The organism is Bacteroides faecalis, assembly GCF_003865075.1.
Classification (GTDB): domain Bacteria; phylum Bacteroidota; class Bacteroidia; order Bacteroidales; family Bacteroidaceae; genus Bacteroides; species Bacteroides faecalis.
Genome location: NZ_BHWB01000007.1, coordinates 1 through 57,671 on the forward strand (window position 1 = coordinate 1; position 57,671 = coordinate 57,671).

The window sequence follows — 57,671 nt, forward strand, 5'->3', positions numbered from 1 at the left end:
TGGAAAAATTAAGATATTTCATAGTTATATTGTTAGGAATACTAATCTATAGCTGTACATCTCATTCACCTTTAAAGAAATATAGAGAGACAAAAGTAAATGCAAATATGTTGGATACTATATCTTATAATCGCCTAGGTGCTTATAAAGAGACAGCAGAAGTGACCTACCTATTTGGATTCATCCCGCTTAATATTTATGGATGTGGAAGTGAACACGCTCCTATTTCTCCAAATGAATTAGAGGTATTATCGAAGGAGCAGGAAGAAAGTGCACCATTATATGATAAAAGTATGATGAGATTACTTATAAGTCCGAAGGTTTCTACTGAAATTAATTTCAAGTATTTAGGCATTTATAAATATAAAAGAACAACTATTGAAGGGATAAGTGTAAGCTCACTTTCAAAAAAGGAAATATCAGAATTGTTGAGAATATGAAGTGATGTCAAATTACAATTATCCCTAGAAATAAGAAATACAATGTATTTTTAAGGACGAATAAAAGATAATTTCTTTTCTTCTCCTGCAAACAAAATTGCTGTGTTCACCAGTGCTAAATGTGAATAAGCCTGTGGAAAGTTTCCCAATTGTTCTTTTGTATCGAAATCAATATCCTCACTAAATAAACTAAGATGATTGGAATAGGTTAGAACTTCATCAAACAAGCATCTGGCTTCTTCTTTCTGGTCGGTCATAAATAATGCACGTATAAGCCAGAATGTACAGATGGTGAAAGCAGAAGTTGGCATCCCAAAATCATCTTTACTGTTATAACGATACATTAGTCCTTTATGAAATAAAGCATTTTTAACGGACTCTACAGTTTTATGATAACGTATATCATTTGCTGCAATAAATCCGTAGGGTTCCATCAGTAAAAGAGAAGAATCCATGGCCAGATTATCGTAAGTTTGTGAAAAACTCTGGATCTCTTCTTTCCAACCATATTTTATAACGTTTTCTTTTATCTTATCAGCTTCGTTTTTCCAGCATTCACTATAACTATATTTATTCATCATTTGAGCAATTTTTGCTCCACGATCTAAGGCGACCCAACACATAACTTTAGAAGAGACGAAATGCTGTCCTTCTCCTCTGATTTCCCAAATACCTTTATCTGGTTTTTTCCAGTCGTTTATCACTGTACTTAGAATTGTTTTCACCATTTCCCACATATCTTCTATTTCATCCAGGGTGCCTGGCATTAGGCAGTAATATTGATAAATAAGATCCATCAGATAACCGAATGAGTCATTTTGTTTCTGATGATAGGCATCATTTCCTATCCTTATAGGTTTTGAATTTTTATAGCCTGATAAATGTTCGAGAATAGTTTCAGTTAATTTGCGCTCTCCGCGAATACCATACATAATTTGGTATTCATGCTTGGCAACAAATGTAGACTGTATGAACTTCATGAAACGTTTGGCGGCACCTGAATGTCCAAATTGAAACATTGTTTCGATGGACATGGAAGCGTCCCGAAGCCAACAAAAACGATAATCCCAATTACGAACTTCCCCTATAGCTTCGGGAAGACTAGTAGTTAATGCTGCCAATACTGCACCATTGTGATAGGACATCAGCTTAAGAACAAGTAAGCTACGTTCTATTACATCATTATAAAGAGTATACTTTTTACTTCGGTTAGTCCAATTTAGCCAGTAAACTAGTGTACGGCAATATTCTATCTTTTCCCGTTCTATATCAATAGGAATTACTTTCTCATTGTAAGATAGTAGCATAAATTCATCTTTTTCGAGAATGATTTCTTTTTCTTCCGAAATGTCTGACAGTGAAAGCGAGGAGTACAGATATTGTCTGTCCTTATTGTTAGAAGAACAGTAGGTTTCTATATATTGAGGTGTGATATTGTGAATTACTTTCCCTTGTGCATAGTTTGGAGCCGGATGATAATTCACTTTGAAATGTGGCTTACCTTTGAGCCAATGAATATAACGATATAGTTCTGCGGGAATATAATGTCCGGCATTATCTTTTGAACGATAACAGGGCATATAGTCTAATACGGTGAACTCTCCTTCCTCTGAACTGAATTGTGTGGAAAGGATATTGGTATGCGGTATATAACTTTGAGTAATATGATAATTTTCGGATACTTCAAAACCGAAATACCCACCTTTCTCATGATCGAGTAACCGTGCAAATGTTGAAGGTGAGTCAAAATCTGGAAAACACATCCATTCAATGTCCCCTTTCAGGGAAATAAGGGCAGCTGTACGACAGTTGCCTATCACTCCATAATTTAAACGATTCATAGTGATTATTTTTTGTTGGGTAATAATAGATCTTTGAGAAAGCTGAAAGAGGATATGAGGAGGTTCTTGCTACTTTCATCCGCTAGAGTCATCTTCTGTTTGCCAAGAATAGCACGCAAGAAATGAAGTACATCCGATTGAGCAGACAGATTATAATTAGCTGTTTCCGATACAGCCCCTATCTTTATAGTGAAGGCATTTGGGGGAACAGCTTGAAACATATCATCGTCTGTAGTATCATCTCCCATTACCAGAATAAAGTCATAGTGTTTATTGACTAATAGACGTCTTACTTCAGAGCCTTTGTTATAATCAGGTGATTTGATTTCAACTACTTTGTTTCCTTGTAGGATTTGTAGTTTCTGTCTGGTGCAGATAGAAACCAATGCACTGACCAATTGTTGTGCTCGGAGGCTTCCCAGCCATGCATCGCTTTCACGATAGTGCCAAGCTATTGCTGTTTCTTTTATTTCTAAATGAGAACGTGGTGTCCTGTCTACAAACATCTGTAATATGGATAAAATTCCTGTTCCCCATTCAAACTTTTCCGTATTCTTATGCCATGCTCCATTTTCTTTATAAAATGCTCCATGTTCAGCAGCCATGGATAGGGGAAGACAACCTAGCCATTTTTCGAGTGTAATGTGGTCCCGACCGCTATTGATAACAACATGATTTGCCGGATCACTGGTTAGTTGCTGTAAAAGGTTGATTAACTCTGGTGTTGGTTGAGCATCCTCTGGATGTAGTTTTAGAGCGGCTAAAGTTCCGTCATAATCCAAAAGAAGAAGACGTTGTTTGGCTTGGTTATATTTTAATTTGATTTGTGCAATGGTACTGGCTGTGATATGCTTTTTTCTTAGCCACTCATTTTTCGCACAAATTGTATTCATCTCGTTTACGAAATCTGTAGCCCATTTGTTTACTGTTTGTACGGATAAAATAGCTTGCATACGTTTTAACCGTTCTTTTTGTTCTTTTTCCGGCATTTCAAGAGCCTGACAGATCGCATTTTCTATTTGTTCCGTATCATTCGGATTTATTTGAATGGCATCAGTCAGTTCTACGATAGCCCCTGCCATTTCACTAAGGATAAGTACGCCTGTATTTTCGTATTTAGTAGCTACATATTCTTTAGCAACTAAATTCATACCATCGCGAAGCGGAGTGACCAAAGCGATGTCAGCTACATAATACATGGCAGTGAGCTCCTCAAGTGAAAATCCGTGATAAAAATAGCAAACCGGAGTCCAATCTATAGTAGAATAGCGTCCGTTAATGGAGCCAATCTCTTCATCAATCTTGGTTTTCAGTTCAGCATAGCTACCTACATGATCACGTGAGGGAACTATGACCATGGCAAGTGTTACTTTATTGTGATATTCGGGATGATGTTCAAGGAAAGTAGCAAAACCATGTAACCGATGGAGAATACCTTTACTATAATCTAGCCTGTCTACTGATAAAATCAATTTATGATTGCCGAACAACTTCCGAGTCCGGTCGATGGCTTGTTTTATTTCGGGTTTATAGGATGCTTTATGATAAAGTTCATAATTTATACCCATGGGTAATGCATCAACTCTTACTGTCCGGTTATCAATCTGAACTTCATCGAGTTTGAAGTCGATATGTAGTACACGTTCTACAGCACTGATAAAGTGACGCATATAATCGTGAGTATGGAATGCAATGAAATCAGCACCTAATAATCCTTTCAGTATTTCAGCCCGTTCTGGCAAAATGCGGAAAAGTTCATAAGAAGGGAAAGGGATGTGATGAAAATATCCGATACAGAGATCTGGATATTTCTTTCTCAACATACCGGGAAGTAACATCAATTGATAATCTTGTATCCATACTTTATCCCCCGGACGTACCAGGCGACATATTTCATCACAAAAAAGCTGATTTACTTCCTGATAAGATTGCCAAAAGCAGTATTTATATAAGGTATAAGCAAAAAAGTAATGGCATAAAGGCCAGATTGTACTATTGCTATATCCCTCATAATAGTTTTTAATGTTTGCATCGGATAAAAAGACCGGATGGAAATTCATTTCTTCCAACTTTGTATTTATCTCTACTTTGTCCTTTTCTTTGTTCGTACATATTCCCGGCCAACCTATCCAATGCTTTTCATAAGAAGTCTGGAGAGAATCTAATCCTGTAGCTAATCCACCTTCACTACGTGAAAAGACGAATGTCCCGTCAGGGTTGGCTACTTTTACGGGTAATCTGTTTGCTATAATATAGAGTTTCATACCTATTAATAAGCAAAGTACATACCAACTAATGATAAAACTTTGCTATGCGCTTATAATCAGTATGTTATCTTGAAATGTAAATTTGTAATAAGCTTATCAAAATGGAAAATGTCTTTCATTTTGGGAATTTCAGTTTTTATTCTTTCCGTGCAAATACTTTTTTCCAAAATAGAATACTCTTTTTCAAAATGAAAGGGTGCTACTAGGTATAATAAATGACTAATCTTGTCGTACATGCTTGATTGATAATTAATTATGTTTCATTTTACTTTTCTGGCACGTATTTGGCATAATACATGGCAGATAATTTTAATAGTTAATCATAAAAAAGAAAGAAGATGGAAATTACACTATCATTCATTTTTTGCCTGTTAAGCGGTATCGCTTGTTTTTGGCTATTTTGGAAATGTGTTGATTGGTTTGAAAAGATTTAAAGTAAAGGAGAATTAATTTATGTACACAGCACTATTTGTATTAGGTATTGCAATCTTCGGTTATTTGATGTATGTACTCATCAGACCCGAAAAGTTTTAAATTACACAGTTAAGGTAAAAGTATGAACACAGAAATTTTAGGCGTGATTTTGCAAATTGTCCTGATGGTGGTATTGGCTTATCCATTGGGAAAATACATTGCAAAAGTTTATAGAGGAGAAAAGACCTGGTCGGACTTTATGGCTCCTATTGAGAGAATAATTTATAAAGTATGTGGAATCGATCCAAACGAAGAAATGGACTGGAAACAGTTCTTGAAATCATTATTGATACTGAATGCTTTTTGGTTTGTATGGGGGATGGTGTTATTGGTTTCACAAGGATGGTTACCTTTAAATCCGGATGGTAACGGACCACAGACTCCTGATCAGGCTTTCAATACCTGCATTAGTTTTATGGTCAATTGTAATCTACAACATTATAGCGGTGAGAGTGGCTTGACTTATTTTACTCAGTTGTTTGTCATCATGCTCTTCCAATTTATTACAGCTGCAACCGGTATGGCCGCAATGGCAGGTATTATGAAAAGTATTGCTGCTAAAACAACAAAAACAATCGGTAACTTCTGGCAGTTTCTGGTATTAAGTTGTACGCGTATCTTGTTACCACTTTCTTTGATTGTAGGATTCATCCTGATTCTTCAGGGAACTCCAATGGGATTTGATGGAAAGATGAACGTGACAACACTTGAGGGTCAGGAACAAATGGTATCTCAAGGTCCTACTGCTGCTATTGTTCCTATTAAACAATTGGGTACGAATGGGGGTGGCTACTTTGGTGTAAACTCATCACATCCGTTGGAGAATCCAACTTACCTGACAAATATTGCAGAATGCTGGTCTATTCTGATTATCCCGATGGCTATGGTACTTGCACTGGGATTCTATACACGTAGGAGGAAATTGGGATATGTTATCTTTGGAGTGATGCTCTTTGCTTATCTGGCAGGTGTCTGTATCAATGTTAGTCAGGAAATGGGCGGTAATCCTCGTATTGATGAAATGGGAATTGCTCAGGATAATGGTGCAATGGAAGGTAAAGAAGTACGTTTGGGTGCTGCTGCAACGGCACTTTGGAGTATTACCACTACAGTTACTTCCAACGGTTCCGTAAATGGTATGCACGACTCAACAATGCCGCTATCTGGTATGATGGAAATGCTGAATATGCAGATTAACACTTGGTTTGGTGGTGTCGGTGTGGGATGGATGAACTATTATACCTTTATTATTATCGCTGTATTTATTAGTGGTTTGATGGTGGGACGTACACCGGAATTTCTGGGAAAGAAGGTTGAAGCTCGTGAAATGAAGATTGCTACCATTGTTGCTTTACTTCATCCGTTTGTAATATTGGTATTTACTGCCATTTCAAGCTATTTATATGTACATCATCCGGATTTTGTAGCGAGTGAAGGCGGTTGGTTGAATAATCCGGGATTCCATGGATTAAGTGAACAGCTTTATGAATATACTTCCTGTGCTGCCAACAACGGTTCCGGTTTTGAAGGATTGGGTGACAATACTTATTTTTGGAATTGGACGTGTGGTATTGTACTTATTCTCAGCCGTTTCCTACCTATCATAGGACAAGTCGCTATTGCAGGCTTGCTGGCTCAAAAGAAGTTTATTCCGGAAAGTGCCGGAACATTGAAAACTGATACACTGACCTTTGGAGTGATGACATTTGCTGTTATTTTCATTATTGCTGCTCTGTCATTCTTCCCGGTACATGCTTTAAGTACGATTGCTGAACATTTTAGTTTGTAATACTGAATTAGAGAAGATATGAAATATAATAAATCAGCTTCTTTGTTTCCAAAGGAGCAAGTTATAGAAAGTTTGAAACAGTCATTCGTGAAACTGAATCCACGAATGATGATAAAGAGCCCGATTATGTTTACGGTGGAAGTGGCAACGGCAGTCATGTTATTTGTTACACTTTACTCTATTGTCAATCCTTCACAAGGTTCATTTGGTTACAATATAGCCGTATTTTTTATTCTGTTTATTACATTGTTATTTGCCAACTTCGCCGAAGCAATTGCAGAAGCACGTGGTAAAGCACAAGCAGACAGTTTGCGTAAGACGCGCGAAGAGACACCTGCCAAGAAGTTGGAAGGTAATAAGATTGTTGCTGTAAGTTCTTCACAGCTGAAAAAAGGCGATGTGTTTGTTTGTGAAGCCGGAGATATAATTCCGTCTGATGGTGAAATTATCGAAGGATTAGCTTCTATCGACGAAAGTGCGATTACAGGTGAATCTGCTCCTGTGATTCGTGAAGCAGGAGGAGATAAAAGTTCGGTAACAGGTGGTACAAAAGTATTATCCGATCATATAAAAGTAATGGTGACGACTCAACCGGGAGAGAGTTTTTTGGATAAGATGATTGCTTTGGTAGAAGGTGCATCCCGTCAAAAAACACCGAATGAGATAGCATTGACTATTCTGTTGGCCGGTTTCACACTTGTTTTGTCATTGTGTGTGTAACGTTGAAACCGTTTGCTGATTATAGTAATACTGTTATCACTATTGCTTCTTTAATCTCGTTGTTCGTTTGTCTAATTCCGACGACTATCGGTGGGCTACTGTCTGCTATTGGTATTGCCGGAATGGATCGTGCACTTCGTGCTAATGTTATTACTAAATCTGGTAAAGCTGTAGAAACGGCTGGTGATATCGATACACTGCTGTTGGATAAAACAGGAACTATAACAATTGGTAACCGTAAAGCCACTCACTTTCATTGTGCACCGGGTATCCAACTACATGATTTTGTAGAGACTTGCCTACTCTCTTCTTTGTCTGATGAGACTCTGGAAGGTAAATCTATTGTAGAATTAGGACGGGAGTCCGGTATCAGGATGCGTAATTTGAACACTACAGGGGCTCACATGATCAAGTTTACGGCTGAAACTAAATGTTCTGGAGTGAATCTGGCAGATGGTACTCAAATACGTAAAGGTGCTTTCGATGCTATCCGTAAGATAGTGGAGGGGTCAGGAAATAAATTCCCGAAAGAAGTAGAAGATATTATTGCTGCAATTTCGAGCAATGGTGGTACTCCGCTGGTCGTATGCGTCAATCAGAAAGTAACAGGTGTTATCGAGTTGCAAGATATTATCAAACCGGGTATTCAGGAACGTTTTGAACGTCTACGTAAGATGGGGGTGAAGACGGTGATGGTGACCGGTGATAATCCACTGACTGCTAAATACATTGCAGAGAAAGCAGGTGTAGACGATTTTATTGCAGAAGCCAAGCCGGAAGATAAGATGGAATATATCAAGAAAGAACAGCAAGCCGGTAAGTTGGTAGCTATGATGGGAGATGGTACAAATGATGCTCCGGCACTGGCTCAGGCAAATGTGGGTGTGGCAATGAATAGTGGTACTCAGGCAGCGAAAGAAGCTGGTAATATGGTCGATCTGGATAATGATCCGACCAAACTGATTGAAATTGTAGAAATTGGAAAACAACTGTTGATGACACGTGGCACGCTGACTACTTTCTCTATCGCCAATGATGTAGCCAAGTATTTTGCCATAGTTCCGGCATTGTTTATGATTGCAATTCCAGAATTGGCAGCACTGAATATCATGCATTTGCATAGTCCTGAAAGTGCTATCTTGTCAGCCGTAATCTTTAACGCGATTATCATTCCAATCTTGATTCCATTGGCTTTACGTGGTGTGCAGTATAAACCGATTGGTGCAAGTGCTTTGCTTCGTCGTAACTTATTGATTTACGGTGTAGGTGGTGTGATTGTTCCTTTCGTCGGAATCAAATTAATTGACTTATTAGTGAGTTTATTCTTTTAATTAAAAAAACAATAGCAATGAAAACTTTATTGAAATCATTCAAAATAACACTTGCTTTTTGTGTCTTTTTCTCAGTGTTCTATATCCTTGTCCTGTGGTTGTTTGCACAAGTGGCAAGTCCCAATAGGGGAAATGCAGAAGTAGCCACATTGGATGGTAAGATTGTAGGAGCAGCAAATGTTGGTCAGGTATTTACACAGGATATTTATTTCTGGGGGCGTCCTTCATGTGCAGGTGACGGATATGATGCAACTAGTTCATCGGGTAGTAACAAAGGACCTACTAATCAAGAATATCTGGATGAGGTATCAGCTCGTATTGATACGTTCTTAGTACATCATCCATACCTGAGCCGTAGGGAAGTGCCGGCTGAAATGGTAACAGCTAGTGCTTCAGGACTCGATCCGAATATAACCCCGCAATGTGCTTATGTACAGGTACGAAGAGTGGCACAGGCTCGTGGATTGAGCGAAGAACAAGTGAAAGAAGTAGTTGATGGAAGTATTGAAAAACCATTTATGGGACTGTTTGGAACAGAAAAAGTGAATGTACTGAAATTGAATATTGCACTTGAAGAAAAAGGTGATAAATAAGTAAACATTTAAGGTAGCGTTCTTATCCGAATCGTATTAGTAAGAGTGCTGTACGATTTTAAAAAACAGGGTGGATAAGGCGCTTCCTTTTTAAGAATAACATGAAATAAAATTAGAATTATGAAGACTTTTGTGATTAAAAAGATAACTTTAGCCTCATTGGCTGTTATGGTTATATGCTTGATGGGAACTACGAAGGTGAAGGCACAGGAATTTACCGTACAAGGAGACATTGTCAGTTCGTATGTTTGGCGTGGAATGTATCAGGGAGGTGGTGCTGCTTTTCAACCTACTTTAGGTTTGGGTGTTGGGAATTTCTCTGTTTCAGCTTGGGGATCTACCAATTTTAGTGGAGGAAATAAGGAATTGGACTTAACACTCGCTTATAAATTGGGTGAAACAGGACCTACCTTGACTGTTGCTGATTTGTGGTGGGAAGGCGAAGGAGCATATAAATACTTTAACTTTGAAAGTCATGAAACCGGTCATCATTTTGAAGCAGGATTATCATATACATTACCTGTAGAAAGATTTCCGCTTTCTATCGCATGGTACACGATGTTTGCAGGAAAAGATAAAAAACTGAATGATATAGGTGAGTTGAAACAGAATTATTCTTCTTATCTGGAATTGAATTATCCTTTCAGTGTGAAGAATGTAGATTTAAATGTCACGTGTGGTGCTGTACCATACAAGGCAGCGAATATGTATAATAACAATGGTTTTGCGGTGACTAATGTAGCATTGAAAGGAATAACGGAAATTAAATTTAATGATAAGTTTTCTTTGCCGATATTTGCGCAAGCTATATGGAATCCATGTATTGAAGATGCTTTTTTGGTGTTTGGCATAACTTTAAGGCCATAAAAGTGAACTCATGAATTTAAGTTGAATGGAGCCCGTGATGATCGTGATGATTGTTACGGGTTAATATACTTTATAACGAGATTGAATAAAGATATGGATGAAAGAGAACAAAGTGTACAACATTTTCTGGATTTGATAAAAAAATCTCATCGCGGAAAATTTAAGATTTACATTGGCATGATAGCCGGTGTAGGTAAATCATACCGTATGCTTCAGGAGGCGCACGAACTATTGGAGAATGGAGTCGATATACAAATTGGTTACATCGAGACGCATGGTCGTGCAGGAACGGAAGCTCTTATGGAAGGATTACCAGTCATTCCGAGACGTAAGATTTTCTATAAAGGGAAAGAGTTGGAAGAGATGGATCTGGATACGATCATCCGTATTCATCCGGAGATTGTGGTGGTAGATGAACTGGCACATACTAATGTGGAAGGTAGTTTGAATGAAAAACGTTGGCAGGATGTGATGACATTGCTGAATGAAGGAATTAATGTGATTTCAGCGATCAATATTCAGCATATTGAAAGTGTGAATGAAGAGGTACAGGAGATTACGGGTATCGAGGTAAAAGAGAGAGTTCCGGACAGTGTGCTTCAAGAGGCGGATGAGGTGGTAAATATTGACTTGACGGCAGAAGAGTTGATTTCCCGTTTAAAAGCTGGTAAGATATATCGTCCTGACAAAATTCAGACTGCTTTGGATAATTTCTTCCGTACTGAGAATATACTGCAATTGCGTGAGCTGGCTTTGAAGGAAGTAGCTTTGCGTGTTGAGAAAAAAGTAGAGAACGAAGTAGCAATGGGTGTTGCTGTCGGTATTAGGCATGAAAAGTTTATGGCATGCATCAGTAGCCATGAGAAAACACCACGTCGGATTATCAGAAAAGCGGCCAAGTTGGCTACTCGTTATAATACCACTTTCATTGCTCTATATGTACAAACGCCCAATGAGAGCATGGATCGGATCGGATTGGCCAATCAACGTTATTTGTTGAATCATTTTAAGTTGGTGGCCGAACTTGGCGGTGAGGTTGTTCAAGTACAGTCAAAAGATATTCTGGATAGTATTGTCAAAGTCTGTCAGGAAAAACAGATTTCGACAGTTTGTATGGGAACACCTAATTTAAGATTGCCTAGTGCTATTTTTTCGATAATGGGATATAGAAAATATTTAAATAATTTGTCGCGAACTAATGTAGATTTGATTATACTTGCATAATATTAATAGTTTGAACCTTATGAATATAAAGACGAAGTTGATTCTCGGCATCGGGATGCTGGCGGGAATGATTATTTTGCTGGTAACACTTTCAGTTGTGAATCTCCAGATATTGACAGCTACCGAACCGGATAGCCCTGCTGCCATGCCCGGACTAGAGCGTGCTTTGCTGTGGATCTCTATTACAGGAGGTATTTGTATTCTGACAGGATTGTGTCTGCTCTATTGGTTACCCCGTTCTATTAGTAAGCCGATCAAGGACTTGAAGCAAGGAATTCTTGAAATAGCCAATCATAATTATGAAGAACGGCTGGAAATGAACAACAATCAAGAGTTTCGGGAAGTAGCTGAGAGTTTTAACCGGATGGCTGAACGGCTGACTGAATATCGTGCAAGTACACTGGCTGATATTCTTTCCGCTAAAAAGTTCATCGAGGCAATTGTAAATAGTATTGATGATCCGATTATAGGCTTGAATATCGATCGGCAGATTCTCTTTATCAATGATGAAGCATTGAGTGTGTTGAATTTGAAAAGAGAGTATGTGATTCGTCAATCAGCAGAAGAACTTTCTTTGAAGAATGATCTGCTCCGTCGGTTGATTCGGGAGTTGGTGATCCCGGGTGATCAAAAGGAACCGTTGAAAATATATGCCGATGATAAGGAAAGTTATTTTAAAGCTTCTTATATTCCCATTATAAATACAGAAGCGGAGCAAGATGAACCTTGTAAATTGGGAGATGTCATCTTATTGAAGAATATCACAGAGTTTAAAGAGCTGGATTCTGCTAAGACTACATTTATCTCTACGATTTCTCATGAGTTGAAAACTCCGATAGCGGCTATTATGATGAGTCTTCAGTTATTAGAAGATAAGCGTGTAGGGGTATTGAACGATGAACAGGAACAACTTTCTAAAAGTATAAAAGAAAATAGTGAGCGCCTGTTGAATATTACAGGAGAATTGTTGAATATGACTCAGGTAGAAGCTGGAAAACTGCAAATGATACCGAAGATTACCAAACCGATCGAGTTGATAGAATATGCGATTAAGGCAAATCAGGTACAAGCGGACAAGTTTAATATTCAGATAGAAGTAGAATATCCGGAAGAGAAAATAGAAAAACTTTTTGTTGATAGTGAAAAGATTGCATGGGTATTGACTAATTTATTGAGCAATGCTATCCGTTATTCCAAAGAAAATGGTCGTGTGATTATCGGTGCTAAACAAGAGGTAGATATAATTGAACTTTATGTCCAAGATTTCGGAAAAGGTATTGATCCGCGTTATCATAAGAGTATTTTCGACCGTTATTTTCGTGTTCCGGGTACCAAAGTGCAAGGTAGTGGTTTAGGATTGTCTATATCCAGAGACTTTGTGGAAGCTCATGGTGGTACATTGACAGTAGAAAGTGAGTTGGGTAAAGGTAGTCGCTTTGTGATGCGATTGAAGGCTTGATAGAGAGACAAATCTTTTTATACACTTTTTATTACTAATTTTATGTAAGTTCTTAAATCTTTCTAAATCAGCGTTCTAATAATATAATCTAATTTGTTTTGCTTTCTTTAACGTATTGCTATGCAGCATTATTTATCATGTAGCATTTATAAAGTGTAAAGCGACTAACTATTTGGAATATTAAATTTTAAAACCTGACATTATGAAAGAATTATTTGTATTTAAAAATCTATTTGTATCAGCAGTGGTACTTAGCTGTTCTTTAGGATTTACATCTTGTGGTGACGATGACGAAATCCCATTTGTTCCACCAATTACTCCACAGGTAATGTATGGTAATTTTGATGGTAAAATGATTACTTTTTCGATCAACCCTCTTGAAACTGAAAATGGGGATCAGGATGAAACTCCGGTAGGGACAGATATTTCTGCTAAAGTGGACAATGATACTGTATATTTCGATAAATTCCCTATTAAAGATATCGTATTCTCTATTATTAAAGATGAAGAGAAAACAAATCAGATTATTGAAGCAATAGGGGATGTTAAATATAAAGTTGGTTACAAAGCTCAGTTGAATGCTGCAAAAGACAGCGTTTGTTTTACTCTAGATCCTAAATCTTTGAATTTGGAATTTGTGATTCCTGAACCTGCTCCTAAAGAAGGTGAAGAAGTTACTCCAATTAAAGTGGAGGTTAAAATATCTGCAGTAGAAGAATATGTTAATAGCTATGAACTCAGTAGTACAAATATGAAGTTCAAGTTTAGAGCAGATGAAGTTGTATTAGGTGGGGGTGAGGAACCAATACTTGTTGAATTTACTCCTACTGTTTTTTATTTCGATATGAAAAAAGCAAAAGGTGAATAAATAACATTGTTTGTATGCGTTAGTCCTTTGCTATTTATAAATGAAGGGGGTATCCAAGTTTTTGGGTGCCCTTCATTTTTTGTAAAGGTCCGAACTTTCCTAAGCTCGGACCTTTTATTTGTTCTAAAAATATAATCTTAGAGCGTGTTGATCAATAGTGGAAATATTAATCTTTATGCGCATTGGTATATATAGAAATTTCTTTATGTGATTTTCATATCTTTTTCTCTGCAATTTTTTTCAAATTGCACTTTATCTATATTTTATAGTATAAGGAAACAGAATCTATCCGGAAAAAGGCGTATTTTTGCTACATACTTTGTATGGGATTGTGATAGTATTCTTAATCAGTAATTCCTTTACTATAATAAATTAAATTATATATGAAGAGAAAACTACTTAAATGGATGTATTTGGGAGTCTTGTTACTGTTTGCATCTTGTGCTTCTATGGTAAAAAAAGAAAGTACGGAGATATTGCAATCTGTTCCTTTTCATCAAGTGCATTTGGAAGATGACTTTTGGTTACCTCGTTTGAAGACTCAGAAAGAGGTGCTTGTTCCGTTTGCGTTGGAGAAAACCAAGCCGGCTATGGATAACTTGAGGAAAACCGGTAATTTCTTGAAAGGAATCAAAGATGAATTACCTTTTCCTCATCGTTTTATTGCTTCTGATTTGTATAAGGTGATGGAAGGAGCTGCTTATCTGCTTATTCTGGAAAAAGACTCAATGTTGGAACATACGATGGATAGTATCATTGATCTGATTGGTGACGCGCAACAGGAGGATGGATATTTGTATGAATCCCATACAACAGGTGTGGCAGCCCAGCATAAGGATGAAATGGGAGAAAAACCTTATTCATGGGTTGTTCATAGTCATGAATTGTACAATATGGGACATATGTATGAAGGAGCAGTAGCTTATTATCAGGCAACCGGCAAAGATAAGTGGTTGAATATTGCAAAGAAAAGTGCCCGTCATATTAATCATGTGTTTTTTGAAGGAGATCCGAACTATAATAATGGCAAACCTATTAATCAGGCACCGGGGCATGAAGAAATAGAATTAGCATTGGTTAAGCTATTTCAAGCTACAAATGATTCGCTTTATCTCCAAATGGCTAAGAAGTTTATAGATATACGTGGAGTGACCTATAGACCTGAAGGAGAAGGAGTAATGTTACCGGATTATGCTCAACAACACTTGCCGGTACGTGAACAAACAAAAGCTGTAGGACATTCAGTCAGAGCTACCTATCTTTACGCCGGTATGGCTGATGTACTTGCTCAAACGGGCGATGAAACTTTAAAACCTGCTTTAGATAGCATTTGGGCTAATATTGTGGATACTCGAATGCATATTACTGGTGGTTTGGGAGCCATTCATGGAATTGAGGGTTTCGGACCGGAATATGTGCTACCGAATAAGGAAGCGTATAATGAGACTTGTGCGGCGGTAGGGAATGTGATGTTTAACTATCGTATGTTCATGGCCGAAAAAGATGCTAAATACATTGATGTCGCAGAAGTTGCATTATATAATAATGTTTTGGCAGGGGTGAATCTTGAAGGTAATAAGTTCTTTTATGTCAATCCGTTAGAAGCAAATGGGACTAAAGGTTTCAATCAAGGTAGGAAAGGCCGTTCACCGTGGTTTGATTGTGCATGTTGTCCTTCTAATATTGCCCGGCTTATTCCTCAGATAGCAGGTATGATGTATGCGCATAATAATGATGATATTTATTGTACGCTATATGCCGGCACATCTACTACAGTTCCTTTGAGTACGGGTAAGGTCAATATTAAGCAAGAAACAAACTATCCGTTTGATGAATCAGTGCGTTTTGAGATATCTCCGGAACGTGATGGACAAACTTTTGCAATACATTTTCGTATACCTACATGGGTGACTAGCCAATTTGTTCCCGGTAAGTTATATAGCTATCTTAATAATGAAAATGCTGATTGGGAGTTGATACTTAATGACAAAAAGGTTTCTGCTCAAATAGAAAAAGGATTTGTTACTATCAATCGTGACTGGAAAAAAGGGGACCGGATAGAGCTTAAATTACCTATGCCTGTTCGTTATAATATGGCTATTCATGAGGTGGAAGCAGATCGTGATCGCGTATGCATCACTAGGGGACCTTTGGTCTATTGTGCCGAGGCTATCGATAATGCTGCGTTAGTGAGTAGTTATGTGGTTAATGTTTCAGAGAAAGAAACTGTGCGTAAAGAAACTGAAGGGGTACTCAAGAATATTGATCTTATCACAATACCGGCCACTTCTGTCTCTGATTCTAATATTCAACAGCTTACTTTAGTTCCTTATTATGCTTGGGATAATCGTGGAGATGATGCAATGATTGTATGGTTCCCTCAAACTGAGGATTTGGCTCGAGCATCTGTTCCTGTTATATCTGAATATATTTCTAAAGTGAACACATCTCATACGTTCGAATTGGATAATATGTATGCCATGGTAGCTAATAAATATCCGGATAGTTCATCGGATACTTCTATTGAACGATGGACAAGTTGGCCGGAAAAAGGGAAAAAACAATGGGTCGAATTAGAACTGAAAACTCCTCTCAATTTACAAAGCCTGTCGGTATATTGGTATGATGATAATGGTGGCGTACAAATCCCAAAGTCGTGGAAGCTGGAGTATAAGAGTGATGGTAAATGGAATGATTTCCCATTGTATGTTACTGATGAATATGAGGTACAAAAGAATCAGTATAATATGGTACATCCCGGGAAACCGATAATCACTGATGCATTTCGTTTGCAGATACAACCAAAGCCAGACGCAGCTGTAGGTCTTTTAAGTATTGATATTGAAGAAGTGAAATAGTTATCTTATCAAAGTGAATGAAAAGGTCTGAGACTAATACATTTTGATAAATAAGTTATAAGATGGCACTATACATAAGGGTTTGTGTAGTGCCATTACTTTTGCCAGTCAGATGTATAAACATAATTAAAACGTCCTCCGGGAGCGACATCTCCACTGACATAAAAGTCCATGATATTCCCTTCGTCCTGCATATTATCACACCATTTGAATTCTATATTGACAGAGGAATCTAAACCTAGTAGTTTCTTTTCTATTGCTATTTCGAGTATATTATCTTTAGCAGAAAATGTCCCTTTACCGATAGGGCTCCATATCCATTTATTCTTATCACATTTTTCAATAATCACGTTCTTTCCGGTAGGAGTCTGGTGGTTGATTATATAGTCGTATCCATTCCATCCCGTACTTTTATTTCTATCCGCATCAATAAACAACATCATCCAATTCGGATCTTTGCAGGAGGTCAGTGCTTCAGCAGTTTCTACATAAAAATAGATATATTTATCATCATGAGTTACTTTTGCACCGATTATATCGTTACGTCCACTTGTATCCTTATAATAGGTATTATATCTGCCGGCACAGTCTCTATGCACAGTGTTTCCTTTGTAAGATGTGTAATAGGGCTTCACGTCCTCCCAACTTTCCAGTTTCCCGAGTTTGATCGTTTTAGGAACTGAAGGCTTCTCTGGTTTATCCATTCCTTTAAATTTTCGGATATTATCAACAAGTTGCAAGTAGTAGACATCTCCTTTGTCTCCCCAACCTTTATTAGGTTCTATATCACGACTGCAATTCCAATTATATTGATCGACGAAAGAAAATGGTTTACCTGTCCAACCATGTTCTGGCAGCCACATACCTGCAATATATTCATTCCAACCAGTTACGAATATTAGTTCAGGATCTAATTCATGAGCTCTGTCCCATTGTTCTTGGAAATTCCAACCATATAAATAGCCATCTACGCGAGGATCAACCCCTTTACTTACCGTAAAACTCCTACCATAAGCATTTGGTAAATTGAAGGCACTGCAATGACCTTTACTTATAGGATTTGCATTTTGAGCTACTCCGACTGTTACTTGTTCGAAGTTGTTGTTGCCTATTGCCACATAACCATGCTGCGGATACATTTCCAACCATCCCCATTGATCTTTTCTAGTTGGTCCATTGACATAATCCGGTTGCCCCGGGCGGAAGGTGAAAAAGTTAGCGATTTCTTGATCAGTTTTGTCGGTTGTTAAATTATCCGGGTAAGCCATAATGCAAGGTTTCCCTTTCCATATAAACCATAAGTCACTATATCTGTTAGGCTTATAAATATCTCGATAAAGTTGACGGAGAGAGACTAAAGAATGGGGAGCGGGTCCAAAAGGCAACATAAAAGCAATCTTCGGAACATTTACTCCATCTATGCGAGCTTGTTCCCAGGTTTTCATCAAAGCTTCATAAGACTCTTCCCAAGTAAAACTCCCGTTTGTACAATCAAAGAAGACTACATCTACTCCTGCGTCAGCCAATAGTTCTGCATGTTTACGTAGCACCCAAGTATCAGTCGTTCTATAATAACCAAACAGTGGTTGTTCCCAATAAAAAAAGCCTGGTTTATTCTTTCCCCATGCTGGATGATCATATGAAGCCATTGCTTCCGGATATTGACGAACGATTTCAGTTATATTTTTAATAGGATATGTCGTGTCATCTATGCCTTGATGCCAAGTCCAGTAGAACATAGCTACGTATTTATTTTTCTTTTTATCCCCGGTTTCTTTATATTCTTTGACCTTTCTTCCGAGTGCATCGGTAGCAACCCAGTTATCGCTATTGACTGTTGGATTTTGAGCATATGTTGTAGTGGCAAATATTGCTCCTAAAATTATGATTAAACTAGATTTCATGATAGTAATAGATTTAAAGGGATAATATATAAATTTTATCTATTATGATTTGAATTATATACCACAGAAAATTTTGTTTTCTGTGGAGCGTAAAGTTATAACAAAATGAGTAGTTTTCCAAATTTGCTAATTTTTTGTTGTGTAACGGTGTCAATAATTTATATAAAACATCCATTTCACACAGAAATTCTTTCATCCTGCTTTAAAAGGAAGATCTATCGGATATCTTAATTTGTAAAGAAGCAGGGTATAAGATTGGATTGCGGAGTTCATGATTAAGAGATATTACTAAGTTTTTGTTTACCAGCTTTTATTTTGCTTGACTTCTGTTTAAATATCTGTTTATCAGCAATAAATGTGCTACTATTACATGAATAGTTCTAGAAAACCTATAAAGAAATTTTTCATTCAATTAAATTTGAAATGAAACTTTGCAGAATCAATACATTGCTACAACTTTGAAAATCTTTATATTTGCGGATAATTTGGAAATAAAGTCAAACTATTGGCAATAAAATAATTTAAAAGAACCAGAATCAGATGAAACAGGACATGATTGTTATCCTTGACTTGGGTAGTCATGAGAATACGGTATTAGCTCGCGCTATCCGTGCATTAGGAGTTTACAGTGAGATTTATCCTCACGATATCACAGTGGAAGAACTGAAAGCATTACCCAACGTAAAGGGTATCATTATCAATGGTGGACCGAACAATGTGATTGATGGTGTTGCTATTGACGTAAATCCGTCTATTTATACAATGGGCATTCCTGTCATGGCTGCCGGTCATGATAAAGCGATTTGTGCAGTGAAACTTGTGGAATTTACAGATGATATCGAAGCTATTAAGGCGGCTGTAAAATCTTTCGTCTTCGATACTTGCAAAGCTGAGGCTAACTGGAATATGACGAACTTTGTGAACGACCAGATCGAGTTGGTCAAGCGTCAGGTTGGTGATAAGAAAGTATTGTTAGCTCTGTCGGGTGGAGTTGATAGTTCTGTAGTAGCTGCTTTGCTTCTAAAAGCGATTGGTGATAACTTGGTATGCGTGCATGTAAATCATGGATTGATGCGTAAAGGTGAATCTGAAAATGTAGTCGAAGTTTTCAGTAATCAATTGAAAGCAAATCTTGTCTATGTGGATGTTGCAGATCGTTTCTTGAATAAATTGGCAGGGGTGGAAGATCCTGAACAAAAACGTAAAATTATCGGTGGAGAATTTATTCGTGTATTTGAAGAAGAAGCACGCAAGCTGGATGGTATCGACTTCTTAGGTCAGGGTACTATTTATCCGGATATTGTGGAAAGCGGAACAAAGACTGCTAAAATGGTGAAGTCTCATCATAACGTAGGTGGTCTGCCCGAAGATCTTAAATTCCAGTTAGTAGAGCCATTACGTCAATTGTTTAAGGATGAAGTTCGTGCTTGTGGTTTGGAATTAGGCTTGCCTTATGAGATGGTTTACCGTCAACCTTTCCCGGGTCCTGGTTTAGGTGTTCGTTGTTTAGGGGCTATCACGCGTGATCGTTTAGAAGCAGTACGTGAGTCTGATGCTATTTTGCGTGAGGAATTCCAGATTGCCGGCTTAGATAAAAAGGTATGGCAATACTTTACCGTAGTACCTGATTTCAAATCTGTTGGTGTGCGTGATAACGCCCGTTCTTTTGATTGGCCGGTTATTATTCGTGCTGTCAATACCGTAGATGCGATGACAGCTACTATTGAACCGATAGATTGGTCGATTTTGATGAAAATCACAGATCGCATTTTGAAAGAAGTGAAGAATGTAAATCGTGTTTGCTATGATATGTCGCCGAAACCTAATGCGACTATAGAATGGGAATAAAAGAATAAAGAATCACCTTCTGAAAGTGATATGTACCCCCGAAAGTTAAATATAAGGACTTTCGGGGGTATTTTTATAAGAAAAAGGCACCCAAGAGTGGAAGCCTCTCAAATGCCTTATTCTTTTATTAAGTAGCGGGACCCGGGATTGAACCGGGGACCTCATGATTATGAATCATGCGCTCTAACCAGCTGAGCTATCCCGCCATCGTTTCTCGATTGCGGGTGCAAAGATAGCTGTTTTTTTATAATCTCCAAAACAATTGAGTACTTTTTTGTGTTTTTTCTATATGACAAAACCTTACTTTCTCTTTTAATTAAGGAGTTTGAGGGGTAAAGATGAAAGAAGTTTTAAATAAAGTGCTTGATTTATACTATGTATTTAGAAAAAAGTATTTATCTTGGCGCACTCAAAACAATTTGAAATTGCTATGAAAAAAGAGAAAATTCATTTGGAGTATTTGCTAAATGCAACATCTAAAAATATTATTTGGACAGCTATTAGTACACCGACCGGGTTGGAGGACTGGTTTGCTGATAGAGTGGTATCCGACGACAAAATTGTAGAGTTTCATTGGGGGAAAACGGAACAAAGAGATGCCGAGATTGTAGCAATTCGTGCTTTTTCCTTTATCCGTTTCCGTTGGCTGGACGACGATAACGAACGTGATTATTTCGAAATAAAGATGACTTATAATGAACTGACAAGTGACTATGTATTAGAAATTATTGATTTCGCTGAACCGGATGAAGTAAATGACATGAAAGAATTGTGGGAGTCGCAAGTGACTAAATTGCGAAGAACATGTGGATTTTAGTTAACTTTCAATTAAAAATTTTCTAGGCTACTTTTTTTATACTAATTTTGCATCTTAAATGCACGAAGAACTTGTTTAAGATGCTACGCATAAAGAAATTAGATATATTTATCGTTAAGAGCTTTTTTCTGCTTTTTATCGGTACATTCTTCATCTGTCTCTTCATTTTCATGATGCAGTTTTTATGGAGATATGTAGACGAATTAGTTGGAAAGGGATTGGAAATGAGTGTCATGGCTCAGTTCTTCTTTTATTCCGCTTTAACGTTGGTGCCATTGTCATTGCCATTAGCTGTGTTGTTGGCTTCTTTGATTACTTTCGGTAACTTTGGTGAACGTTATGAGCTACTTGCAATGAAAGCAGCAGGTATTTCTTTGCTCAAAATCATGCGTCCGCTTGCAATTTTTGTCTGTGGGTTGGTGGGCGTCTCCTTTTATTTTCAGAATGTTGTCGGACCTATCGCTCAGGCTAAACTGGGGACTCTGATACTTTCGATGAAACAAAAATCTCCGGAAGTAGATATCCCGGAAGGAGTGTTCTATTCCGAAATACCGGATTACAACCTGAAGATTGCCAAGAAGGATCGAAAAACCGGGATGCTATATGATGTGTTGATCTATAATCTGCGCGATGGTTTTGAAAACGCGCATATTATCTACGCAGACTCCGGCCGTATGGAGATGACAGCTGATAAGCAACATCTTTGGTTACATTTATATAGTGGTGACTTGTTCGAAAATTTGAGAGCACAGAATGTGAAAGCGCAGAATGTGCCTTACCGTCGTGAATCATTTCGTGAAAAACATTCGATCATTGAGTTTAATTCCGACTTCAATATGGTGGATAGTGATATTATGGGTAAGCAGTCCTCAGCCAAAGATATGAAACAGTTGGAAGCTTCTATTGACTCAATGAAGTTAGTAGGTGATAGTATCGGACGGCAATATTATACGGAAGTGTCACAGGGTAATTTTCGTCCATCTTACACGTTGAGTAAGGAAGATACAATAAAGATAGAAGAAGCGGATATTCGTACATATAATGTAGACAGTCTTTATGAGGTATCATCGTTGGCGCAGAAACAAAAGGTGATTACAGCAGCAGCAGGTAAAGCAGAGAATATATCGAATGATATCTCTTTCAAGACTTTCCAGATGGCAGACAATGACACCCGTATCCGTAGACATCGGACGGAGTGGCATAAGAAATTTACCATATCATTGTCCTGTTTATTGTTCTTCTTCATTGGGGCTCCTTTAGGTGGTATCATTCGTAAGGGGGGACTTGGTATGCCTGTGATTGTGTCTGTAATGGTATTTATTATCTATTACATTATAGATAATACAGGTTATAAGATGGCACGCGACGGTAAATGGATTGTATGGATGGGAATGTGGACCAGTAGTGCCATTTTGGCTCCTTTAGGTTTTTTCCTTACCTACAAATCGAATAAAGACTCAGTGGTGCTTAATGCAGATGCTTATATTAATTGGTTCAAGAAGATCGTCGGTATCCGGAGTTTACGTCATTTGTTTAAGAAGGAAGTAGTAATTAACGATCCTGATTATGAACATTTACCTGGAGAATTGGACCGTCTTACTGCTGAGTGCAAAACCTACATGGCTAAGAATCGCTTGACTAAAGCACCGAATTATTTCAAACTATGGATGGTGGGTGAGAAAGACGATGAAGTGGTGGCTATCAACGAACAACTAGAATCGTTAGTAGAAGAAATGTCCAACACGAAGTCGGTTACTTTAGTGAATACATTAAACAATTATCCCATTATTTCCGTTTCTGCTCATATACGTCCGTTCCATAAATATTGGATGAATCTGCTTGTTGGAGTCATATTTCCTATTGGTTTATTCTTTTATTTCCGTATCTGGGCATTCCGTGTCCGGTTATCTAAAGATATGGAGCGGATCATTAAGAACAATGAACAAATTCAATTCATCATACAGAATATTAATAAATAAATGTTATGGAAGAGATTAAAATGGATAAAATAGAAGATGCGATTGCCGATTTCAAGGAAGGTAAGTTCGTCATAGTAGTGGATGATGAGGATCGTGAGAACGAAGGTGATTTAATTATAGCTGCTGAAAAGATAACTCCTGAGAAAGTAAACTTTATGTTAAAGTATGCGCGTGGAGTACTTTGCGCGCCTATCACAGTATCTCGTTGCAAAGAATTGGACTTACCACATCAGGTGAGTGACAATACCTCTGTATTGGGTACTCCTTTCACTATTACGATTGACAAGTTAGAAGGCTGTACAACCGGAGTTTCTGCTAGTGATCGTGCTGCAACGATTCAGGCATTGGCAGATCCTGCTTCTACACCGTCTACATTCGGTCGCCCGGGACATATCAATCCGCTTTATGCACAGGAAAAAGGGGTGCTGCGTCGTGCAGGACATACAGAAGCGACGATTGATATGGCACGTCTTGCCGGACTTTATCCTGCTGGCGCTTTGATGGAGATTATGAGCGATGATGGTACGATGGCACGTTTGCCGGAACTTCGTAAGCTGGCAGATGAACATGGATTAAAGTTGATTTCTATTAACGATTTGATTGCTTATCGTCTTAAACAAGAATCCATTGTAGAAAAAGGAGTAGAGGTAAATATGCCGACCGAACATGGCATGTTCCGTCTGATCCCTTTCCGTCAGAAATCAAATGGTTTGGAACATGTAGCTTTATTTAAGGGCACTTGGAAGGAAGACGAACCTATTCTGGTACGTGTACATTCTTCTTGTGTAACAGGTGATATCTTCGGTTCCAGACGTTGCGATTGTGGTGAACAGTTGCACAAAGCCATGGAGATGATTGACCAGGCAGGAAAAGGAGTTGTTGTTTACCTCAATCAGGAGGGTCGTGGCATCGGTTTGATGGAGAAAATGAGAGCCTATAAACTTCAAGAAGATGGAATGGATACAGTGGATGCAAATATCTGTTTGGGACATTTGGCTGACGAACGTGATTATGGGGTAGGTGCACAGATTCTTAGAGAGTTAGGAGTACACAAAATGAAGCTTTTGACAAATAATCCTGTAAAACGTGTAGGTTTGGAAGCCTATGGATTGGAGATTGTCGAAAATGTTCCTGTTGAAACAGTTCCTAATCAGTATAATGAACGGTATTTGAGAACGAAAAAAGAAAGAATGGGCCACACATTACATTTTAATAAGTAAATTGTCATTCTGTTTTCATATATCGAATAAAATCGCTTATTTTGCAACGAATTTCACTCAACAACAATAAAATAGATACAAAATGAATCAATTATCAGATCGTTTGAACAGCTTGTCGCCGTCGGCGACACTTGCCATGTCTCAAAAGAGTAATGAGCTTAAGGCACAAGGCGTTGATGTTATTAACTTAAGTGTAGGAGAACCAGATTTCAATACTCCTGACCACATCAAAGAAGCTGCGAAAAAAGCTATAGACGACAATTTCTCTCGCTACTCTCCAGTACCGGGTTATCCCGCTTTGCGTAATGCGATTGTTGAGAAACTGAAAAAAGAGAACGGTCTGGAATATACTGCCGCTCAGATTTCTTGTGCGAATGGTGCAAAGCAATCTGTTTGTAATGCAATCATGGTGTTGGTAAATCCGGGTGAAGAAGTAATTGTACCGGCTCCTTATTGGGTGAGCTATCCAGAAATGGTGAAATTGGCAGAAGGTACTCCTGTGATTGTTTCAGCAGGTATCGAACAAGATTTCAAGATTACTCCGGAACAGTTGGAAGCTGCCATTACTCTGAAAACAAAAGCGCTGATTCTTTGCTCTCCGTCTAATCCGACCGGATCTGTATATACTAAGGAAGAATTGGCAGGATTGGCTGCTGTGTTGGCTAAACATCCGCAAGTAATAGTAATTGCTGACGAAATATACGAACATATCAACTATATCGGTAAACACGAAAGCATTGCTCAATTCCCAGAAATGAAGGAACGTACAGTGATTGTAAATGGTGTTTCTAAAGCTTACGCAATGACAGGATGGAGAATCGGTTTTATTGCCGGTCCGGAATGGTTGGTGAAAGCTTGCAATAAGTTACAAGGTCAATACACATCAGGTCCTTGTTCTGTATCTCAGAAAGCTGCTGAGGCTGCTTATACAGGTACACAGGAGCCGGTTAAAGAAATGCAGAAGGCTTTCCAACGTCGTCGTGACTTGATCGTTAAGTTGGCAAAAGAAGTGCCGGGATTCGAAGTAAATGTACCGCAAGGTGCTTTCTACCTGTTCCCGAAATGCGATAGCTTCTTTGGTAAGAGTTGTGGTGAACGTACGATTAAAGATTCAGATGACTTAGCTTTGTACTTGCTTGAAGAAGCTCATGTAGCTTGTGTAGGCGGTGCATCGTTCGGTGCTCCTGACTGCATTCGTATGAGTTATGCTACAAGTGATGAGAACATTGAAAAGTCTATTTGCCGTATCAAGGAAGCATTGGCTAAATTGAAATAATCGATAGATGAAATAAAATCATTGCGGCGGACGTTTTCCAAAGAGGAAAATAGTCCGCCGTATTTTTTTTGAATGTACCTATAAATAAAAAGGCTACTTTCCGTGGAAAGCAGCCTTCACTTTTTCTTTGTAGATTGTATTATTCAGCTGGGTGAATAGCCTCAGACGGACAAACGTCTGCGCAAGTACCACAATCGGTACATACGTCCGGGTTGATAGAATAGATATCACCTTCAGAGATAGCTTCAACCGGACACTCGTCGATACAAGTTCCGCAAGCAATACAATCGTCACTAATTACGTAAGCCATTTTTTTTAAGATTTAAATTATTAGTACTAATTCGTTTGGCAAAAATAAGCGTTTTATTTGTTACTTGGTATGATTCTATGATTAAAATGATTTAATTTGTATTTCTTCTAAATAAGAGACACGTCTTATTTGTGCTATATTTTTCGTATTTTTGCAGACAAATTACTAATACATAGCAATAATATGCCTTTAAATTTACCTGATAGACTCCCTGCGATAGAATTGCTAAAGGAAGAAAATATTTTTGTGATCGACGCTTCCCGTGCTACGCAACAGGATATTCGTCCGCTACGGATTGTAATATTGAATCTGATGCCGTTGAAGATTACAACAGAGACAGATCTCGTGAGATTACTTTCAAACACTCCTCTTCAGGTGGAGATATCGTTTATGAAGATCAAGAGTCATACATCCAAAAATACTCCGGTAGAGCACATGAAGGCGTTCTATACGGACTTTGACCAGATGCGCAATGAGAAATATGACGGTATGATTATAACCGGAGCACCTGTAGAACAGATGGACTTCAAAGAGGTGACCTATTGGGAGGAAATAACGGAAATATTCGATTGGGCGAAGACACATGTCACATCTACTCTGTATATATGCTGGGCGGCTCAGGCCGGACTGTATCATCATTACGGAGTGCCCAAATATTCTTTGGACCAGAAAATGTTTGGTATCTTTGAGCATTGTGTGTTGGAACCATTACATCCGATTTTTCGTGGATTCGATGATTGCTTCTATGTGCCTCATAGCCGCCATACGGAAGTGCGGAAAGAAGACATTTTGAAAGTTCCTGAACTTACTTTGCTTTCAGATTCTAAGGAATCAGGCGTTTATCTGGTGGTAGCTCGCGGTGGTCGTGAGTTCTTTGTGACTGGACATTCGGAGTATTCTCCTTTGACGTTGGATACGGAATATCGTCGTGATCTAAACAAAGGGTTACCTATTGAAATGCCTCGCAATTATTATGTTGATAATGATCCGGAAAAAGGCCCTCTGGTGCGTTGGCGAGCTCATGCCAATCTCTTATTCTCCAATTGGCTGAACTACTTTGTTTATCAGGAGACTCCTTATAATATTAATGATATCGAATAATACTGAATGATCAAACAGCGTAAAATAGAACTTCTAGCTCCGGCGAAGAATCTGGAATGTGGTATCGAGGCTATCAATCATGGTGCGGATGCTGTCTATATCGGTGCACCTAAGTTTGGTGCTCGTGCTGCTGCGGTGAATTCATTGGAAGACATTGAAACATTGGTGAATCATGCTCATTTGTATAACGCCCGTATCTACGTCACTGTCAATACGATACTGAAAGAAGAAGAATTGAAGGAGACAGAAGAAATGATTCATGCCTTATACCGGATTGGAGTCGATGCGCTGATTGTTCAGGATATGGGAATTACGAAACTGAATCTTCCGCCAATCCCCCTTCATGCCAGTACACAGATGGATAACCGCACACCGGAGAAGGTTAAATTCTTGTGGGAAGCCGGATTTCGTCAAGTAGTGTTGGCGCGTGAATTGTCGATTCGAGAAATTAAAAAGATACATGAAACCTGTCCGGAAGTTCCTTTAGAGATATTTGTTCATGGTGCTCTTTGTGTGAGTTACAGTGGGCAGTGCTATGTCAGTCAAGCTTGTTTCGGGCGTAGTGCGAATCGTGGAGAATGCGCGCAATTTTGTCGGTTGCCTTTCAATCTGGTCGATGCCGAAGGAAAGGTGATTGTAAAAGATAAGCATTTACTTTCTTTGAAAGATCTGAATCAGAGCGATGAACTGGAACAACTTTTGGATGCCGGTGCTTCTTCCTTTAAAATAGAAGGTCGTTTGAAAGATGTCTCATACGTGAAAAATGTGACAGCTGCCTATCGGCAAAAACTGGATGCCATCTTTGCCCGTCGTTCCGAATATGTACGTGCTTCTTCGGGGACATCCCGTTTTGAATTTCAGCCACAATTGGACAAAAGTTTCAGTCGGGGATTTACTCATTATTTTTTACATGATCGTGACCGGGATATCTTTTCTTTTGATACCCCGAAATCATTAGGAGAAGAGATGGGAACAATGAAAGAAGCCCGTAACAATTATCTGACAGTCGCTGGACTGAAATCATTTAACAATGGAGATGGAGTCTGTTACATAGACGAGCAGGAACGTTTGCAGGGATTCCGGGTTAACCGGGTGGATGGTAATAAACTTTATCCACAAGAGATGCCGCATATCAAACCTCGAACCGTTCTTTATCGTAATTTCGATCAAGAGTTTGAACGATTGCTTTCCCGTAAATCGGCCGAACGGAAGATAATAGTTGATATCCTTCTTACTGATAATAATTTCGGATTCTCTTTGACTTTCACAGATGAAGACGATAATAGCATTACACTTTCCCTTCCTCGTGACAAAGAACTGGCTCGTACCCCACAGGAAGAGAATCTGAAGGCTCAACTGGGTAAATTGGGTAATACCCCGTTCGAAGCAAAAAAGATAGAAATCTCTTTTTCGGAGAATTGGTTCCTTCCGGCTTCTGTGTTAGCTGATTTTCGTCGTCAGGCGGTAGAAAAGCTGATTACTACCAGAAAGATTAATTATCGTCAAGAGTTGGCAGTGTGGAAACAAACTACTCATGCTTTTCCCCAGACCACTTTGACGTATCTGGGAAATGTGATGAATACACGTGCTGCTTCTTTTTATCAGGATCACGGAGTGCAACGTGTTGCCGAAGCTTACGAAAAAACACAGATAGAAGACGCTGTATTGATGTTTTGTAAACATTGTTTGCGCTATAGTATGGGCTGGTGCCCTATCCATCAACGGGAGAGGTCACCTTATAAAGAGCCTTACTATCTGGTATCGAACGACGGAAAACGCTTCCGTCTTGAGTTTGATTGTAAGAATTGTCAAATGAAAGTAAAAGCAGCGCAATGAGCATATTCCACTACAGAGTAGCACAGAGTGTCACGAAGGTTGATTCATCCAAGAAGAAACCTTGTGTCTCTTTTTGCCGTTATGTAATGAATTTGCTGTTTTGCCTGTTATTTCTTTCATCTTGTTTTTATTCCCGTCCCGATCTGTCTTCGGAAGAGATTTCGCAGAAAATAAAAGATTCTTTGGATTATCTTTACGAACGGCATTATACATGGAATACAAACTTGGAAGTAATGGTAGATTCTTCGGTATTGGAGTGTTTACCTATTAAAGAAAAGTACATCACATTATATAGGGGAGATCGCGTTGTAGTAGCCGAATTTGCTGTACATCCGGCTGATAGTATAGATAGTGTCTGGGTGAAACTGGCGCATACACAGGAGGAACAAGGTTGGATACGGGAGACGGAACTGAAAAAAGCTTTTGCGCCTACAGATAGCATTTCGCAAGCAATTCACCTCTTTAGTAATACCCATGCCTCGTATTTTGTGATTATCTTTGCATTGTTTGTTGGGGTATATCTCTTTCGTGCCTTTCGTCGTAAACAGTTGCAGTTGGTTTACTTCAATGATATTGCCAGTATTTATCCGTTGTTTCTGTGTTTGTTGATGGCTTTCAGTGCCACAATTTATGAATCGATACAAGTTTTTGTTCCTGGCACGTGGGAACACTTCTATTATAATCCGACGTTATCTCCTTTTAAAGTTCCTTTTATTCTTTCTATTTTCTTGCTGAGTATCTGGCTTTTCCTGATTGTTGCTTTGGCAGTACTCGATGATCTGTTCCGTCAATTAACTCCGGCAACAGCTATATTCTATTTGCTGGGACTAATGTCTTGTTGTATCTTCTGTTATTTCTTCTTTATCCTGACGACTCATATTTATATTGGTTATTTCTTTCTGGCACTTTTCGTCTGGGTATTTGCCAAGAAAGTGCATCGAAATATTGGTTATAAATACCGATGCGGGCATTGCGGAGAGAAAATAAAAGAGAAAGGTATATGTCCACATTGTGGTGCGATCAATGAATAATATCTTAGTTTACCTAATCCCCATTTTTTAATAATCGGTTGAAACATGAAAATCAGAGTTACTGAACTGAAAGATCTTCCTATCGTAATGAATATTTATGATTATGCACGTGCTTTTATGCGTGCAAATGGAAATACTACTCAATGGATTGATGGGTATCCTTCCGAAACTTTGATTCGCCAAGAGATCGAAGACGCTCATAGTTTTGTTTGTACAGACGAACAAGATAAAATTCTGGGAACTTTTTGTTTTATATTGGGAGAAGATCCTACTTATCAGCATATTTATGATGGTGCTTGGCTCAATGATGAGCCTTACGGAGTGATTCATCGAATGGCAGCAAGTGGTAAGCAAAAAGGGGTGTCGGAAGTCTGTTTAGATTGGTGCTTTCAACATTGCAGTAATATTCGTGTGGATACACATTGCGATAATAAAGTGATGCAACACATTTTGACAAAGCATGGCTTTCAGCGCTGTGGCATTATTTACGTGAAGAATGGTACAGAACGTATTGCTTATCAAATGTATTTGTCTCCTAGCATGAGCGCAGAAGGCAAATAATATATTTTTTCGGAGTGAATTGAATACTTCGGAATATTTTAGAATTTAGTTTCTTAACTTGTTTTGCTTTACATTGGATCTGCATAGGAATAATAAAGAGAAACTCTATTTTTGAATACTTTGCTCAATATTCCGCAAACGTTGCTCTAAAGCAGCGTATTTTTCATCTTTTTCTTTTAAGAGACGTTCGTAGAGTTCGCTGATCTTTTCAATTGGATGGTAATTGCTGACTCTATTATCCTGATCTTTAGATGATAAGGAAGATTCTATAAGACCGACATTAACGATGCTTTCTGATTTATTTGTACTTTGTTGTGAGTTGTCGGAATTAGTATTGTTTACTGTGTTATTTTCAAATATCACAGTTTGTGCGTCTTCTTCTAGATTCTTTAAATATTTAGCAGGTACTTCTAAGGCACGCGCAAAACGTTGTAACATTTCATCGTCAATCAATTTAGTTAGCTCATATTTTGATACAGCAGACTGAGACAGGTTTACTAGTTTACCTAGTCCACTTTGGCTCAATTTTTTTCGATGCGCGTACGGCGTATATTATGTTTATGGTGGACTTTCCCGATTGTAAACTCTTCAGTTTCTATTTTTATTGTTTTTTTTATTATCCAACAAATGAATGAATAAAAAAGTTTCATTCGAAACAAATATACAAAAAAATGTGGTAAATGTGACAAGAATAGTGGTAAAAAGAATATTGTTTTATACGGAAATGTTTAAAATAAATGAGAACTTTGAAAATACTAAATTTAATAGTTATGGTAAGAGCATTAACAAAAAAGAAAAAAGTTTTTTGAAAGAGCTTGAAACATTGGCAATCAATTATGATGCTGTCTTCGTTAAAAATGGAGAAGGAATCAGCATTCTCATTTATGAAGGTGATGAAGATATTAGTGAGACGGAAAGACTTAAAAAATCTATCCATTTTGAAAATTCCTTTGATGAGAATGAAATACAGGAGTTATAAAAGAAATCTTGTGTATTGATTGATAGTTAGGCAAATAACTAAAGAATATGAAGAAAATTGAAGAACTCAATAAAGGTTGTGGCATTGATTATTTAACTTTTACGCTATAAATTCGGATAATTACTCTGTTTCAACATTAGCATGCAAATATGAGTCAAGTGTACCTGTCATTTAGATGACTGAAAGGAGGAAGAATCTTCTCTTCTGTAAGCACAAAGAAGAGATTCTTCATCGCTCTGCTTCTCAGAATGACAGATGGCATTCTACATCGAAATGACAGAAATACGATTGGGGAAAATTAATTTGATTCAACATTTGCTCTCACGCTCTCACTTTTCGTTTGTATCTCCCTGTTTATAGATGTTTCGGGAGTGGTAGCAACTATTAGAGATGAGTGAGAGCAGCCATTTGCCCTCACTTTGTATCGTTCTGATTTTAGGTAAGTTTTACTTTAACTAAGGATACTTTTATTGGTATCTCCTTATATTCTTTCTATTAAGATCCTTTATTTGTTAATAGCTCACTGCTGTGAGCTTATTAGCTTACAGTAGTAAACAAATAAGCTTACAATTGTGAACAAATAAGTTCACAATTGTAGACGTTTGTATTCTATTAGTTATTAGTGTTTTATGTATGTACTTCCCTGATAATGGGAAGCTAGCTTTTATGTAATATATACTAATCATTTCCAAAATTTGCCTTGAGTGAGAGCAAACGGTTGCTCTCACTCTGCTCTAACACTTGCTCCCACTGCTGAAATGCCGATCAATAGGCAGATACAAGCATAAAGTGAGAGCGTGAGAGCAAAACTGCTACAAATCTTTTATGGTGTAACCATGTTTCGGTTAATTCAAAACTATTCCAAAATGAATGAAACATTATTTTTTTCTAATGCATCATGGATTTGATTGTAGAAGTCGTTACCTTCGCTTAGGTCCTTTAACCTGTTAATCAGTATCTCACCATTGGAACCTACAAGCATATAGTGTGGAAACATATATATACTATAGGCTTTGTAAATATCTTCATGTAGACTTTTGCAGGTTTTGATGTGATTACCACCAATTTCATAGTATTTTATAGCATTATGCCATTGCTCTATATCTTCGTCTATTGAAACGCAAAGTAATGTAATACCATTCTGCTCGGCAAATCTTTCCATTTCTTTTCCAAATCTTTTGGAATTGCTCACGCATGGTCCACAAGTACTGAACCAGAAATCCACAAGTACAGGTTTTCCTTTGAACTTAGCCAGCAATTCTTGGAGTGTCTTAATACTATCTCCATTTTCCACAAAAGAAACATTCTTATCAAATTCGCTATCAACTTTTGCGTGGAAAAGGTCTATTGCTTTTATAAATGGAATAAAAGTTGTTTTGAAACCTTCATTAGGGTATGTAGTTAGAAATTCATTTATATATTTCTTCAATATCTTCTCAAATCGCTTGTTGTTTAAGGCTTCCATAAACAAAGCTTGTGCCCAAAATGCTTGTTTTATTTTTTGGTTTTTTATTAATCGCACATTGTTGAATAAATAGTCATAATATTCCTGAGCAGTTTTAAAGTCACGAACCTTTCCATCTGTTGCTGATTTGAGAGTTGCGGCTATTTCTACATAGGATTTAAAGTATTGTGAAGGAATCATTTGTGTTGTCAGTGGATAATCTTTGTATATTTGGGACCACTCTTTCATATAATCGTTATACATCTGCTTTTCGTTACTGGAACAATCACTAAAGTTTGCTCTTATCACTTTGGCCATTGACCCCATCCAATACAATTCCAAGTCCAGTTCTATAAACTTTCTCATAGCCTGGCTCATTTCTAATTTCTCAAATTGTTTCTTATCAGCCGTTAGCAAAGAATCGAAGTTAGCGCGCATTTTGGTACCCACTGTATCAAGTGGAGTGACTTTATAATCTCTCACAAATTCATACTTATAAAAATTCTTTTCCTGAAATACTTTGTTTCTCAACATCTGTACGGGATCACTGATCTGAATAATGGGCTCGGCTTCATAATCAAAACATACGGAATAATTTTTGCCTGGTTCCACGATGACATTACAAAATGTTTTCCCATGTCGTAAATAGACAGATGATAAATCGTTTATCTCCAGTTGCAATGTTGCTTTTTTCCCTTCTGTAACATATAATGTGTCTGTAAATCCTAATGTGATACCCTCTATCGGCGGTGCTACAAAGATAACTGAGTCTTGGGTTTTTCGTAGACTAATCTCAATGGAAGTCTTTTCTGCTCCATAACTCATTATAGTTGTAGCAGTAATAAATAATAATAGTAACTTCTTCATTAGTAAATTATTAAGTATTTGTTAATATGATTATAAAGCTGTTCTTTATAAAATCTCATTCCAGCCTTGGAAATCCATTATATTTCACTTTTAGTTTTTATTGTTTATTTCTTTTGGTTCCGTTTTGAAGCCAAATATTTAGGTTACCTCCGGTTAAATTATAACCTTTTCCTATAATGTCAAGATCACCATCGCCATCTACATCTGCTATTTTTGATTCGTGCAGATCTTCTCCTATCGAAATAATCTCTTTTCTATTGAAATTCCCTTTCCCATCGCCATATAGGATGCAGTGCTGTGACTGTTCGTTTCCTCCGTCCAGACGCATTTCGGCAAACCAAATATCGAGGTTTCCATCTTTATCGATATCTATCAGACGCAGTGAGTGTCCATTGGTTACTTTGTCAATAATTGTTTTACTTTTCCATTCACCTGATTTTTTATTATATGTATAGAGAAGCATCGGACCTATTCCATCACCTACTACCAGTACTACTTCAGGTTTACCTCCTTTTATTAATTGTCCTGCGGCACAGCGACTATAATGATAGGTAGAATCAATGATATGTGCTTCAAAACGATCCTGTCCCAAGTACTTAAACCAAGTAGCTCCACCTACAATATCAAGTGTTCCATCATCATCTATGTCAGCTTGATCTAAGCCTTCATGCTCATTGATGTCATTGAATTTATATTGGGCACGAGGAGGATATTCTTTCCGTTCATATTTATAGACAGGTTTCACTTCCCATTTTCCTGTTGGGTCTTCGGGGATACGTGCAAAGAAAAGAGTTTGGCAACCTTGATTCCAAAATACTATTTCTTGCTTTCCATCTCGATCGAAATCTATAGCCATTATATCGTGGTGTTTAGTAGCACCCCAGTCTTTGATAATGTGTCGTTTCCAAGGAATGGAAGGTGTTAAATTTCGTCCGGGGTTTTCATACCACCATACTTGGTTGGATTGGTAATCGCCACCGGCTACAATATCAGGATATCCGTCGCCATTAATATCCAAAGAGCAGATACCAGCTTCGGGAGTACGGAGTTGATCATCAATAATATACTTGTCCCATCCCTTTTTAGTGCGAATGTAGGCAACCATCGATGGGCTTTTGCTTCTTTCACCTATAACAAAGTCGGCTATTCCATCTTTGTTAAAATCGGCAACGGTACAACAAGTCTGCTGATTACCACCATTCGGCATTTCTATATCACCACTGAGAGAAGATATTTTTACCCATTTGGATTGTCCGAAAAGGATGACCGGACAGATTGATATAAAAAATAAGATTATGTATTTCATAACATCTATAAATGTAGGGTTGTACAAAAATAGAGAAATAAGATGAAAGTTTTTCTATTTTTCTTTCTAATTATATTGGTTATGAAGGTTTTTTATGTTATAAGTGGCTTTTTATGATATTACAATGAGGAGTGAGTGGTACTATAATAATGTGAGATTCTTTCTAGTGTTCCTTGTTTTAAATAGAAAGTCAAAGAAAAGTAGGTTTTGGAGATCAAATCAGTTGCAACTTAATCATAGTCTGATCTCTCTCATCCGGAACTCCGGCGGACTGAGAGACTATGATAAGTTTGCATCTGATGTATAGCGATACTGCTTTTATGCAGATAACTAACGTAGGATTGAAAACGAAATTTCTTTTTTTAGCGAGTACGTTCTGCCTACAGTTAAGGTTTTAATTGTCCCGAAACTCTCATATATTCCGATTCGTAAATCTTATACTGAGTCTTTGCTTCAATCTGGTTGCTGTATGCTTCTTGCCATTGTGTCTGTGCATCTAATAAATCGGTTAATGTGCACATACTTACATCGTAACTGTTTTGCATATTACGTAAGTTTTCGGCTGCTTGTGACATTCCGACATTGGCAGTTTCCACTAGGTTATAGCCATCTGTTACATTCTGAATAGCTTGTTGCAGTTCTATATTGAGTAAACGTTCGTTTCTCTGCAAGTCCAACTGAGCGTTTTGGTAATTCAGTTTGGCTTTCTTTATTCCTTTCATACCTTTTCCCCATCTGAAAAGAGGAACACTGATAGATGCCATTAGCATGGGAGAACCATCTTTGTATTCCTGTTTGAAGGGTGTTCCGTCTTCCGTTTGTCCGGCAAGTTTAAGATTACCGTAGTAAGAATACTGAGCGGAAATTCCGAAAGTCGGGAGGATATCGGCACGTGCCACTTTGATTTGTTGCTTTTGGGCTTCTACCTGATTTAACAGTAATCTATATTCGGGACGCATGAGAATGCTGCTCTCCAATTGCTGAGGTGAGGTGATTTCTATTTTTGTCTCAGTAGCTTGGATGGTGGTATGAATATCAACTCCTAATGTACTACATAAAGACATTCGGCAAAGTTCGACCCCATTTTTGGCTTTTTTCAATTGATAAAGTATCTGGCTACGTTTGGAATCTACCCGCAACAGGTCAGCCTGAGTAGCCATCTGGACTTCCACACTCTTGGCTATTTGATGATGTAATTCGTCCAGTTGCTTTTGATAAGCTTCCAGTAGTTTAACTTTTTCCCCTACAGCAATGTATGTCCAATAAGCGTTATCAGCTTCTGCAATAATATCCATCTCCGTTTTCCGGAGTGATTCTTCTGCACAATCTACGCCAATTTTGGCAAGTTTGTTGGAAGCAACGATTTTTCCACCAGTAAATATGGGTTGAGTCAAGGTGAGTCCTGCCAGATACGTTCCACGCATTTGCAGTTCTGCACCCATTAGGTCCATATCTTTGCGGTAGATGCCGGTCAGTGAACCTTCCAGTTCGGGAAGATATGCGGCGAAGGCGATTTCTTTATCTAGTTTCGCCTGTCTGTAAGAGTTTTCCGCTATCTTCATTTCTTCGTTATTCTTCAATGCCATTTTCCGGCATTCAGCCTGAGAAAGTTGAAGTTGGGCAGAGGCAGGCAGATTGACTGCCAGCCCCAATGCTATCCATAAAATAGTCCTTTTCATATATTCAGGGATATTCTTTTATTCATTAGTGGTTTTAGTTGTTTTAGGTCGTGTACGAGGTGGTGTGATATGGAAGAAAGCCGTATAGAACAGAGGCAAAAGTGCCAGTGTAATAATGGTTCCCATAGCAAGGCCACTCATGATGGTGACTGCCATCGACGCGTACATTGGGTCTGTGACTAATGGCAACATACCAAGAATCGTGGTAACAGAGGCCATTATAACCGGGCGAGTACGTGAGACTGTCGCATTGATTACCGCATCATAAGGATGTTGTTGCTCTTCGTTGGTAAGACGTGTAATTTCGTCCACCAGAACGATGGCATTTTTAATCATCATTCCCATCAATCCCATCACACCGATAATTGCCATAAATGTGAATGGCTGTTTGCTTAGGAGCAATGCCGGAGTGATACCGCAGAGAACGAACGGAAAACAAAGCAGGATAAGAATCACTTTCTTCCAGTTGCTGAATAGCAATAGTAAGATGGTCAGAATGATGAATAGAGTAATTGGCCCGTACTTCATCAATCCTTCCATGGAATCACCCTGTTTGGCTATTTCGCCTGACCAGCCTATTGTATAACCTTCCGGTAACTTAATCTTGTTGATTTGGTCTTCAATATCAGCTTTTACTTTGGCAGGAGTAGCTTCCCATTGCGTATAGTCCGGATCACATTCTGCTTCAATATGACGGGAGCCGTTCACGCGAAGTATCATTTGTTCTTCCCAGCCAAGGTCGATATTGCGGGTGACATTACTCATAGGTGCACTTTTATACATATCGTCCTGAATAGCGCCGGAGCTTTTGCTACCTGTAATCAGTTGGTTAATATCGTTATCGTCTACCTTGATGTTGATGTCTGTCCATACCGGAATATCGTTCAGATCTTGAATCTTACTTCCGTCTGCATTGCGAATACGGAAGTTGAGCATTACTTGCTGGTCTTGATCATTGATCACTCCACAAACCATTCCGTCGGTAGCTGCTTGTAATGCATTCCCAATATTAGCACGACTAATACCCGAACGGCGTGCTTCCTGTTCCATGTATTGAGCGGTCAGTGCTTTGCCTGTCGGCTTCCAGTTGTTTTGTACCGAATAGGTATCGACGTATTTGCATTTACGCATAATCTCTTCTGCTTGTTTGGCAAGATCACGGAGTACGGCAGGGTCTGGACCTGTAAATTCCACCTCGACGGTGTGCGTACTGGATATAGAGAAGTTGTATTTACGCGCACGGATATAGGCATCGGGATAACGTTCGCGCAGTTGTTGGCGTATTTTTGGAAGTTCTTCTACCACTGTCTCATAATCGGGACAGTCGATAATTAGTTCCCCGTAACAACCCCCACCACTTGTCATTGGACGAACCAGGCAATAGCGGGCAGGTGCACTTCCCATTGGAGCTGCTACTCGTTCTACGTTCGGATTTTCCTTCACCAGTTTGCTCATTTCCAACAAGTCCTGTTTCACTTGCTCAGGATTAGTCTGATAAGGGGTGAAATATTCGATGACGAATTGTTTGTAACTAAAGTCTGGAAAGAACAAATTCTTGATCTTGGTCATACCGAGGAACGAGGCTATCAATACTACTACTGAGATTCCGATAGTCAGCTTTTTATAATTGATCAGTTTGATGATAATCTTTCTGACAACCCGTTGCATCTTGCCAATTTGCTCTTCATATCCGACTTTGCGTACATGAAGAGGCAATATGTATTTGGTAAACATCGGAACTTGAGTCAGTGCTAATATCCAACTGACGAGCAAACTGACACAAAGTACAAGGAATAAGTCACGGGCATACTCTCCGGCGGTATCTTTGGATAAGAATACGTTCAGGAATGCAGAAGCTGCAATTAGGGTTGCTCCTAATAACGGCATAGCGGTTGCTTTACAAATACGATAAAGGTAGACTTTCGGTCCTAGCCCTCGTGTCCGGTCTACTAAGATACCATCGATGATAACAATGGCATTATCGACCAGCATACCCATTGCAATAATAAAGGCACCTAACGAAATACGCTGTAACGTTGTGCCGCACATCAGCAGGATAGGGAAGGAGCCGGCAATAGTTAATACCAGACCGGCACCGATGATCAATCCGCTTCGGAGGCCCATTGTGAAGATGAGGGCAATGATAACAATAAGAACGGATTCCACTAAATTGACCATGAAGGAGCTAATTGCTTCATCTACTTTATCCGGTTGGAAAAAGATTTTCTCCATATCCATTCCTGCTGGTACATTGGGCATGATTTCTTTCAGTTTGGCTTCCACTGCTTTTCCAACATCCGGTACGATAGCATCGTTCTCCATAGAGATACAAATAGCCAGTGCCTGCTCTCCATCCACAAAGAAACCGTTCTCTTGCGGATCTTTGTAGGTGCGTTCTACTTCGGCAATGTCACCAATACGCATTTGCTTACCGTCTAAAGTCTGAACAATCAGATTCTTAACATCTTCCACACTCTGTGATCGGTTTGTGATTCGTAGCTGTATCTTCTGGTCACCGTCTTGATAGTTTCCTGCATCCACTGTTTTAGTAGCGTCTTGCAGCACACTCATAATCTGTGTCGGGATAATACCGTTGCGGGCTATCTTTTCTTTCGAAAGGGTAATATTGATTACTTCATCCCGGTTGCCATAAATGTTGATTCTCTTTACACCTTTGATACCGAGTAACTCTCGGCGGATCATCTTGGCGTACTTGTACATTTCCGGATATTCGTAACCGTCGGAAGTCAGCGCATAGAACATGCCGTAGACGTCCATCATGTCGTCAATCACAATCGGTTCATAACATCCTTGCGGCAATTTGTTTACAGCACCGCTCACCTTACGGCGGAGTTGGTCGAAATGCTGTTCGATGGCTGTCATCAGTACTGTTTCCTGAAATTCAACAGTGATTTGTGCCATTCCTTTAGTACATTCCGAACTGATTTTCTTTACGTTAGGGATTGTGCGCAATTCGTCTTCCATGACTTGTGCAACCTGCAACTCTACTTCGTGGGCCGTAGCTCCAGGATATACGATTACGACCATCGCCTGTTTTACTCCGATGGCGGGGTCTTCGAGTTTCGGCATTTGCACGAAAGACAGTACTCCTGCAATGAGTAAAGCTGCCATTAGCGACCAGAACAGTGTCGGGCGCTTGATGAAATATTCAGTTAAGGCAAATTTCATTAGAATAGTCCTCCTACATTTGTTTTGTCTGATTCGGGAAGCACATGAACTTTCTCGTTTTCGGTGAGAGAATGCACTCCCGCTTTGATAATTTGTTCATTACCCTGGATACCTTGTGTGATGATGGCTTTTCCTGTGGTATCTATTCCTTGCAATTTTATTTCACGTTTGCTGACGGTGGAATCATTTTCTAATACCCATACATAACTCTTTTCCTGTTCGCTGAAGATTGAGTTTACCGGAAGGGTAAATCTGCTTGCGTCCGGCTGTGCATCTGTCAGTGAGATATTTACCACTACGTTCATACCCGCCGTAAGTTTGGTAGAGTGATTGTCGGTGAGAGACAAGAGCATTTTATAAAGTTGTGTACTGCTTGCTTTTGGGTTAATACTGATGAGCGTAAGAGGATAGCTGACATTTGGTGACAGCGAAGAAGTACAAGAGAAGCCTGAAAACTTATCCTGCTGCATATAAAGGCTGGCTGGGATATCAACTTCTACTTCAATTTTAGAAACATCCAGCAAATTGACAATGGGCGAACCGGCTTGTACCATTTCCGCTTTTTCGTAATTTACTGTTTGTATATAGCCACTGACCGGAGCCTTTAGAGTTGTGTACTCCAGTTTATTCTTATTTATCTGTAATTGTACCCGAAGTTGTTCCAGTCCTGCCATTGCCTTTTCGTAGTCATTTCCGTTAAGGCTCTTTGCCTCGTACAATTGTTTCATACGTTCCACTTCGTTTTTCATCTGGTCATATTGAATCTGATAAGCGTCTACTCCGAGTTGATAATCTTCCTGATCCAACATGGCAATAGTTTGTCCTTGACGTACAAAATCACCTTCTTTTACTAATATCTTATCAATTTGTCCGCCGGTTTTGAATCCTAGGCTAATTTCCCGCGATTCCTTTACTGTTCCCGATAAACTTTTATAAGATACATTACCTAACGCTACTGGTTGGACTAGTTTTACACTTCGTACGAACTTTTCTTCCTTGTTGGTATTACAAGCTGCCAGTAACAAAATCATTGCCGGCATAAACCACCTTTTTACATTCATTGTTGTCGCTTTTTGTTTGATTGAAAAATAATCATTTCATTTTCGACTGCAAAATTCTCTTTTATTTAGGTATGATTCAAGGTAAAAAGGAATGCTTTTTTGGTCATTTAGTCGGATAATATGGATTTTATATTCCAAATAGATTAAATTTGTCGTCAATTATTCTAATTCTCATATAAACATGGACCAAAATATTTTTTTGCTTGATATCTCACATCTCGCCGAAATAGACATGGCTACTTTTATTGAAGGAAAGATTGTATTGTTGGATAATATCGATTCGTCTTCTGCAGGACAAATGGCACAACAGCCGCACAATAGTTTTCCGGTGCAAGCCAGAATGTCTATGGTGTTATTCTGTCTGGAGGGGGAACTACAGATTAGAATTGCTCTGAAGGAATATGTGCTGCATCCGAATATGTTTGTAATCATCATCCCCGGAATTATTTTCGAGGTACTTTCTACTTCGGATGATTTTCGGGGATTCATGGTGGCTACCCGGAATGATTTTATGCCTGTCACGGAGAAAACGACGCAAGTGATGTCTTTTTATAAATGCTTGCAGGAAAAATACTGCTTTACTTTTGAAGAGAAAGATGTGCCGGAGTTTGTGAAGGTATATCGTGCTATAAAAGAGACTCTGCTGGATGAGGAACATCCTTTCCGAATTTCTATTTCACAATCGTACGTTCAGATTATGTATTATCGGATGGCACCGGTAGTGATCAAAGAGGCAGAGTTGCAGTCGAAGTATCCACGTACACGCCAGGAAGAGATTTTTTATAATTTTGTCAGTGCAGTGGAAACCCATTATCGGAAGGAGCGGAGTGTGAAGTTTTATGCGGATTTGCTGTGTCTTTCTCCTAAATATCTTTCTTCTGTTATATATAAGGTCAGTCAGAAATTGGCAGGGGAATGGATTGATGGTTATGTGATTCTGGAGGCGAAAACGTTATTGAAATCGGGAAAGTTGACCATCCAACAGATCAGTGAACAATTGAATTTCCCGAATCAATCTTTTTTCGGAAAGTTCTTTAAGCGGTGTGCGGGGATGTCTCCGAAAGAGTATAAAAATAAATAGCTGTATACTCGCTCTTAATAAGTAATACCCTGTTTATCTTCTCATCAACCTTTAATTGGAGACAAGCCAGAAGTGTTGTTCTATACAGAGATTGATTGAAACAACACTTCTGGTTTTATTGCTAAACAAAAAAAATGGAGCGATTTAGAAACGACAACGGAGATCTATTCCTAATTGTATTGGACGTCCTTGTTGCTTGAAACCTTTATCCATAGTTTCGAAATAGAATACAGCGTAATTTTTGTTTAGCGCGTTGCGTGTCCAGAAACTGATCATAGCATTGCCTATTTCGAAATTTACTCTGCCATTCAGTGTGCCATAGAAAGACTGGCTTGCATTATTTTGTTCTGTCCAGTAGATACGTCCGGCAGCACTGTAGTTTGCTTGGAGAACGATCCGGTCGAAGATACAACGTGGGTTACAAGTGAAAACATATTCACCACCTATATTCAAGGTGTGTTTGGGCACAAATGGTACATATTTACCATTATAGTTTTCTTTCTCTTCGAGATTGCCTTCGGTATCTTCCTGCATAATCACGTAGTTGGTAAAGGTAGCATACGTATATCCGTAGCTGGCGTTTAAACTCAATGCGTTTGTCAGACTGGCGCGAAGGGCGGCCTCGACGCCATAACTACGGCTTTTTCCGGCATTGGTAGTAATACGTCCAAGACCACTTTTGGCAAATTGTGCAACTTGCTGGTCGCGTGTATCCATGTAGAAAGCGGCAAGATCTGCCCAGAGTTTACCTTCCCACAAAGTGAGGTGACTTCCTACTTCGTAGTTCCAGGAATATTCAGGCTTGTATTGGGTCGCTTTGCTAACTTCCGGAAGTTTATCTTTTAGTTTTTGAATCATACCTGCCATTTTTGAGAATTTGGGATCGGCAGCTAATGCGTCTAACATTGAATTTTTTAGAGCACCGGTTGCCAGATCGGAAAACATTTGAATGTTATAGCCCCCTGAACGATAACCTTTAGAGACTGTGGTGTATATGTTATTTCCTTTTTTCCATTCGTATTGGATAGCGAACTTGGGAAGTAATTGCATATAGTCGATGGATTCCTTACCCATAAAAGTACTCATAGCTTCCAGACCACTACTGCTAAGGCTTGCTACTGAGAAATCGAAATTTAAAGGGTCGCTGACAGAGTTATAGTCCATTTTTAGTTTTTCATAGTCTAGTCGCAATCCGATTGTGGCTGATAATCCTTCGGTTAGAATATTATTAAAGGTGGATTGATGGAAAACTGCTCCGTTCAATATGGGAGTGTCGAACTTGCCACCTACTGTTAAAGTTTGATTATTAGCAGTCATTTTCATTGGCGGAGCGCCTGTTAAACCGCTAAAGATATCATTTGTTTTCTTTTCGATCATTGTTTTCACCCCATCTCTCCGAAATTGTACCGGACCGCTTGTATGTAGCCATTGGTAAAATCCAGAAACACCGGTGGCCCATTGCCAATTACTTCCCGGTTTCGATTTGAAAGTAATTTCTTCTGAGATCGTATTTGCTCTTTGTTTTTGTTCCAATATATAAATATCTTCTTCTGTAAAATCCTGATCGAGGAACATGCGGTCATTTAGGTTTTGGTAGCCGGTGGCTGTACTGAGAATGAATTGATTAGCCTGGTATTCCAGATTTACTCCTGCATTCAATAGTCCACGATGGTAACTGCTACGATTGTCATAGGATATTTTACCGATATATTCCGGACGCTTTTCTTCTCCTGTTATGGCTCCTGTATATTCATAGGGATATCCACCTTGATCACCATATTCATAATTGAGAGTCATGTCTACTTTCAATTTCTCCGTTGGAAGATAGATTCCACGAAAGCGTCCACCGCCTGTATTACTACGGTCTACTCTTTCGTTGTTGCGCGCTACGTTTTTGAAGAACCCTCCTGTATGCTCATAAAATCCTCCGGTAGAAAAAGCAAATTTGTCGGAAATGCGATGATAGTGAGTCAACGAAACATTATAGTCATTATAGGTCGCTGCTCCCATACGAATATCTGTTCCTTGATAGGTGAACGGTGATTTAGTATGTACTTTGATAAGTCCGCCCATTGTGTTACGTCCGTAGAGTGTTCCCTGAGGACCGCGAAGAATATCGATACGTTCAATATCACAATAGTTGAAGTCAAAAGCCGACTTGTCGATATAGGGGATATTATCTACATAAAGTCCTACGGAAGGAGTATTGATGCGTGAACCGATTCCGCGGATATAAATAGAGGTAGTCAATTTAGAACCATAATCCGGAATGAATAGATTGGGAACAATGGCTGACAGGTTTTTGACAGATTTTATTTGATTGGCTTGCATGTCTTTTTGAGACAAGAGTGTTGAGGCCATAGGTAATTCGCGCAGTTTACGATTCTCTTTCGGAGCGGCAATCACTACTACTTCTTCAATATCTACTACTTTCAGTGAGTCTTTCGGGAAATCTTCTCCCCATGCTGTCCCTGTCGTTAAAAGAGTGAGGACAATCAGGATATTTTTTTTCTTCATTTGCAGTTATTTTGTCAGGTGCAAATTAAAGACAAATATTCTGGTTAGTCAATCCTCATTTATTAGGATATTGGCTTCGGATAGTAAATTCTGTGATTATCCTGAACGATGTCTGATAGATACTCGTATACAATTCTGCATCTACATGCTGATTTCACTGTTTATATCCGGTCGGCTTCTACGTAACCATTCATCACTGCATAGATTGTCAAACCGGATACAGATTTGATTCCGAGTTTTTCTGTAATATTTTTCCGGTGTGTAATAACAGTTGTTAAGCTGATATTCAGTTTGTCGGCTATCTCTTTGTTGATTAACCCTTTTGTGATGAGTACGAGTACTTCAATCTCACGAGGAGAAAGAATTTCCTGATGAGGCTCAACTGTATGGATTGGTGGCATATCTTTTACCGGATAACCGTTGTGATGAGCGTGTTGGTGCAGTTTCAGAATGTTTTTTACTAGCTCCTCTTCGGGTTCGTAGATATTTAAAACCGGAATTCCGGAAAGCTGGAATTGTGGACTGTCACTTGCCAGTACAATTGTTTTTCGTTTCCGCGGAAGAAAAAAAACATTGTGTTCTACGTAGATTTGTACTGAAATAAAATAATGAGCATACATGTCTGGGGTATCGTCCATTAATTCATTAAAACTGTGGAAAATACGGATGATTGCCATTGGAATGATTTCTTCCAATATGGACTTTAACCCTAAGCAAGTGAGAGTGTTTGCCTCTACAATAGCTATTTCCGGTTGATGGTTCATAATTTTTGTTGTTTAAACAATGTTTCGAAATCTATTTCATCAAATTTGAAAACACTCTCATTGAAGAATTTGTGTCTTGGACAGTCACATATAATCATATCAAAATCTTTTGCAGATTCAATTGGAATCATTAGCTCATATTTGGATTTGTCTTTTTCCCGGTATTCCCAGATTGCCACTTTCTTTTGAACATCGATTATATGGATGTATATTTGACTAGGTTCGGTGGGAGAGTCCTGTATTTTGTTCTCCAGTTCAATGTGGTAAAGTGACTCAGATTTCTTTTCTAATTTCTGTATACCAGAGAAATAGTATTCCATACCATAATATGCATATGTGGAATCTGTAAGGAAACGTCGGAAAGGCATATCTACTTCACAAGGATCGAAGATATAATATTGGTTTTGGTATAAGTGCAGAGGTATCCAGTCGGTTGGTAAATCAAGCAGGTCAATTTTATGTAATGGTGGCATTTGTTGCTCTAGTCTGTAACTATTCCATCCATCCAACTGGTTCATGTCGTTTTCGGGATCAAATATAGGCTGAGATATCTTTTTATAAGATATAGAGTTTTTATCAGGTTCAATGAAAATGTTCGCATTCAAGTATTCTTTCCCATCTTCTTTATCAAACTCTTTGAGGAAGAAAGTGGTATCATTCTCAATAAAATGTCCCATAACAATTATATTATAATTATCATTGAGCACAGTATCTTTGAACTCTTTGGGAGTATGGGCACATTTTATCACTTTTACTTGCTGACAGCCTATGATTCCACTTAAGAATAGGGCACTTAATATAGTAAGCAATATTGTTTTCATCATTTTTATGTGTTACATGAAAATCCGTTAGCGGGATTGATTGGTTAATGAATTGTTTAGTAAAAGGTTGTGAGTAATCTAATTAGCGCGCTAAGTTCGATAAATCAGTTGTTATATACAAATGTTTTATAAGATTGTCTGAAATATTATGTTATTGTTCCTGTTGTTTAAATAAAGAATCGAAGTCAATCTCATCAAAATCAACATTGGTATCTTCTGGCATATCAGTAGAATTCCAGCATATTGCATCGAGTAGAGGAGCTGTATCTTTAGCTATATATAATGTGTGCCATTTTCTGCCACTCTCTTGATCATCCGTTGTGATAATAGCTATTTTACGTTCTGCATCTATTATTTGCAAGTCAAGATGACATCGATTATCATAGCGTATTAAATCAAAAAGATAGTGAGTTGGGCTAACTCGTTTAAATGATTGAATGATGTAAGGAACTGGACCGTCCATATCTCGTTTAATATATAAGGAATCAGTAAAGAAAGAAGTGTAATAAGCATATAACTCATTCATATAATATGTGTTTTGAAAAGAGCAAATTGGAATCCAGGTTTTTGGAAAGTCATCGGATAATGTATGCTTAGGGAAAGCTTGTGGATGCTTTTCTCGGAGATATTTTAATTGATAATCAAAATCTTCTACATCCGAATGATCTGATAGATATGTAGAGGCATAATTAAGTACTTGTTGGTAACTTTTCGATTGGCGATCTCTTTCAATATAGATATCTTCATATTCAGGACACCCATTGTAAGCATTTGTTGCAGACCGATATAAAAATGTGGTATCATTTTCTACAAATGGACCTTTCTTTGCATAACGGTAAATGCTTTTCTTTAAAGAATTGGTAGGTGTGGACACAATCGAATCTGTAAGGGTAGCTTCTACAGTATCAACACTTTGTGTCGGTATTACTTCTGTAATTTCGACATTTGTATTATTATTGTCAGCCATAGCAACCGTTTGTGTATTACTACCAGGGCTTTTGGATGTACAAGACATCATTCCGAACAGTAACCCTACTGTTAGTCCAATGAAAATAAATGTGTGTTTCATGTCTTATTTTTTTTGTTAGTTTTTTCTATTGTGAATCAGCTATATTTTAGTTTCCTGATAGAGAGCGGCAGCTTCTGCGCATCTCTCCCCATCCACTCCTGCGGAAACAATCCCACCTGCATAGCCGGCACCTTCTCCACAAGGGAATAACCCGCGAATAGTTACGTGCTGCAATGTATCTTTATCCCGTACGATCCGGACAGGAGAAGAGGTACGTGTTTCCACACCAATCATAACAGCTTCGTTCGTAAGGAATCCATGACAACTTTTACCAAATTGCTGAAATCCAAGTGACAATCGCTTGCTAATAAACTCAGGCATCCAGAAATGAAGTGGAGAAGAGATCAATCCCGGACTGTAAGAAGACTCCGGCAAATCATAACTTAACTTCTTACGAGTGAAATCCAACATTCGTTGTGCCGGTGCTGTTTGCCGTCTGCCTCCTTGCAACCAACATTGCCGCTCCAATTCTTCCTGAAAATGCAAAACCGGAAGAATCTGAGAATTAATAGTTGAAAGTTGTGCCTTTGTAAGAGCCGGATTAAAAGCAAGCAACTGCTCATCCTGTTGTGCAGCCAATTCTTCATTCTTCATTCTTAATTCTTCATTTGCCACCTCTTGCGGTTGGATTTCCACAACCATTCCCGAGTTACTCCATCGTGAACCCCGATTAGAGGGAGACATACCGTTTACCACTACCTGTTTTGGTCCGCTGGCTGCGGGGACAATGAATCCACCGGGGCACATACAGAAACTATATACTCCACGTCCTTCTATCTGAGTGACAAAGCTATATTCGGCAGCAGGGAGATATTTCCCTCTTCCGTTTTTATTGTGATACTGTATCTGATCAATAAGAATAGCCGGATGTTCCAAACGAACACCTACGGCAATTCCTTTTGCTTCGATAGTCACACTATTTGCTGCTAACCAACGGTATACATCTCTTGCAGAATGTCCTGTTGCCAGTATTACTGGTCCTAAAAATGTTTTTCCTGTATTTGTCTCTATTCCTTTAACTTCGTTATTCTCAATAATTAAAGCATCCATTCGTGTCTGAAAATGTACCTCACCGCCGCATTCGATAATTGTATTTCTCATGTTCTCAATGACACGTGGGAGTTTATCTGTCCCTATGTGTGGGTGTGCATCCACTAATATAGCAGTAGCAGCTCCATGCTGACAGAATACATTCAGAATTTTATCAACATTTCCTCTTTTCTTGCTTCGGGTATAGAGTTTACCATCTGAATAAGCTCCCGCACCTCCTTCTCCAAAACTATAATTGGACTCAGGATTTATCAGGTGTTCCCGGCTGATTTGCGCCAGATCTTTTTTCCGTTCACGTACATCTTTTCCACGTTCCACAATTACCGGTCGCATTCCGAGTTCAATAAGACGTAATGCTGCAAATAATCCTCCGGGACCTGCACCGACTACGATTACTTGTGGCTTCCCTTCTACATTATTATATATAGTATGTTCATATTCATCGTCTGTAGGTATCTCATTGAGGTAGATGCGGACTTTCAGATTGACAAAAATAGTACGTTGGCGAGCATCAATGCTACGTTTTAATATACGGGTAGCAGTAATGTTACGGAGATTCAGCCCCTTCTCTTTCACAAGATATTCTTTTAATAGTTGTTCGTCAGCTGCAATTTCGGGGAGAATGCGGAGTTGATATTCTTGGATCATTAATAGTCGATTTATTATATGATTACGATTTCTAGCTTATTTAATTTTATCCGAATAATGCCCGGAAAGCTTCTTCTACTTTTCTCACCGGCACTAATTCTATTTTGAGTTTTTGGGTATCTATCCCTTGCAGATTATATTTAGGCAATAAGAATCGTTTGAATCCCAGCTTCTCAGCTTCTCCGATACGTTGCTCGATTCGGTTTACCGGGCGTATTTCTCCTGACAAACCGATTTCACCTGCCATACAAACTTCCGGTTCGATAGCTGCATCCATATTGGAAGAAAGAATAGCACTGATGACTGGCAGATCAATAGCAGGATCATTTACTTTCAGTCCTCCGGCAATATTCAGAAAAACATCTTTTTGTGCCAGTTTAAAGCCGACACGTTTCTCAAGCACAGCCAGCAGCATATTCATTCTTCGTATATCAAAGCCGGTTGCCGAACGTTGAGGGTTTCCATAAACAGCCGAACTCACCAAAGCCTGTGTTTCAATCAGAAACGGACGGACTCCTTCGATGGCGGAAGCAATAGCAACACCGCTCATCCCTTCATGATCCTGACTTAGTAATAATTCCGAAGGATTACTAACCTGACGCAAACCATCCTGACGCATTTCGTAAATACCCAATTCCGCTGTACTTCCGAAACGATTCTTGATGCTACGGAGAATACGATACATATAATGTTGGTCTCCTTCGAACTGAAGGACAGTATCTACGATATGTTCCAGCACTTTCGGTCCGGCAATACTTCCTTCCTTATTTATATGTCCGATTAAAAATACCGGAGTATGGGTTTCTTTGGCAAAACGAAGAATAGAAGCTGAGCATTCGCGTACCTGAGCAATGCTTCCGGGAGAAGATTCTATATTTTCCGTTGAAATAGTCTGTATAGAATCTATAATGACCAGATCCGGAGAAGTGTTTTTTATATGCACATAAATCTGTTCCAATGAAGTCTCGCAAACAATGAGACAATCACTGGAAATATCGGATAGACGATCGGCACGAAGTTTTAATTGCCGGGCACTTTCTTCTCCTGATATATAAAGAATCCTCCTTTCCGGCATTCGGAGGACAGTTTGCATTACTAGAGTTGATTTTCCGATTCCTGGTTCGCCTCCAATCAATACTAATGAGCCCGGTACAAGTCCGCCACCTAATACACGGTTTAATTCATCATCGTGCATATTAATACGCGGTTCATCGTCTGCTTCTATTTCGCCGAGAGTAAGAGGTTTTGCTTTTTGAGTTTCGATACCGGAAACCGGGCGTCGGTTCGTTGGCTCTTTTCGTACAATCTCTTCCACATACGTGTTCCACTCTCCACACGATGGACATTTTCCTACCCATTTGGGAGACTCTTGCCCACAGTTGCTGCATATATATACTGTCTTTTCTTTAGCCATTATTTTGTAATTCAGGTTAGAAAATAACTTTACTCAGGTTGCTTTTTGGACAAAAGTAAGTATAAATACCTCAAAGCACAAAACAAATCTCACTGATTGTTTGTAAACTGGCAGAGAAAATTATTCGGTTAATAAAGATGGCTCCGACCTTCTTTCTGTTAAATCGTTATTTCTCCAGCCATTGATCGATTCATTCGGTCACGTACCTCATCCGGTGTATAACCATGTCCCAGCAGGAACATTAATTTGGTTACTGCTGATTCAGTTGTACTGTCATAACCACAGACAACTCCTGCTTGTAACAATTGATACCCTGTTTCATACCGCTCCATTTCTACCATTCCGGCATTGCACTGTGTTACATTGACTATCACAATTCCTTGTGCACTAGCCTGGCAAAGCCGCCGTATAAACCACTCTTTTCGTGGAGCATTACCTGAACCGTATGTTTCGAGTACCACAGCTTTCAATCCTTCAATTCCCAGAATCGTAGCAACCACATTTTCCTGAATACCAGGGAAAAGTTTAAGTACTACCACATTGGTATCCAGTAAATAATGAGGTTTTAATTTCCGTTCCTCTTTATAAGTACGAATTTGCACATTATTATATTTAATATGGATACCTGCTTCCGCCAATACCGGGTAATTAAACGAACGGAACGCATTGAAATTCTCCGCGTTCATTTTTGTAGTACGGTTTCCTCTCATTAAATGGTTTTCAAAGAAAATGCAGACTTCTGGTACAAGAGGTTTCCCTTCTTTGGTTTGTGCAGCTGCAATTTCAATGCTTGTCATTAGGTTTTCTTTTCCATCCGTTCGTAATACTCCGATGGGGAGTTGAGAACCGGTCAATATAACGGGCTTTTCCAGGTCTTCCAACATAAAACTTAATGCAGAAGCAGTGTAAGCCATCGTATCTGTGCCGTGCAAAATAACAAAGCCATGATAACGATTGTAGTTCTCTTGGATAATATGTACCAATTTTCTCCACATATCCGGTTCCATATCCGAAGAATCCATAGGAGGATCAAACTGATATGTGTCGATTGGGAAGTTGAATTTCTGTAGTTCAGGTATCTGTTTTTGCAGTTGTTCGAAGTTGAAGTTTTCGAGTGCGCCTGTTTGAGCGTTTTCGATCATTCCAATCGTGCCGCCGGTGTATATTAACAATACGGAAGTATATGGTGAATTCATAGGTTGATTTTATGCTTATATTTTCTGCAAATATAGCAATATAATCCATATTCAATAACAATATGTCATAAAAGTGCGAGGGCACTCCAGAGAGTGAGAAAGAGCAAAGATTCTTTTTATTAGAAAAATATAGAAAAATGTGATAGATTGAATGTTTTTATTATTACTTTTGCGACACTTATCAAAAACAATAGTAGAACAAAGGACAATGATGAATTACTATCCACATACAGTCACATCCATGTGCATGTGCACCATGACCCTTAGGGGTTGAGGATAGTTTTGTGTGTCTACGTGATTCACGCCTTGGAAAAAGGCAAAATTCAATTTATAATATTTTCGTAAAACAACCAATCGTACTGTATTTTAAGATATATACAGGACATTGCATTTAAATAAGTATCTTCATGAAAGTAATGAAATTCGGCGGAACGTCCGTAGGTTCCGTGAACAGCATTTTAAGCGTAAAGAGAATTGTTGAGTCGGCAAGTGAGCCGGTAATCGTAGTTGTGTCCGCATTAGGAGGCATCACTGACAAATTGATAAATACATCGAAGATGGCAGCAGCCGGGGATTCTGCTTATGAAGGTGAATTCCGTGAGATTGTTTATCGTCATGTGGAAATGATAAAGGAGGTTATTCCTGCCGGGGAAGGACAAGTGGCATTGCAACGTCAGATCGGTGAGTTGCTAAATGAATTAAAGGATATTTTCCAGGGGATTTATCTGATTAAGGACCTTTCGCCGAAGACTTCGGATACCATTGTCAGTTATGGTGAGCGTCTCTCTTCTATCATCGTTGCCGAATTGATTGACGAAGCTGAATGGTTTGACTCACGCACTTTTATTAAGACTGAAAAAAAACATAATAAGCATACTATCGACGCTGATCTGACTAATGAGTTGGTAAAGAAAGCTTTTCGCTCCATACCGAAAGTAGCTTTGGTGCCGGGATTTATTTCATCCGATAAAATGACGGGAGATGTGACGAACCTTGGTCGTGGTGGTTCGGATTATACGGCTGCTGTTATAGCTGCTGCGCTTGATGCGGATGCTTTAGAGATATGGACGGATGTGGATGGCTTTATGACTGCCGATCCGCGTGTCATTTCTACTGCTTATACAATTTCTGAATTGAGTTATGTAGAGGCTACCGAGCTTTGTAATTTTGGTGCTAAAGTAGTTTATCCACCTACTATTTATCCGGTATGCCATAAGAATATTCCTATTTTAATTAAGAATACCTTCAATCCCGAAGGAGTAGGAACCATCATTAAACAAGAAGTATCCAATCCTCACAGCAAAGCTATTAAAGGTATTTCTTCTATCAATGATACTAGTTTGATTACTGTTCAGGGGCTCGGTATGGTAGGTGTGATCGGAGTCAATTACCGTATCTTTAAGGCTTTGGCAAAGAATGGTATTAGTGTATTCCTTGTTTCACAGGCTTCATCCGAGAATAGTACTTCTATTGGTGTTCGTAATGCTGATGCAGATCTGGCTTGCGAAGTATTGAATGAAGAGTTTGCTAAGGAAATAGAAATGGGTGAGATCTCACCCATTCTTGCTGAGAGAGATTTGGCAACAGTTGCTATCGTAGGTGAGAATATGAAACACACTCCGGGTATTGCAGGTAAACTGTTCGGAACATTGGGACGTAACGGTATTAATGTAATTGCTTGTGCACAAGGTGCTTCAGAAACAAATATATCTTTTGTTGTTGATGGAAAATCATTGCGTAAATCGTTGAACGTTATTCATGATTCGTTCTTCTTGTCCGAATATCAGGTACTCAATCTGTTTATTTGTGGTATCGGAACAGTGGGAGGAAGTTTGGTGGAACAGATACGGTCTCAGCAAGAGAAATTGATGGTGGAAAACGGATTGAAGTTGCATGTTGTAGGTATTATAGATGCTACAAAGGCAATGTTCAGTCGTGCCGGTTTCGACCTGGCTAATTATCGTGAGATACTGAATGAGAAAGGAGAAGATAGTAATCTTCAAAGCATTCGTGATGAAGTGATTGGTATGAATATTTTTAATTCGGTATTTGTAGATTGTACGGCAAGTGCAGAGATTGCATCACTCTATAAGGACTTCCTGCAACATAATATATCTGTAGTAGCTGCCAATAAGATTGCTGCTTCTTCGGCTTACGATAATTATCGTGAATTGAAAACAATTGCTCGTCAGCGTGGAGTAAAATACTTGTTTGAAACAAACGTAGGCGCGGGACTTCCGATTATTAATACGATTAATGACCTGATTCATAGTGGTGATAAGATTCTGAAAATTGAAGCTGTACTATCGGGTACATTGAACTATATATTTAATAAAATCAGCGCTGATATTCCTTTTAGCCGTACGATAAAGATGGCACAGGAAGAACGATATTCTGAACCCGATCCACGTATTGATTTAAGTGGTAAGGATGTTATCCGTAAGCTAGTGATTCTGGCACGTGAAGCCGGATATCGTATTGAGCAGGAAGATGTTGAAAAGAATCTTTTTGTTCCGAATGATTTCTTTGATGGTACGTTAGAAGATTTCTGGAAGAAGGTTCCAAGTCTTGATGCTGATTTCGAGGCTCGTCGCCAGGTTTTGGAGAAAGAGCATAAACATTGGCGTTTTGTAGCTAAACTGGAGAATGGAAAAGCTTCTGTCGGTTTGCAGGAAGTAGACTCCAATCATCCGTTCTACGGATTGGAAGGCAGTAACAATATTATTTTGCTTACTACAGAACGTTATAAAGAATATCCGATGATGATTCAAGGATACGGTGCCGGTGCTGGAGTAACGGCTGCCGGAGTATTTGCTGATATCATGAGTATCGCAAACGTCTAACATCATTCTTCATTCTTAATTAAGTAAAAGTGAAACATATTATTATATTGGGTGACGGGATGGCCGATTGGCCGGTGAAGTCATTAGGAGGAAAGACGCTCCTGCAATATGCGAAGACGCCTTACATGGATAAATTGGCCCGAATGGGGCGAAACGGGCGGTTGATGACTGTGGCCGAAGGATTTCATCCGGGTAGTGAAGTAGCTAATATGTCTGTATTGGGATATGATCTTCCGAAGGTATACGAAGGTCGCGGACCATTAGAAGCGGCTAGTATTGGCATTGATCTACAACCGGGAGAGATGGCTATGCGTTGTAATCTGATTTGTGTGGAAGGGGATATTTTGAAGAATCACTCTTCCGGTCATATTTCTACGGAAGAAGCGGATATCTTAATTAAATATCTGCAAGAGAAGTTGGGAAATGACAAAGTGTGCTTTCATACAGGGGTGCAGTATCGTCATTTGTTAGTGATTAAAGGAGGGAATAAAGAATTGGATTGTACACCTCCACATGATGTTCCATTGAAACCTTTTCGTCCGTTGATGGTAAAGCCTTTGGTTCCGGAGGCTAAGGAAACAGCAGACTTGATTAATGATTTGATTCTAAAGTCTCAGGAGCTGCTGAAAGATCATCCATTGAATAAGAAAAGGATAGCAGAAGGCAAAGATCCTGCAAACAGTATCTGGCCTTGGAGTCCTGGATATCGTCCGCAGATGTCTAAACTTTCCGAGACTTTTCCGCAGATAAAGAAAGGAGCTGTTATCTCAGCTGTGGATCTGATTAACGGAATTGGTTATTATGCCGGACTGCGTCGTATTACCGTAGAAGGTGCCACCGGACTCTATGATACGAATTATGAGAATAAGGTTGCTGCTGCATTGGACGCTTTGAAGACAGATGATTTTGTTTATCTCCATATTGAAGCCAGCGATGAGGCTGGTCATGAGGGAGATATCGACTTAAAACTTCTGACGATTGAGAATCTTGATAAACGTGCTGTTGGACCTATTTATGAAGCTGTAAAAGATTGGGACGAACCGGTAGCAATTGCTGTATTACCCGATCATCCTACTCCTTGTGAACTTCGTACTCATACTGCTGAACCTGTCCCGTTCTTTATTTGGTATCCGGGAATTGAACCTGATGAAGTAGAGACCTTTGACGAAGTGGCTGCTTGTAATGGTAGTTACGGGATTATGAAAGAAGACGAGTTTATAAAAGAATTTATGAAGTGATTCACAGCGGGTTATGTAGATTGTTTTTCAGATATTTGGTATCTGTGTAAATCTGTATAATTTGTGTTGAACTCTAAAATATAGTATAATGAAATATTACAGTACAAATAAACAAGCACCGATGGCTTCATTACAAGAAGCTGTGGTGAAAGGACTTGCTGCCGACAGAGGACTTTTTATGCCTATGACTATAAAACCTCTTCCACAAGACTTTTATGATACAATTGATACATTGTCTTTTCAGGAAATCGCTTATCGGGTAGCCGATGCTTTCTTTGGTGAAGATATTCCGGCAGATGTTTTGAAGCAAATTGTATATGATACGTTGAGCTTTGATATCCCTTTAGTGAAAGTAACGGAGAATATCTACTCATTAGAATTATTTCATGGACCGACACTTGCTTTCAAAGATGTAGGTGGTCGTTTCATGGCTCGTTTACTGGGTTATTTTATCAGGAAAGAAGGACAGAAAAATGTGAATGTATTAGTTGCTACTTCCGGTGATACGGGAAGTGCTGTGGCTAATGGTTTTCTGGGAGTAGAAGGAATTCATGTATATGTACTTTATCCAAAAGGAAAAGTTAGCGAGATTCAGGAAAAGCAATTTACTACATTAGGACAAAATATCACAGCTCTTGAAGTAGATGGAACCTTCGATGATTGTCAAGCATTGGTGAAAGCTGCTTTTATGGATAAAGAACTGAACGAGCATTTATCTCTAACTTCGGCTAACTCCATCAATGTTGCCCGATTCCTGCCCCAGGCATTCTATTATTTCTATGCATACGCTCAGTTGAAACGTGTCGGAAAAGCTGATAATGCTGTCATTTGTGTGCCTAGTGGAAACTTTGGTAATATCACTGCCGGTCTATTTGGCAAGAAAATGGGATTGCCTGTAAAACGCTTCATTGCTGCTAATAATCGTAATGATATTTTCTATCAATATTTGCAAACGGGTGAATATAATCCTCGTCCGTCTGTTGTAACAATTGCAAATGCAATGGATGTGGGTGATCCTAGTAATTTTGCTCGCGTTCTTGATTTATACGGAAATTCTCATGCGGATATTACTGCTGAAATCTCTGGTACGACTTACAATGATGAGCAAATTCGTGAAACTGTGAAAACTACTTGGAAAGAACATCATTATCTGCTCGATCCTCATGGAGCTTGCGGATATCGCGCTCTGACAGAAGGACTGAAACCGGGAGAAACAGGAGTATTCCTTGAAACAGCTCATCCTGCCAAATTCCTTGAGACAGTCGAGGGTATCATTGGTGAAGCTGTAGAAATTCCTGCTAAATTACAGGCTTTTATGAAAGGAGAGAAGAAGAGTCTACCGATGAAAAAGGAGTTTGCGGATTTTAAGCAGTATTTGCTTTCTATCTGATAAAAGATATTGGTCGTATTTAGAAGAAAGCCCCCTTATTTTAGCCTTGTTTGATTTATGGAACAAAGTTAGATAAGGGGTTCTTCCAATTAAAAAGTTTGAATGTAATATTCTCAAAAGTAGAAATATGTCCAAAATGAGGACTTATTCAATATCTTCGATTTATTAAAAGCTCTTTCTAAACACGCAGCGTAAAGTTCTATATGCAATAATTCTACCGAATTTGTTTTTGAAATATAATTGAGCTAATAAATCAGAGTTTGGCCCACTCCTATTTGTCATACAGTTTCTATACCAATTTTCAAAATAACTATCCGCCCAAAAATTCTCAAGATGAATTGAACTATTTATACTAGGCGTATCTATATAAAAACCCAGTTTTGGTTGTCTACTACCTTGATTCGATTCCACTGCTACCACTTGAAATTGTTCGTCATTATTTAAGGCTTCTTGATCTTCATATTGTGGATTAGGGCGAAATGTTAGTCTGTAGCTACTATA

Annotated in this window: 40 protein-coding genes, 1 tRNA gene and 2 pseudogenes (1 of these 43 running past the window's edge); 24 read left to right on the forward strand and 19 right to left on the reverse strand. The window is 38.8% G+C overall.

Going from position 1 to position 57,671, the window contains the following annotated elements:
- The coding region (locus tag EJF25_RS12785) for a hypothetical protein (RefSeq protein WP_235016808.1) at positions 1-440 on the forward strand (440 nt) is incomplete at its 5' end.
- A 50-nt stretch (positions 441-490) separates the two neighbouring features.
- Here the strand turns inward: EJF25_RS12785 and EJF25_RS12790 are convergent.
- Together EJF25_RS12790 and EJF25_RS12795 are read right to left on the reverse strand one after the other, a co-directional pair.
- Complete coding sequence (locus tag EJF25_RS12790) at positions 491-2,281, reverse strand: glycoside hydrolase family 15 protein (protein ID WP_125041476.1); 1,791 nt, start codon at positions 2,279-2,281, stop codon at positions 491-493.
- Positions 2,282-2,286: 5 nt separating this feature from the next.
- Positions 2,287-4,545 carry a bifunctional alpha,alpha-trehalose-phosphate synthase (UDP-forming)/trehalose-phosphatase gene (locus EJF25_RS12795; RefSeq protein ID WP_125041477.1) on the reverse strand — a complete coding sequence of 753 codons (2,259 nt, stop codon included), beginning with the start codon at positions 4,543-4,545 and terminating at the stop codon, positions 2,287-2,289.
- Positions 4,546-5,001: 456 nt separating this feature from the next.
- Here EJF25_RS12795 and kdpF point away from each other — a divergent pair, with 456 nt between their 5' ends.
- The 9 genes and pseudogenes from kdpF (at position 5,002) to EJF25_RS12840 (ending at position 16,731) form a co-directional block, all read left to right on the forward strand.
- Positions 5,002-5,082, forward strand: coding sequence for a K(+)-transporting ATPase subunit F (kdpF, locus tag EJF25_RS26605; RefSeq protein ID WP_050581211.1), 81 nt, complete (start codon positions 5,002-5,004; stop codon positions 5,080-5,082).
- A gap of 22 nt (positions 5,083-5,104) precedes the next feature.
- Positions 5,105-6,811, forward strand: a complete 1,707-nt coding sequence (kdpA, locus tag EJF25_RS12805) for a potassium-transporting ATPase subunit KdpA (protein WP_125041478.1) — start codon at positions 5,105-5,107, stop codon at positions 6,809-6,811.
- An 18-nt stretch (positions 6,812-6,829) separates the two neighbouring features.
- Positions 6,830-8,862, forward strand: a pseudogene (kdpB, locus tag EJF25_RS12810) (potassium-transporting ATPase subunit KdpB).
- Between the two features lie 17 nt (positions 8,863-8,879).
- Positions 8,880-9,455, forward strand: a complete 576-nt coding sequence (locus EJF25_RS12815) for a K(+)-transporting ATPase subunit C (protein ID WP_125041479.1) — start codon at positions 8,880-8,882, stop codon at positions 9,453-9,455.
- A gap of 120 nt (positions 9,456-9,575) precedes the next feature.
- Positions 9,576-10,322, forward strand: coding sequence for a hypothetical protein (locus tag EJF25_RS12820; protein ID WP_125041480.1), 747 nt, complete (start codon positions 9,576-9,578; stop codon positions 10,320-10,322).
- A gap of 93 nt (positions 10,323-10,415) precedes the next feature.
- A complete protein-coding gene (locus EJF25_RS12825) occupies positions 10,416-11,546 on the forward strand; it encodes a sensor protein KdpD (RefSeq protein WP_125041481.1) in 1,131 nt (376 codons plus the stop codon).
- A gap of 19 nt (positions 11,547-11,565) precedes the next feature.
- A complete protein-coding gene (locus tag EJF25_RS12830) occupies positions 11,566-13,005 on the forward strand; it encodes a sensor histidine kinase (RefSeq protein WP_125041482.1) in 1,440 nt (479 codons plus the stop codon).
- Between the two features lie 202 nt (positions 13,006-13,207).
- Positions 13,208-13,873, forward strand: coding sequence for a DUF4840 domain-containing protein (locus EJF25_RS12835; protein WP_125041483.1), 666 nt, complete (start codon positions 13,208-13,210; stop codon positions 13,871-13,873).
- Between the two features lie 383 nt (positions 13,874-14,256).
- Positions 14,257-16,731, forward strand: coding sequence for a glycoside hydrolase family 127 protein (locus EJF25_RS12840; protein ID WP_125041484.1), 2,475 nt, complete (start codon positions 14,257-14,259; stop codon positions 16,729-16,731).
- Positions 16,732-16,826: 95 nt separating this feature from the next.
- Here EJF25_RS12840 and EJF25_RS12845 read toward each other — a convergent pair whose 3' ends face one another.
- Positions 16,827-18,635, reverse strand: coding sequence for a hypothetical protein (locus tag EJF25_RS12845; protein WP_125041485.1), 1,809 nt, complete (start codon positions 18,633-18,635; stop codon positions 16,827-16,829).
- 540 nt (positions 18,636-19,175) lie between these two features.
- On the opposite strand from EJF25_RS12845, the gene guaA reads away from it, so the two are divergent.
- Positions 19,176-20,483 (forward strand): glutamine-hydrolyzing GMP synthase, encoded by a 1,308-nt coding sequence (gene guaA, locus EJF25_RS12850; protein WP_125041486.1) that lies wholly within the window; start codon positions 19,176-19,178, stop codon positions 20,481-20,483.
- 132 nt (positions 20,484-20,615) lie between these two features.
- On the opposite strand, the gene EJF25_RS12855 is transcribed toward guaA, so the two are convergent.
- Positions 20,616-20,689: transfer RNA gene (locus EJF25_RS12855), tRNA-Met, on the reverse strand.
- A gap of 224 nt (positions 20,690-20,913) precedes the next feature.
- On the opposite strand from EJF25_RS12855, the gene EJF25_RS12860 reads away from it, so the two are divergent.
- The 4 genes from EJF25_RS12860 to EJF25_RS12875 all read left to right on the forward strand — a co-directional run bounded on the left by EJF25_RS12860 (position 20,914) and on the right by EJF25_RS12875 (position 25,775).
- Positions 20,914-21,300, forward strand: a complete 387-nt coding sequence (locus EJF25_RS12860; RefSeq protein ID WP_125041487.1) for an START-like domain-containing protein — start codon at positions 20,914-20,916, stop codon at positions 21,298-21,300.
- An 80-nt stretch (positions 21,301-21,380) separates the two neighbouring features.
- Complete coding sequence (locus tag EJF25_RS12865; RefSeq protein ID WP_125041488.1) at positions 21,381-23,279, forward strand: LptF/LptG family permease; 1,899 nt, start codon at positions 21,381-21,383, stop codon at positions 23,277-23,279.
- A gap of 5 nt (positions 23,280-23,284) precedes the next feature.
- Positions 23,285-24,499, forward strand: coding sequence for a bifunctional 3,4-dihydroxy-2-butanone-4-phosphate synthase/GTP cyclohydrolase II (locus EJF25_RS12870; RefSeq protein ID WP_125041489.1), 1,215 nt, complete (start codon positions 23,285-23,287; stop codon positions 24,497-24,499).
- 82 nt (positions 24,500-24,581) lie between these two features.
- Positions 24,582-25,775: a pyridoxal phosphate-dependent aminotransferase gene (locus EJF25_RS12875; protein ID WP_125041490.1), complete on the forward strand. Its 1,194-nt coding sequence runs from the start codon at positions 24,582-24,584 to the stop codon at positions 25,773-25,775.
- A 139-nt stretch (positions 25,776-25,914) separates the two neighbouring features.
- Here the strand turns inward: EJF25_RS12875 and fdxA are convergent, their stop codons facing one another.
- Positions 25,915-26,085 carry a 4Fe-4S ferredoxin gene (gene fdxA / locus EJF25_RS12880; protein ID WP_002559159.1) on the reverse strand — a complete coding sequence of 57 codons (171 nt, stop codon included), beginning with the start codon at positions 26,083-26,085 and terminating at the stop codon, positions 25,915-25,917.
- Between the two features lie 183 nt (positions 26,086-26,268).
- Between fdxA and metA the strand changes: the two genes are divergently transcribed.
- The 4 genes from metA to EJF25_RS12900 all read left to right on the forward strand — a co-directional run bounded on the left by metA (position 26,269) and on the right by EJF25_RS12900 (position 30,614).
- Entirely contained in the window at positions 26,269-27,186 is a 918-nt protein-coding gene (metA, locus tag EJF25_RS12885; RefSeq protein WP_125041491.1) for a homoserine O-acetyltransferase MetA, read from the forward strand.
- 6 nt (positions 27,187-27,192) lie between these two features.
- On the forward strand, positions 27,193-29,022 hold the full coding sequence (locus EJF25_RS12890) for a peptidase U32 family protein (protein WP_125041492.1): 1,830 nt from the start codon (positions 27,193-27,195) through the stop codon (positions 29,020-29,022).
- An 86-nt stretch (positions 29,023-29,108) separates the two neighbouring features.
- Complete coding sequence (locus tag EJF25_RS12895; protein ID WP_200832908.1) at positions 29,109-30,053, forward strand: zinc ribbon domain-containing protein; 945 nt, start codon at positions 29,109-29,111, stop codon at positions 30,051-30,053.
- A 45-nt stretch (positions 30,054-30,098) separates the two neighbouring features.
- The gene (locus tag EJF25_RS12900) at positions 30,099-30,614 is read left to right on the forward strand and encodes a GNAT family N-acetyltransferase (protein WP_125041494.1); all 516 of its coding nucleotides are present in this window, start codon (positions 30,099-30,101) and stop codon (positions 30,612-30,614) included.
- A gap of 105 nt (positions 30,615-30,719) precedes the next feature.
- Here the strand turns inward: EJF25_RS12900 and EJF25_RS12905 are convergent.
- Positions 30,720-31,213: pseudogene (locus EJF25_RS12905) on the reverse strand (helix-turn-helix domain-containing protein).
- 32 nt (positions 31,214-31,245) lie between these two features.
- Between EJF25_RS12905 and EJF25_RS12910 the strand changes: the two are divergent.
- A complete protein-coding gene (locus tag EJF25_RS12910; protein WP_125041495.1) occupies positions 31,246-31,593 on the forward strand; it encodes a hypothetical protein in 348 nt (115 codons plus the stop codon).
- 856 nt (positions 31,594-32,449) lie between these two features.
- Here the strand turns inward: EJF25_RS12910 and EJF25_RS12915 are convergent.
- The 5 genes from EJF25_RS12915 to EJF25_RS12935 form a co-directional block, all read right to left on the reverse strand.
- Positions 32,450-33,904 carry a thioredoxin-like domain-containing protein gene (locus EJF25_RS12915; RefSeq protein ID WP_125041496.1) on the reverse strand — a complete coding sequence of 485 codons (1,455 nt, stop codon included), beginning with the start codon at positions 33,902-33,904 and terminating at the stop codon, positions 32,450-32,452.
- A 97-nt stretch (positions 33,905-34,001) separates the two neighbouring features.
- Positions 34,002-35,210, reverse strand: a complete 1,209-nt coding sequence (locus EJF25_RS12920; RefSeq protein ID WP_125041497.1) for an FG-GAP repeat domain-containing protein — start codon at positions 35,208-35,210, stop codon at positions 34,002-34,004.
- Between the two features lie 386 nt (positions 35,211-35,596).
- Entirely contained in the window at positions 35,597-36,889 is a 1,293-nt protein-coding gene (locus tag EJF25_RS12925; RefSeq protein ID WP_125041498.1) for a TolC family protein, read from the reverse strand.
- 18 nt (positions 36,890-36,907) lie between these two features.
- The gene (locus tag EJF25_RS12930) at positions 36,908-40,078 is read right to left on the reverse strand and encodes an efflux RND transporter permease subunit (RefSeq protein ID WP_125041499.1); all 3,171 of its coding nucleotides are present in this window, start codon (positions 40,076-40,078) and stop codon (positions 36,908-36,910) included.
- Positions 40,078-41,139 carry an efflux RND transporter periplasmic adaptor subunit gene (locus EJF25_RS12935; RefSeq protein ID WP_235016809.1) on the reverse strand — a complete coding sequence of 354 codons (1,062 nt, stop codon included), beginning with the start codon at positions 41,137-41,139 and terminating at the stop codon, positions 40,078-40,080. Before EJF25_RS12935 ends, EJF25_RS12930 begins: the two co-directional genes overlap by 1 nt.
- Positions 41,140-41,320: 181 nt before the next feature.
- Here EJF25_RS12935 and EJF25_RS12940 point away from each other — a divergent pair, with 181 nt between their 5' ends.
- The gene (locus EJF25_RS12940; RefSeq protein WP_125041500.1) at positions 41,321-42,220 is read left to right on the forward strand and encodes an AraC family transcriptional regulator; all 900 of its coding nucleotides are present in this window, start codon (positions 41,321-41,323) and stop codon (positions 42,218-42,220) included.
- A gap of 144 nt (positions 42,221-42,364) precedes the next feature.
- On the opposite strand, the gene EJF25_RS12945 is transcribed toward EJF25_RS12940, so the two are convergent.
- The 7 genes from EJF25_RS12945 to EJF25_RS12975 all read right to left on the reverse strand — a co-directional run bounded on the left by EJF25_RS12945 (position 42,365) and on the right by EJF25_RS12975 (position 51,699).
- Positions 42,365-44,737, reverse strand: coding sequence for a TonB-dependent receptor (locus EJF25_RS12945; RefSeq protein ID WP_125041501.1), 2,373 nt, complete (start codon positions 44,735-44,737; stop codon positions 42,365-42,367).
- Positions 44,738-44,898: 161 nt separating this feature from the next.
- Positions 44,899-45,501 (reverse strand): response regulator transcription factor, encoded by a 603-nt coding sequence (locus tag EJF25_RS12950; protein WP_125041502.1) that lies wholly within the window; start codon positions 45,499-45,501, stop codon positions 44,899-44,901.
- A complete protein-coding gene (locus EJF25_RS12955; protein WP_125041503.1) occupies positions 45,498-46,325 on the reverse strand; it encodes a hypothetical protein in 828 nt (275 codons plus the stop codon). The genes EJF25_RS12950 and EJF25_RS12955 overlap by 4 nt, the downstream gene beginning before the upstream one ends.
- 148 nt (positions 46,326-46,473) lie before the next feature.
- On the reverse strand, positions 46,474-47,391 hold the full coding sequence (locus EJF25_RS12960) for a hypothetical protein (protein ID WP_125041504.1): 918 nt from the start codon (positions 47,389-47,391) through the stop codon (positions 46,474-46,476).
- Between the two features lie 39 nt (positions 47,392-47,430).
- A complete protein-coding gene (locus tag EJF25_RS12965; RefSeq protein ID WP_125041505.1) occupies positions 47,431-49,089 on the reverse strand; it encodes an NAD(P)/FAD-dependent oxidoreductase in 1,659 nt (552 codons plus the stop codon).
- A gap of 46 nt (positions 49,090-49,135) precedes the next feature.
- On the reverse strand, positions 49,136-50,503 hold the full coding sequence (radA, locus tag EJF25_RS12970) for a DNA repair protein RadA (RefSeq protein ID WP_125041506.1): 1,368 nt from the start codon (positions 50,501-50,503) through the stop codon (positions 49,136-49,138).
- A 158-nt stretch (positions 50,504-50,661) separates the two neighbouring features.
- Positions 50,662-51,699 (reverse strand): asparaginase, encoded by a 1,038-nt coding sequence (locus tag EJF25_RS12975; protein WP_125041507.1) that lies wholly within the window; start codon positions 51,697-51,699, stop codon positions 50,662-50,664.
- A 407-nt stretch (positions 51,700-52,106) separates the two neighbouring features.
- Here EJF25_RS12975 and thrA point away from each other — a divergent pair, with 407 nt between their 5' ends.
- From thrA to thrC, 3 genes are all read left to right on the forward strand, one after another.
- A complete protein-coding gene (thrA, locus tag EJF25_RS12985; RefSeq protein ID WP_125041508.1) occupies positions 52,107-54,542 on the forward strand; it encodes a bifunctional aspartate kinase/homoserine dehydrogenase I in 2,436 nt (811 codons plus the stop codon).
- A gap of 29 nt (positions 54,543-54,571) precedes the next feature.
- On the forward strand, positions 54,572-55,780 hold the full coding sequence (locus EJF25_RS12990; RefSeq protein ID WP_125041509.1) for a cofactor-independent phosphoglycerate mutase: 1,209 nt from the start codon (positions 54,572-54,574) through the stop codon (positions 55,778-55,780).
- An 88-nt stretch (positions 55,781-55,868) separates the two neighbouring features.
- On the forward strand, positions 55,869-57,170 hold the full coding sequence (gene thrC / locus EJF25_RS12995; protein WP_125041510.1) for a threonine synthase: 1,302 nt from the start codon (positions 55,869-55,871) through the stop codon (positions 57,168-57,170).
- Positions 57,171-57,335: 165 nt separating this feature from the next.
- Here the strand turns inward: thrC and EJF25_RS25705 are convergent, their stop codons facing one another.
- Positions 57,336-57,671: the 3' portion of a hypothetical protein gene (locus tag EJF25_RS25705; RefSeq protein WP_235016810.1), read on the reverse strand. 225 nt of this gene lie beyond the right edge of the window; the window shows 336 of its 561 coding nt (coding positions 226-561); its start codon lies off the right edge, out of view — the gene reads right to left on this strand; its stop codon occupies positions 57,336-57,338.

What these genes read in the sequence shown, in the direction of transcription:
- EJF25_RS12790 (WP_125041476.1), bottom strand. Translation starts at nt 2,281, where the DNA reads ATGAATCGTTTAAATTATGGAGTGATAGGCAACTGTCGTACAGCTGCC.
- EJF25_RS12795 (WP_125041477.1), bottom strand. Translation starts at nt 4,545, where the DNA reads ATGAAACTCTATATTATAGCAAACAGATTACCCGTAAAAGTAGCCAAC.
- kdpF (WP_050581211.1), top strand. Translation starts at nt 5,002, where the DNA reads ATGTACACAGCACTATTTGTATTAGGTATTGCAATCTTCGGTTATTTG.
- kdpA (WP_125041478.1), top strand. Translation starts at nt 5,105, where the DNA reads ATGAACACAGAAATTTTAGGCGTGATTTTGCAAATTGTCCTGATGGTG.
- EJF25_RS12815 (WP_125041479.1), top strand. Translation starts at nt 8,880, where the DNA reads ATGAAAACTTTATTGAAATCATTCAAAATAACACTTGCTTTTTGTGTC.
- EJF25_RS12820 (WP_125041480.1), top strand. Translation starts at nt 9,576, where the DNA reads ATGAAGACTTTTGTGATTAAAAAGATAACTTTAGCCTCATTGGCTGTT.
- EJF25_RS12825 (WP_125041481.1), top strand. Translation starts at nt 10,416, where the DNA reads ATGGATGAAAGAGAACAAAGTGTACAACATTTTCTGGATTTGATAAAA.
- EJF25_RS12830 (WP_125041482.1), top strand. Translation starts at nt 11,566, where the DNA reads ATGAATATAAAGACGAAGTTGATTCTCGGCATCGGGATGCTGGCGGGA.
- EJF25_RS12835 (WP_125041483.1), top strand. Translation starts at nt 13,208, where the DNA reads ATGAAAGAATTATTTGTATTTAAAAATCTATTTGTATCAGCAGTGGTA.
- EJF25_RS12840 (WP_125041484.1), top strand. Translation starts at nt 14,257, where the DNA reads ATGAAGAGAAAACTACTTAAATGGATGTATTTGGGAGTCTTGTTACTG.
- EJF25_RS12845 (WP_125041485.1), bottom strand. Translation starts at nt 18,635, where the DNA reads ATGAAATCTAGTTTAATCATAATTTTAGGAGCAATATTTGCCACTACA.
- guaA (WP_125041486.1), top strand. Translation starts at nt 19,176, where the DNA reads ATGAAACAGGACATGATTGTTATCCTTGACTTGGGTAGTCATGAGAAT.
- EJF25_RS12860 (WP_125041487.1), top strand. Translation starts at nt 20,914, where the DNA reads ATGAAAAAAGAGAAAATTCATTTGGAGTATTTGCTAAATGCAACATCT.
- EJF25_RS12865 (WP_125041488.1), top strand. Translation starts at nt 21,381, where the DNA reads ATGCTACGCATAAAGAAATTAGATATATTTATCGTTAAGAGCTTTTTT.
- EJF25_RS12870 (WP_125041489.1), top strand. Translation starts at nt 23,285, where the DNA reads ATGGAAGAGATTAAAATGGATAAAATAGAAGATGCGATTGCCGATTTC.
- EJF25_RS12875 (WP_125041490.1), top strand. Translation starts at nt 24,582, where the DNA reads ATGAATCAATTATCAGATCGTTTGAACAGCTTGTCGCCGTCGGCGACA.
- fdxA (WP_002559159.1), bottom strand. Translation starts at nt 26,085, where the DNA reads ATGGCTTACGTAATTAGTGACGATTGTATTGCTTGCGGAACTTGTATC.
- metA (WP_125041491.1), top strand. Translation starts at nt 26,269, where the DNA reads ATGCCTTTAAATTTACCTGATAGACTCCCTGCGATAGAATTGCTAAAG.
- EJF25_RS12890 (WP_125041492.1), top strand. Translation starts at nt 27,193, where the DNA reads ATGATCAAACAGCGTAAAATAGAACTTCTAGCTCCGGCGAAGAATCTG.
- EJF25_RS12895 (WP_200832908.1), top strand. Translation starts at nt 29,109, where the DNA reads ATGAATTTGCTGTTTTGCCTGTTATTTCTTTCATCTTGTTTTTATTCC.
- EJF25_RS12900 (WP_125041494.1), top strand. Translation starts at nt 30,099, where the DNA reads ATGAAAATCAGAGTTACTGAACTGAAAGATCTTCCTATCGTAATGAAT.
- EJF25_RS12910 (WP_125041495.1), top strand. Translation starts at nt 31,246, where the DNA reads ATGAATAAAAAAGTTTCATTCGAAACAAATATACAAAAAAATGTGGTA.
- EJF25_RS12915 (WP_125041496.1), bottom strand. Translation starts at nt 33,904, where the DNA reads ATGAAGAAGTTACTATTATTATTTATTACTGCTACAACTATAATGAGT.
- EJF25_RS12920 (WP_125041497.1), bottom strand. Translation starts at nt 35,210, where the DNA reads ATGAAATACATAATCTTATTTTTTATATCAATCTGTCCGGTCATCCTT.
- EJF25_RS12925 (WP_125041498.1), bottom strand. Translation starts at nt 36,889, where the DNA reads ATGAAAAGGACTATTTTATGGATAGCATTGGGGCTGGCAGTCAATCTG.
- EJF25_RS12930 (WP_125041499.1), bottom strand. Translation starts at nt 40,078, where the DNA reads ATGAAATTTGCCTTAACTGAATATTTCATCAAGCGCCCGACACTGTTC.
- EJF25_RS12935 (WP_235016809.1), bottom strand. Translation starts at nt 41,139, where the DNA reads ATGAATGTAAAAAGGTGGTTTATGCCGGCAATGATTTTGTTACTGGCA.
- EJF25_RS12940 (WP_125041500.1), top strand. Translation starts at nt 41,321, where the DNA reads ATGGACCAAAATATTTTTTTGCTTGATATCTCACATCTCGCCGAAATA.
- EJF25_RS12945 (WP_125041501.1), bottom strand. Translation starts at nt 44,737, where the DNA reads ATGAAGAAAAAAAATATCCTGATTGTCCTCACTCTTTTAACGACAGGG.
- EJF25_RS12950 (WP_125041502.1), bottom strand. Translation starts at nt 45,501, where the DNA reads ATGAACCATCAACCGGAAATAGCTATTGTAGAGGCAAACACTCTCACT.
- EJF25_RS12955 (WP_125041503.1), bottom strand. Translation starts at nt 46,325, where the DNA reads ATGATGAAAACAATATTGCTTACTATATTAAGTGCCCTATTCTTAAGT.
- EJF25_RS12960 (WP_125041504.1), bottom strand. Translation starts at nt 47,391, where the DNA reads ATGAAACACACATTTATTTTCATTGGACTAACAGTAGGGTTACTGTTC.
- EJF25_RS12965 (WP_125041505.1), bottom strand. Translation starts at nt 49,089, where the DNA reads ATGATCCAAGAATATCAACTCCGCATTCTCCCCGAAATTGCAGCTGAC.
- radA (WP_125041506.1), bottom strand. Translation starts at nt 50,503, where the DNA reads ATGGCTAAAGAAAAGACAGTATATATATGCAGCAACTGTGGGCAAGAG.
- EJF25_RS12975 (WP_125041507.1), bottom strand. Translation starts at nt 51,699, where the DNA reads ATGAATTCACCATATACTTCCGTATTGTTAATATACACCGGCGGCACG.
- thrA (WP_125041508.1), top strand. Translation starts at nt 52,107, where the DNA reads ATGAAAGTAATGAAATTCGGCGGAACGTCCGTAGGTTCCGTGAACAGC.
- thrC (WP_125041510.1), top strand. Translation starts at nt 55,869, where the DNA reads ATGAAATATTACAGTACAAATAAACAAGCACCGATGGCTTCATTACAA.